General features: G+C 54.5%; 34 protein-coding genes and 2 tRNA genes (1 of these 36 running past the window's edge). 18 read left to right on the top strand and 18 right to left on the bottom strand.

What is annotated here, in order from left to right:
* The 3 genes from KF752_14635 to KF752_14625 all read left to right on the top strand — a co-directional run.
* On the top strand, positions 1-218 hold a 218-nt coding region (locus KF752_14635; GenBank protein MBX3422787.1), incomplete at its 5' end, for a hypothetical protein.
* Between the two features lie 180 nt (positions 219-398).
* Positions 399-1,547, top strand: a complete 1,149-nt coding sequence (locus KF752_14630) for a DUF4297 domain-containing protein (protein MBX3422786.1) — start codon at positions 399-401, stop codon at positions 1,545-1,547.
* Positions 1,544-3,238, top strand: coding sequence for a hypothetical protein (locus KF752_14625; protein ID MBX3422785.1), 1,695 nt, complete (start codon positions 1,544-1,546; stop codon positions 3,236-3,238). The genes KF752_14630 and KF752_14625 overlap by 4 nt, the downstream gene beginning before the upstream one ends.
* 40 nt (positions 3,239-3,278) lie before the next feature.
* On the opposite strand, the gene KF752_14620 is transcribed toward KF752_14625, so the two are convergent.
* Positions 3,279-3,626 (bottom strand): hypothetical protein, encoded by a 348-nt coding sequence (locus KF752_14620; GenBank protein ID MBX3422784.1) that lies wholly within the window; start codon positions 3,624-3,626, stop codon positions 3,279-3,281.
* Positions 3,627-4,017: 391 nt separating this feature from the next.
* Positions 4,018-4,090: transfer RNA gene (locus KF752_14615), tRNA-Asn, on the bottom strand.
* A 553-nt stretch (positions 4,091-4,643) separates the two neighbouring features.
* Here KF752_14615 and KF752_14610 point away from each other — a divergent pair.
* Both KF752_14610 and KF752_14605 read left to right on the top strand, forming a co-directional pair.
* Positions 4,644-4,880, top strand: coding sequence for a hypothetical protein (locus KF752_14610; GenBank protein ID MBX3422783.1), 237 nt, complete (start codon positions 4,644-4,646; stop codon positions 4,878-4,880).
* A gap of 332 nt (positions 4,881-5,212) precedes the next feature.
* A complete protein-coding gene (locus KF752_14605; protein MBX3422782.1) occupies positions 5,213-7,927 on the top strand; it encodes a family 10 glycosylhydrolase in 2,715 nt (904 codons plus the stop codon).
* Positions 7,928-7,954: 27 nt separating this feature from the next.
* On the opposite strand, the gene KF752_14600 is transcribed toward KF752_14605, so the two are convergent.
* Both KF752_14600 and KF752_14595 read right to left on the bottom strand, forming a co-directional pair.
* The gene (locus KF752_14600; GenBank protein MBX3422781.1) at positions 7,955-14,815 is read right to left on the bottom strand and encodes an SDR family NAD(P)-dependent oxidoreductase; all 6,861 of its coding nucleotides are present in this window, start codon (positions 14,813-14,815) and stop codon (positions 7,955-7,957) included.
* Positions 14,816-14,977: 162 nt separating this feature from the next.
* Positions 14,978-16,183 carry an ABC transporter permease gene (locus KF752_14595; GenBank protein ID MBX3422780.1) on the bottom strand — a complete coding sequence of 402 codons (1,206 nt, stop codon included), beginning with the start codon at positions 16,181-16,183 and terminating at the stop codon, positions 14,978-14,980.
* A 539-nt stretch (positions 16,184-16,722) separates the two neighbouring features.
* Here KF752_14595 and sppA point away from each other — a divergent pair.
* The 3 genes from sppA to KF752_14580 all read left to right on the top strand — a co-directional run bounded on the left by sppA (position 16,723) and on the right by KF752_14580 (position 19,459).
* On the top strand, positions 16,723-17,811 hold the full coding sequence (gene sppA, locus KF752_14590) for a signal peptide peptidase SppA (GenBank protein ID MBX3422779.1): 1,089 nt from the start codon (positions 16,723-16,725) through the stop codon (positions 17,809-17,811).
* Positions 17,812-18,037: 226 nt separating this feature from the next.
* Positions 18,038-18,214, top strand: a complete 177-nt coding sequence (locus KF752_14585) for a hypothetical protein (protein MBX3422778.1) — start codon at positions 18,038-18,040, stop codon at positions 18,212-18,214.
* 645 nt (positions 18,215-18,859) lie between these two features.
* Positions 18,860-19,459 (top strand): class I SAM-dependent methyltransferase, encoded by a 600-nt coding sequence (locus KF752_14580; protein ID MBX3422777.1) that lies wholly within the window; start codon positions 18,860-18,862, stop codon positions 19,457-19,459.
* On the opposite strand, the gene KF752_14575 is transcribed toward KF752_14580, so the two are convergent.
* Positions 19,437-19,649 (bottom strand): hypothetical protein, encoded by a 213-nt coding sequence (locus KF752_14575; GenBank protein MBX3422776.1) that lies wholly within the window; start codon positions 19,647-19,649, stop codon positions 19,437-19,439. The two genes, KF752_14580 and KF752_14575, sit on opposite strands and share 23 nt — an antisense overlap.
* Positions 19,650-19,871: 222 nt before the next feature.
* Here KF752_14575 and mgtA point away from each other — a divergent pair, with 222 nt between their 5' ends.
* The 3 genes from mgtA (at position 19,872) to KF752_14560 (ending at position 24,790) form a co-directional block, all read left to right on the top strand.
* The gene (gene mgtA / locus KF752_14570; GenBank protein ID MBX3422775.1) at positions 19,872-22,544 is read left to right on the top strand and encodes a magnesium-translocating P-type ATPase; all 2,673 of its coding nucleotides are present in this window, start codon (positions 19,872-19,874) and stop codon (positions 22,542-22,544) included.
* A 23-nt stretch (positions 22,545-22,567) separates the two neighbouring features.
* The gene (locus KF752_14565; protein MBX3422774.1) at positions 22,568-23,263 is read left to right on the top strand and encodes a VIT family protein; all 696 of its coding nucleotides are present in this window, start codon (positions 22,568-22,570) and stop codon (positions 23,261-23,263) included.
* A gap of 768 nt (positions 23,264-24,031) precedes the next feature.
* Complete coding sequence (locus tag KF752_14560) at positions 24,032-24,790, top strand: transposase (protein MBX3422773.1); 759 nt, start codon at positions 24,032-24,034, stop codon at positions 24,788-24,790.
* An 846-nt stretch (positions 24,791-25,636) separates the two neighbouring features.
* Here the strand turns inward: KF752_14560 and KF752_14555 are convergent.
* Together KF752_14555 and KF752_14550 are read right to left on the bottom strand one after the other, a co-directional pair.
* Positions 25,637-26,824 (bottom strand): suppressor of fused domain protein, encoded by a 1,188-nt coding sequence (locus KF752_14555; protein MBX3422772.1) that lies wholly within the window; start codon positions 26,822-26,824, stop codon positions 25,637-25,639.
* Positions 26,824-28,080: a hypothetical protein gene (locus KF752_14550; GenBank protein MBX3422771.1), complete on the bottom strand. Its 1,257-nt coding sequence runs from the start codon at positions 28,078-28,080 to the stop codon at positions 26,824-26,826. The genes KF752_14555 and KF752_14550 overlap by 1 nt, the downstream gene beginning before the upstream one ends.
* A gap of 315 nt (positions 28,081-28,395) precedes the next feature.
* Between KF752_14550 and KF752_14545 the strand changes: the two genes are divergently transcribed.
* The gene (locus KF752_14545) at positions 28,396-29,583 is read left to right on the top strand and encodes a hypothetical protein (protein MBX3422770.1); all 1,188 of its coding nucleotides are present in this window, start codon (positions 28,396-28,398) and stop codon (positions 29,581-29,583) included.
* A 412-nt stretch (positions 29,584-29,995) separates the two neighbouring features.
* Here KF752_14545 and KF752_14540 read toward each other — a convergent pair whose 3' ends face one another.
* The 3 genes from KF752_14540 to KF752_14530 all read right to left on the bottom strand — a co-directional run bounded on the left by KF752_14540 (position 29,996) and on the right by KF752_14530 (position 33,811).
* On the bottom strand, positions 29,996-32,368 hold the full coding sequence (locus KF752_14540; GenBank protein MBX3422769.1) for an FAD-dependent oxidoreductase: 2,373 nt from the start codon (positions 32,366-32,368) through the stop codon (positions 29,996-29,998).
* A gap of 857 nt (positions 32,369-33,225) precedes the next feature.
* Positions 33,226-33,564, bottom strand: a complete 339-nt coding sequence (locus tag KF752_14535) for a four helix bundle protein (protein ID MBX3422768.1) — start codon at positions 33,562-33,564, stop codon at positions 33,226-33,228.
* A gap of 172 nt (positions 33,565-33,736) precedes the next feature.
* A tRNA-Pro gene (locus tag KF752_14530) sits at positions 33,737-33,811 on the bottom strand.
* Positions 33,812-34,232: 421 nt separating this feature from the next.
* Between KF752_14530 and KF752_14525 the strand changes: the two genes are divergently transcribed.
* Together KF752_14525 and KF752_14520 are read left to right on the top strand one after the other, a co-directional pair.
* The gene (locus KF752_14525) at positions 34,233-37,400 is read left to right on the top strand and encodes a PSD1 domain-containing protein (GenBank protein MBX3422767.1); all 3,168 of its coding nucleotides are present in this window, start codon (positions 34,233-34,235) and stop codon (positions 37,398-37,400) included.
* A 9-nt stretch (positions 37,401-37,409) separates the two neighbouring features.
* Positions 37,410-38,846, top strand: coding sequence for a DUF1501 domain-containing protein (locus KF752_14520; protein MBX3422766.1), 1,437 nt, complete (start codon positions 37,410-37,412; stop codon positions 38,844-38,846).
* Positions 38,847-38,926: 80 nt separating this feature from the next.
* Here the strand turns inward: KF752_14520 and KF752_14515 are convergent, their stop codons facing one another.
* From KF752_14515 to KF752_14500, 4 genes are all read right to left on the bottom strand, one after another.
* Positions 38,927-39,334 (bottom strand): hypothetical protein, encoded by a 408-nt coding sequence (locus tag KF752_14515; protein MBX3422765.1) that lies wholly within the window; start codon positions 39,332-39,334, stop codon positions 38,927-38,929.
* 203 nt (positions 39,335-39,537) lie between these two features.
* Positions 39,538-40,365 (bottom strand): LarC family nickel insertion protein, encoded by an 828-nt coding sequence (locus KF752_14510; GenBank protein ID MBX3422764.1) that lies wholly within the window; start codon positions 40,363-40,365, stop codon positions 39,538-39,540.
* 7 nt (positions 40,366-40,372) lie between these two features.
* Entirely contained in the window at positions 40,373-41,146 is a 774-nt protein-coding gene (gene pgl / locus KF752_14505; protein MBX3422763.1) for a 6-phosphogluconolactonase, read from the bottom strand.
* The gene (locus tag KF752_14500; GenBank protein ID MBX3422762.1) at positions 41,146-41,733 is read right to left on the bottom strand and encodes a metal-sulfur cluster assembly factor; all 588 of its coding nucleotides are present in this window, start codon (positions 41,731-41,733) and stop codon (positions 41,146-41,148) included. Before KF752_14500 ends, pgl begins: the two co-directional genes overlap by 1 nt.
* Positions 41,734-42,127: 394 nt before the next feature.
* Here KF752_14500 and KF752_14495 point away from each other — a divergent pair, with 394 nt between their 5' ends.
* From KF752_14495 to KF752_14485, 3 genes are all read left to right on the top strand, one after another.
* Positions 42,128-44,020 (top strand): ferredoxin, encoded by a 1,893-nt coding sequence (locus KF752_14495; protein ID MBX3422761.1) that lies wholly within the window; start codon positions 42,128-42,130, stop codon positions 44,018-44,020.
* Positions 44,021-44,804: 784 nt separating this feature from the next.
* A complete protein-coding gene (locus KF752_14490; GenBank protein MBX3422760.1) occupies positions 44,805-47,078 on the top strand; it encodes a bifunctional SulP family inorganic anion transporter/carbonic anhydrase in 2,274 nt (757 codons plus the stop codon).
* Positions 47,079-47,160: 82 nt separating this feature from the next.
* Complete coding sequence (locus KF752_14485) at positions 47,161-49,497, top strand: bifunctional SulP family inorganic anion transporter/carbonic anhydrase (GenBank protein MBX3422759.1); 2,337 nt, start codon at positions 47,161-47,163, stop codon at positions 49,495-49,497.
* A 9-nt stretch (positions 49,498-49,506) separates the two neighbouring features.
* On the opposite strand, the gene KF752_14480 is transcribed toward KF752_14485, so the two are convergent.
* Positions 49,507-49,785 (bottom strand): hypothetical protein, encoded by a 279-nt coding sequence (locus KF752_14480; GenBank protein MBX3422758.1) that lies wholly within the window; start codon positions 49,783-49,785, stop codon positions 49,507-49,509.
* 19 nt (positions 49,786-49,804) lie between these two features.
* On the bottom strand, positions 49,805-50,587 hold the full coding sequence (locus KF752_14475) for a hypothetical protein (GenBank protein ID MBX3422757.1): 783 nt from the start codon (positions 50,585-50,587) through the stop codon (positions 49,805-49,807).
* Between the two features lie 231 nt (positions 50,588-50,818).
* Here KF752_14475 and KF752_14470 point away from each other — a divergent pair, with 231 nt between their 5' ends.
* Positions 50,819-52,009, top strand: a complete 1,191-nt coding sequence (locus tag KF752_14470) for an HRDC domain-containing protein (protein ID MBX3422756.1) — start codon at positions 50,819-50,821, stop codon at positions 52,007-52,009.
* Between the two features lie 78 nt (positions 52,010-52,087).
* Here the strand turns inward: KF752_14470 and KF752_14465 are convergent, their stop codons facing one another.
* Both KF752_14465 and KF752_14460 read right to left on the bottom strand, forming a co-directional pair.
* Complete coding sequence (locus tag KF752_14465; protein ID MBX3422755.1) at positions 52,088-53,308, bottom strand: peptidylprolyl isomerase; 1,221 nt, start codon at positions 53,306-53,308, stop codon at positions 52,088-52,090.
* 127 nt (positions 53,309-53,435) lie between these two features.
* Positions 53,436-54,306: the 3' portion of a PQQ-like beta-propeller repeat protein gene (locus KF752_14460; GenBank protein MBX3422754.1), read on the bottom strand. Its footprint extends 440 nt past the window's final position; the window shows 871 of its 1,311 coding nt (coding positions 441-1,311); its start codon lies beyond the right edge, outside the window — the gene reads right to left on this strand; the stop codon is at positions 53,436-53,438.

Raw genomic sequence — 54,306 nt, 5'->3', positions numbered from 1 at the left:
CGGTTCGTCAGCGATTTCAGAATCCAGGATCGCCATACGCGATTTCATCCGAACGATGCCGGCCGCAAGTATCGCTGCGATTTCCGATCGCCGAGCCGTTGCGGACAGTGAAGAAGGGGGAAAAGACGAGAGCAACTCGCACCTCCATGCTCAACGCCGCTATAATTGGCGGCTCGAAGACAGATTTTCGCAGCAACAACAGCCGCGTCTATCTGTAGGAATACCCGGTGCGGGTTCGAAATGACGGATTAGGGTGCGAAAGAGAAGGGGAGATGTTATCGAATCAATGAACTACTCAAAGTCAGTGTCTGAATTCATTTTTGCTCTCCACGTTTGGGCCATGCTTGCGTCAAGCTCGTTAAGTTTGATGGTCCATCGATGCATTGTGGCTTAGCTACATGAGTACCGTTTCGTTGGCCGAAATGCTGTCTCAAGACTGCCCTGATCCAAGCGGAGCTAGGTCGAGTAACCGATTTGCATTTCAGAGTTCTTATGGTACTTGCCATATGCTTAAGTTGCACGAAGCTGGCGTGAACTACTGCGTCCTATTCGACGTGCACGATGATATTGTTAGTCTTGATCATCCCACTGATCCAACCAAAGCCAGTTTCTTTCAAGTGAAAACCAAAGCTTCGGGTAATTGGACAACACATTCAATCACCACAGGTGAAAAGTCTGCTTCCGGAACGACGCTTCCCTCCTATTTGGGCAAGCTGTATAAGCATCGCCTGAAGTTCGATGTTGCTGTAGATCGATTGACGTTCGTATCGAACGCAAGATTCAATGTCGCGCTTGCGGATGCTACAGACAGCATAGAGAAAGAGTCGATCGCGGTCTCTGAACTAGCCGATGTCGAGGTTAGTAAGATAAAAAACGCGCTGACATTGGAACACCAACTAACAACTGAACCTGAGGGACTAGAGCTGATTTTTCTGGAAACGACCGCCTTGAGCCTCAACGATCACGATAATCATTGCCTGGGAGTTGTGACCGCATTCCTCGAAAAACAGGGAGATGGCTCAATCCAGCCGTTGCCTTTTCACAGGACGTTGAAGTCGGACATACAACGCAGAACCAATCGGGAGACTAGAGACGTAGCGTTTTCTGATTTGGTGAAAAATCGCGGTCTTACTCGGGAGCAAGTACAGAACATGATCGACTGTGTAATGTCAATAAAGAAACAAAATGACTTGGTCGGTCTGATTTCCAGCCAGTTTACAAAAGAGTCATTTCCACCAAACCAATCTCGGGTGCTGATTGAGAATGTACGGAAATATCTAGCTGAGAGGCTGGACCCGACAAATCGAATAATCGCTGAAGCACAGAAGCTGATAGAACTTGAGCTAAGCCGTGTGTCCGAAGCACAATTGGCCTCGCCTACAATTATGTCCGGCATGCTCGCGCATTTTTCGAAGATCTCATACAAAGAGTGGCAAGCAGTTTGCCTACATTATTCGACGGCTTTTTTAAACGCGATGGTTGTGGTGCAGATATATGAGCAAGAACTTCCGGCGTCTGGTTCGCAATCTCAGGAAAAAAACTCATGACAAGATTGCGATTTCACGAGATCCTACTCCTCTCAGCAAAAGAAAAGACAGCGCGAAGGGAGAAGTTCAAAAGTCTGGTAACGGTGATAAAGGGGGAAAATGATTGTGGAAAATCCTGCCTCATTAAGTCTCTGTACACGGCTTTTGGTGCTACACCAAAGCGCATTCACCCCAATTGGAACAAGCTTGATGTCTCGCTGCTCGTCTACTTCGAAATTGGTGGAGTCTTTTATCGAATCCTGAAATCGGGACGACAGTACACAGTCTTCAATAATGAAAATGACATTGTTGGAAGTTTCGGAAGTATCACGAAAGGGCTCGGGCCCTTCTTCGCCGAGTTGTTTAACTTTCGCTTGGAATTAACCAACAGTACTACGATGGAGCCATGGCAAGCGACGCCGGCATTTCTGTTCTTGCCATTTTATGCAGATCAGGATGCAAGCTGGGTAGACAACTGGGATTCTTTTGAATCCCTAAAGCAGTACAAGTCATACCGACCAGCGATTGCACAGTTTCACACCGGGATCAAGCCAAATGAGTATTACGTCGCGAAGAATCGAAAGGCGCTTGCGGAAAATGAATTGGTGCAAGTAAGGCAGGAAAGAACTGTAATCCATCGCGTTCTTGAGCGAATTGAGCAAATCGCCGGTACGCAATTCGACATGAGCATTCAAAATTACGAGCGAGAAATCGAATTACTTCTACAGCAATGCAACAAGCTTCAGGAAGCTGAGCTTGTTCTTAGGGATGAGTTGATAGCTCTTGAAAATCGTCGCTACTCCATTGAGCGGCAGATTGGCATCACGGAGCTAGCTGCAAACGAGTTGAGGAAGGACTTCGATTTTGCTAGTGAAAAGCTGGACGATGAGATCGAGTGCCCAACTTGTGGAGCGGAGTACCACAACTCATTTGCTGAAAGATTTGGGATTGCTCAAGATGAAGACCAAATGCGTGCATTATTGGTTCAACTCCATGACGAACTGGATGCTTGTATCGCGGATATGGCGAAAAGGAAGGCAAGCATAGAAGATGCCTCCGTGCAAGTCGCCAAGATCAATGCGATTCTCGAAATGAAACAAGGGGAAGTGAAATTGCAAGACATTCTGAGAAGCGAAGGCAAAAAGGAAGTCCGAACCGTGTTGCGTTCGGAACTCAACGTGCTGAATCAGAGGATTGGCGAGATTGACGACGAGGTAGAGAGTGCGGACGAAGAGATGAAAAGTGCTTCCTCAAAGAAGCGGGCTAAGGAGATAAAAGAGTACTATATGGGCAGGATGACTGCCTTCTTGCAACAGCTTCAAGTCAAGGAGCTTTCAGAGGCCAGTTATAAAGAGGTACACTCCAAGATCAAGGAGAACGGAAGCGATTTGCCCCGAGCGCTGTTGGCTTTCTACTTTGCCATCATCAAGACTATTGAAAAGTACTCGACAACTACCCGCTGTCCACTCGTAATCGATTCACCGAAGCAGCAGGATCAAGATCCCGAAAACTGGAAGCGAATGCTTGAATTCATGCGCGATCAAAGGCCACCAGAGTCGCAGATGATTGTAGGACTAGTCGACGACATGGGCATCAGCCTTGGTGGGGAGGTTATTGAGCTCAAGGACGAAAGACAGCTACTGCAAAGCAGTCAATACAATGATGTCGCAGAAGAGATGCGGATGTACATTGATAAAGCTCTCGCATACTAAACTAGGCTCAGTCTTCGCGAATCCGCTTTGTGCTTGATATTCACTCCAAATTCTTAACGATGTCTTTGATCGGGATACAACGCATCGGTTTCGCTCGATGACCTCCGCGATCATCTACGATCAAGTGCGTGAACTCTTTTTGCTCAAGCAGGATTTTTAGTTTCCCAACAAAGGTTGGCTCGTTCGCAGCAGCGTGCTTGACGACAGTCGGAGGAAGGGCGTGTTCCATCAAATATTGGTCCGCTGCCGCTTCGTCGGTGAATACGTGTATTCCAAACCTTCCGGTTCCATCTAGAAGTGGACGCGAAACAAAACTCACCGGTGGGCTTGGGTCGAGAAGAAAGTAGACTGGGTAGCAAAATACGAAGGTGTCTTCATCGTTATTCATGTGGGCCTCAATTTTCTGGGGGCTGCCTCTTCTAGGTCCACTATTCTATCGGCCAGCACTTCGCAGAGAGCCCCGAATTCAACGCAGAGTTCGAAACTGGTCTCACCCGACCTTCGAACGAGAACTCTGTGTTAACTCTGGAGGTCGCCGAAAAGAGAGAGTCAGAGAGTTCGGGACCGATTTTTCGCACCGGCGGGCGAAACCTTGAAGGTTGCGTTCGAGAGACGAAAATCTCTCTGCGAACAGAGATCGCGGCGGTTTGGGCCGGCGAAACGCGAAAAGCGTTGGAAACCCGCGAAAAACTGGGTAGAAACGAAAAACGCCCGGCCATCGATCTCTCGACGCCGGGCGTTAAGTCTTTTGGTCGCCAAAGTTCGGACTTTGACGAAAGCTCCTCCGGTAGGACTCGAACCTACGACCCAGCGGTTAACAGCCGCTTGCTCTACCGACTGAGCTACAGAGGAAGGTAAATTTGTGACTGGAGACTCTAGGCGAACTTGTTGGCGCCTGATAAATCCCCGCAGCCGCAGTCCTAAAAATACACGTTGGGGCTACAGGCTGCAAGTCCGGCATCGGTTTTTTTAGTAGGTAGTTCGCCTCAGGAACGGTTACGGTGGCGCGTGCCGTTGTTATAAGCAGCGCGTGCCGTTGCTATACTTCGTAATTCCGAAGGCATACTATCGATGCAGGTGAGCAGGTCCATATCGACGGCCTTGGCGCACTGACAAACAACAAACGGCCTACGCTGTTGGGCGCGGCCGTTTTGAGTTTTCGTCCGAAACGCTGGAGCGATCACAGATCGACGTTCGGACCCGATGTGCGTCGGGACTGGTTCCCGCTTAGGTGCCTACTAGTTGCAGCCACAGCTTGGAGCTACTTCGCAACAGCAAGTTGGCTCGCAGCAAGCGCGTGCAGCCTTGCGAGCTGCCAAACGGCCTTTCAGGCCACACTTAGGCTTGCAGCAAGGATCGCAGGCATCGCAGCAGGTTGGAGCTGGCTCGCAGCACTTTGGTGCTGGTGCACAGCAAACAGGCGCTGGCTCGCAGCACTTTGGTGCTGGCTCACAGCACGTTGGAGCTGGGGCACAGCATGTTGGCTCGCAGCAAGCGCGTGCAGCCTTGCGAGCTGCCAAACGGCCCTTCAGGCCACACTTTGGCTGACAACAAGGATCACAGCTTACTTCGCAGCAAGCAGGTGCAGCTTCGCAGCCACAACCGGCGGCGCGATGGCCGAAAGCAAATGCACTGGAGCTGAGCGTCGAAAGACAAACCGCTGCCAATGCTACCGACAGAAAGGACTTGAACATTTGGATTTCTCCCACAAATTGAAACACGGATTGGAGCGAATACGTCGCTCTCCAAGCGATTTCGACACATGGTCGAGCTTTCGCTAGACGAAGACGTACCTGAATGTCACCAGACATTCTTTCGCATCATATTCTCGGCATTCACTGGCATTATGTCTTACCAAAATACCGCAAATCACTTTACCGGCAATCTTTCTCATGTCAATCCGTGGCGACGGTGACAGTGGTATGGGTTATAACTGTGTCCCGAATTTGCCGGTTTTTCCTGGGAGAAAGTGCGGTGGTTTGCATGTGTTACAAAATGTCGCAGGTGCTGGAAGCCACATTCCGGCTGCTCGTCTGGGTGGTTCTGATAGCTTCCCCAGCTCCACAGGCCTTGGCAGCGGATGCCGACGGCTGCGCTCAACTACAGGCTGAGGCAACCTCTCTGACAACAAACACGGTCCGCACCGTAAGGACACGTGTGGAACTGGGCAGCGACCGCGGCCAAGCGTTCGGTTCACTCTGGGAGGCACGTACGGCCGAAGGCATTCCGATTGCCGGAGCCGGTTTTCTGAGCGCCTACAATACCCAGGATCGCAGCGACCGCCGAACATTGCATGTTTATCTGCGTATGGCGGACGAAACGGCTCCGGCGTCCGCTGTCAGCCCAGCAATCGAATTGCTGCCGCGCCCTTCAAGCGATGCCGGCACCTATCTGTACGGCTTTGATGGAAAACTGTTCTCGTATGGTCGCAATGCCCTGGACCAGGGTTTGCGAGTTTGGCAGCCCGATCTGCGTGCTTGGTTGATCGATGCTCAAACCCCGCCACTTGCGATTCAGGTCGATGGTCGCACAATGTCGGCGAGTCCCACACAGATCAATTTCGACGGCCGGTGTGTCTTAGATGTCGCGCCCAATGACAGTCGGATTGGCGAGTGGTACTACGCCGATGGGACGCTACTGGTTCGCCAATTTTCTGTCAATTCATCCAATGAATTCAACCGCTTAATTGCGTATCCGTGGTCGCCCGATCAAAACCAGTCAGTCGATCTGGCATCGGGCGTTGCGCTGTCGCTTTCGAAACCCGGCGAGTTTATTTACGCATTTGGCCAGCGGCCACTGGGCAGCGAGCGGTGGATCGTGGCGGCATCAAATCAAGGCGGGGTTCACCTGCTGGGCAGCGGACGTGATTGGACGACTTTGCGAGCTCCCGATGGAAAGAGCTTTCAGATTTATTCAACCATCAATCTGGAAGACCGTTTGCTATTGGGGCAGTATCCGACCGGAGAGCTATTTCAGATCGCCCACCAGCAACTAGAGCGACTGGCGGACTGGCCCCCAGCAATGCCCTCGGTCAGCCGCAACGCTCGTGAAGCCCAAACGATGGCCATTTACGGAGGCGACTTGTATGTGGGTGTGTGGCCCTGGGGGGAATTGTGGCGGCGCGATATGGCCGCCCAGCAGTGGCGTTTCGAGGGGCGATTGTTTTCACACCCTGAACCGACCGACACAACGACGCACCCTTACGAAAACGAAACCAAGTTGCTCGATCCGGTATTGAATCGTTGGGGACAGCGCATCACCAGCCTTGTGCCTCTGGGTGACAGCTTGTACATCAGCACCTCTGCCAAGGGCCCCAATCCGTATGAAGATAAATTCGCATTCTTGTCCGGCGGAAAATACTTGGAGTACGGCGCGGTGCATCGCTTGCGTCGCCCCGGATGCTTGGCGGTGCCAATTCGCTGGAGCAAAGAGACTACCGAATTGGAGTTCCAGTTCTCCAGAAATCGAATTGAAGTGATTCAAGATAACGTCAGCCTGGGCAGCGCGACTTGGGACGCCGACTGCCCGACCGACCTCACGAATTGGGCGATCACGCTGGGACAGGGGGTCTTTGGAGCGTTTGCTGGTAAGAAGGTTGAACTTGTAACGACGGACAGCGACCGTGACAGACGGCAGTCGCAACCGTCGGCTGACCCGACACGCAATCATGAACACAGGCCATTACGAGCGGCCTATGTGCACCTGCATCGCCTGCTGCCGCCAGATTCAGATAGCGCGCAACAACAGGCCGTTCTGGAAGCTCAAGTAGATGCGATGCAGCGATTCGGCTTGAACACGATCATGCCATTTGTCTCCAACTCGTCTGGCGAAGCGCACTATCAGAGCCAGTATATGCCGCATCACTTTTCAGCCAGCGACCCATTGGCGATACTCGCGCGGTTAACTCGCGAGCGCGGGATGGCCTTTTATCCCGTACTGCCCGTGGTGGTTAGTGGTGGCACGCAGCCCGCTGGCATCTTGCATCAAAATCCGCATTGGGCGCTTCGCGACTTGGCTGGAAAGACTCTGGGATACCTCAGTCCCGCTCACCCGCAGGCCAGGCAGTGGCTGGCCGATATCGTGCGGGATGTAGTGCTGAATTATCAACCTGACGGAATTGTGCTGGACTATTTGCGTTACGCAAATCAGCCTCACCAGCTGGACGCGGCCAGCCAACAGCGATTCATGCATTCTTTGCCCGCCGGTGTTACTGATGAGCAGCAGCGGCAGCTGTTTCAGGAATTCAAGGAAGCGGAGCTGACGGAGTTGGCGAGGCTGCTTAGCCAAACCGCTCGCGATCATCATCCGTCGATACGCTTGGCGGCCTATGTCTGGGGTGCACACGTGGCGCGGAAACACACGATTGCTCAAGTTTGGCCGCGCTGGGTGGAGCTGGGCCTACTGGATATGATCAACGTTTCGGGCTACTGTCACCGAGAAACGTATGGAGATGCATTCATGAGTCAGTTTCGCCAGCGATTGCAGCAGGCTGTAGAACTCAACCAGCAACTTGTCAAACCTGCAGAATTAACGTTCGCCTTGGGAGTTAAGACCAGCCACGGCAGCATTCATTCGGCCGATGATGCACGCAACTATTTGGATGCCGCCGAGCAGCTGGGGGTGCCGGGCGTCGCCTATTTCACTTGGGAGTATTTGCAACCTTATGTCGATCAACTGCAAGGTCGGTAGCGCTGGCTTTTAAGAACGTGATTGAGATTATTGATTCAGAACTTGATTGAGCAGTTGGGCGACTTGATCGTCATCCATATTCTCCAGATTGTCAAGTAATTCGGCCGCAATCTGACCGGTGATTTGTGCCGAACTGATCGGAGCTAGATTGCGAGGTGTGTCAGGCGCTGGAGCGGTTGGAGAGGCCGCGTGGGCTGGCAATAGACTAGATAACTTGGCCACCTGTTCTGTCGATTGCATTGGCGATCTCGGCGAAACTGTTGACGGCGCACTACTGTTTGAGCCGACAATCATCGCTGCGATTTGATCGATCAGCTCGCCCAGACTGTGGCCGCGCATCAGCGCCGATATGGGCAGCGTAATTTCCAGTTGACTTTCGATCCAATTTCGCAGTTCCACCGCCATCAGGGAATCCAGTCCCAACTCCAACAACGCGCGATCATCGCGTATTTGCTGAGCTGCAATGCCCAACAGGCTACCGATCTTGCTGCGCAGCATATCGCTGATCAGAGCCCGGCGCTCGGCGGGGCTGCTCGATCGCAATCCGTCGGCTGTGGCGGTCGCACCGCTGGGCTGGCCCGCTCCTTCGGCCTGCTGCAGTAAGGACGCAAAGCGCGGTGAAACTCGATTGGTAATCCCCAAGCCGCGCCACACCGACCAATCCATCTTTAATACGCTCAATTGAACCGCCAGCGTTTGCAGTGCATATTCGAGGCAATCTGTAGCTTGGCGCACCGTGAAGCTCAGTACGCCCTGACGCTCTAGTCGGGATCCAAGCTGTTGCCGCTGCGCCAAGTAACCGACTTCACCCAGATGCCCCCAGTTAATTACCAGGCCCGGACTGCCTTGACTACGACGATAATGTGCCAAGCTATCCAACAGGGCGTTGGCCGCCGAGTAATTGGCTTGGCCAGCATGCCCGAAGACACTGGACAGTGAACTAAACAGCACGAACATGTCTAACTGGCGATCCAAGGTTTGTTGGTGCAGGTTCCAGCCCCCCAACACTTTGGGCCATAGAACGCGTTCTAGCGTATCGCGATCCAGGTCGGCTAGCAGCTTGTCCTCCAAGACCATCGCCGTGTGCAATATTCCCGCCAAGGGTGGCAGCTGCCGATCAATACTAGCTAAAACGCGGTGGACTTCGTCTGGGCGTGTAATGTCCGCAGGCAGTATCGTGACCGCTACGCCTTGTTGGGTAAGCTGCGCGATTTCCTTGGTTACCTCCGGACGAGGCTGAGGGCTGCGACCACTAAGGACCAGATGACCAGCACCGCGCTGGGCCATCCACTTAGCGATCTCCAGTCCGAAACCACCCAATCCTCCAGCAATCCAGTAGGTTCGATCGGCCTTGAACTGGACTGGATCATAACTACCAGCCGCTAAGAACTCCGGCCGCTGCTGATAGTTCACAACCACCTTGCCGATATGCTTACCCTGCTGCATGAACTTGAACGCAGCAGCGGTTTCGTTGGTCGAATAGACTTCGGTGGGCAGCGCATGCAATTCACCGGACTCAAATCGTGCACTCAGATCGCGCAGCATCTGCCCCATTCGCGCTGGCTGTTGCTTGAACAACTGATCCAAGTCTATCGCAAACAGCGCAAGATTGTTACGAAATGGATACAGCCCGAGCGCGGCATCGTTATAGATGTCGCGTTTACCGATCTCTAGAAAGCGACCTCCCGTTTTCAGCACACCCAGTCCGGTTGCAATCGCAGGGCCCGGCAGTGAGTTCAGTACCGCGTCAACCCCCTCACCACCGGTTGCCTCGAGTGTCTGTGCACCAAACGACAATGTCCGCGAGTCCATCACGCAACTGGCGCCCTGTTGCTGTACAAACTTGCGTTTCTCGGGCGAACCGGCAGTCGCCAGAATACGCACACCGGCGGCGGCAGCAAATTGCATTGCAGCCAAACCTACGCCACCACTGGCGGCGTGAATTAAGATCGAATCGCCGCGGCTGAGTCTGGCACAGTCATGCAGAGCGTACTGGGCAGTCAAAAATGCCACCGGGATCGCGGCTGCCTGCTCGAAGCTCAGGTTGCAGGGTTTACGGGCTACAAGCTGTTCATCGACAATCACGTGGCTGCTAAAAGCGCCTGGGGCAACAGCCATTACTTCATCTCCGACGTTCCACCGGCTGCCGGGCGCGACCCGCACAATTTTCCCAGAGCACTCGGCTCCCAGATCCACCACGGCGTCGTTCAAGCCTGGATACAGGTCCAGGGCCTTCATCACATCGCTAAAATTCAATCCGGCAGCAACCACTTCGATTTCGACATGGCCTGGCTGCAATGGGCCACGCGCTTTCGTTTCGTAACGCAGCTCTTCCACGCCCGAGGATTTTCCAAGTCGCAGTTGGAAGGGCAGTTGACTCAAGGCCTCATTTCCCAGGGCTTGATCGCGCTGCTGCACAAATCGCTGTACCCAACGGTGACCATCCCGCCATTTGACTTCATCCTCGTCGTCGGTAGCTAGTAGCTCGGCGAAAAGCTGATCGAAATCACCAGCGCGCAGCGTGGCCGGCATATCGACTAACTTACTGCGCAGCCGGCCATACTCGTTGACAATGACGCGCCCCATGCCGATCAGCGGCGCTTGCGCAACGTTACAGTGTTCAGGAGCGTCATCGGCCGACTGGGCACCACGGGTAACGATGGTGAAGTTGGCACTGCCTAGGGCTTCAATGGATTCCCACGCTTGCACAAAATGCAAAGGTGCCAAGGTGGTCAATAAGGTACTCGACCGAAGCGATGTACAGTTCAGCACATCATTTGCGGGCACATCCATCCCCCACAGATAGACCGCGTGAGTCAGTGGTGCGGATGCAAACCGCTCCAGGAGTGACACGAAATCCTGGCGACTTTCGGGATTGAACTGATGAAACTGTCTGGCTGGCGTCTGAGGAACGTGCGAGCTGGCTTGATAGACTTCCACCACCTGCCTGCCGCTGGCGCGAAGTCGTTCACAAATCTCCTGGCCCACATGGCCTTCGTCCATAAACACGAGCCATCGCTGCTCTGACGCTGCAACCTGCGATTCCCTAAGGTTCGGCAACGCAGATCGCTGCCAATGGAATTTGTAGATCAAGTCCTCCGTCTGCTGGATGGTAGATGGGCTGAGTACACGATGACTCTCAAAACCCCGTATGGTCACTAGCGGCTGACCGTCAATCGTGGTGATATCCAAATCACACCACATTTTCTTAGCGGTCTTGCGCAAGACGCGCGCATGCACTAGCAACCGCTGGCCACAGAATCCCGTTGCCTGACCCTCGTCACTGGTAGTTGCAGTGTCCAGCAATTTACTACCGCTGGGTAAACTGCGTGAGTACACCCAGATTTCCCGCAACTCCGCAGGCAAATAAAGCCCATCCAGTGCATGGTCAAAACTGCTGTCGGCTGCGATCATCACGTGGAAGCAGCTATCCAGCAGCGCGGGATGTAGCACGTACGCACTTGGGTCAATGGACTTGGTCAGCACAACTTCGGCCAAGGCCTCTCCAGGGCGTTGAACTCCGCTGACAACACCTTGGAATTGAGGCCCGTATTGTAGGCCGAGCTGCGCACAGTAGTCGTAGAGCTGCTGGGCTGTGAATTGCCGCAGACAACGGCTTCTAGTCTGTTCAAGCCTCTGCGATTGAGCTTTTTGATCTGTGGTCGGCAAAGGCTGCGCGCTAATCTCGACTGTCGCCAGTGAACTCCACTGTGCCGCTTCACCGGACGCCGAAAGCTTGCAACTGCGAAAGCCCAAGTTTAGCTGCCGACGATCGGCGTTCCAGCGAGTTTCAATCCACTGCGGTTGATCATCGGCTAACAGGCAGGGGTTGTGTAGTCGCAGGCGTTCAAGTCGCACTTCAGCACACGGCTGGTCTGCGCCAAGTGAAAGTTGGTATGCAGCGGCTACGGCGGTCTCCAGCATGGCCGCAGCCGGGTAGATCACACTGCCCCGCACGCGATGATCGGCCAGATAATTTTGCAGCTTCAGATCCACTCGCTGCTGCCATACCGGCTGCTGGTGATCGGCCGGCTCGCCGAGCAGCGGATGAACTGCGGCGGTGTTGCGCGTCCATTGCGACTCAAGCGACTCGTTCCACAAGCGCTGGGTTTGAAACGGGTAGGTGGGCAGTGGCAACTTGCGCGTGGGCTGGTTGTAGAAACCTTCCCAGTGAATGTCATAGCCCAGCGAATACAGACTTCCCAGTGATTTCGAGATGCACCACAGATCGCCTTGCTGGCGATTGAGCGAAGCAACGCTGTGCACATGACATCCCACAGCTTGGAAACATTCATTGATCGAGTAAGCCAACACAGGATGAGGCCCAAGCTCGACCGCTACACCATAGCCCATCTCTGCCAGTCGATACATGGCGTCGGCAAAGCGGACGCTGTGACGCACATTTTGCCACCAGTAGTCCGCTCCCAATTGGCTGCCGTCGATTGGCTGTCCGGTCACGGTGGACACCAACGTGGTATGGACTGTCCGAGGTCGCAAGTGAGCCAGGCTGCGCAGAAGCTCGTCACGCACCGGATCCATCTGCGGACTATGAAACGCGTATTCCACCGCCAATCGGCGACAGAAGATGGCCGCAGACTCCAGACGCGTGGCAAGCTGTGCTATGGCCGGCGCAGCCCCGGAGATCGTGACGCTGGTTGGACCGTTGATTGCCGCCAACGATACCTGAGCTTCCAGTCCTTCGATCCACTGCGGAACTTGATCGGGGGAGAGACCAGCCGCCACCATGGCACCCTGTGAGCTGGCCAGGTCCATCGTGCGTCCACGATGAAAGGCGACACAGCAGGCATCCTCCCAGCTCAATGCGCCCGACAAGTAGGCCGCAGCGATTTCCCCCACACTATGACCGACCACTGCAGTGGGTTTGATGCCCCAGCTCTCCCACAATGCCGCTAATGCAACTTGAATGGCAAAAATACTCGGCTGAGCGATCGACGTCTGCTGCATGCGCGACGTGCTTTCGGATCGTTCTAGTTCCTCCAAAAGCGACCACGTTCCGTAGCGCGAGAATTCCGCATCGCAGCGTTTGAGCATTGACCGAAAGACCGGCGAGTGCTTGATGAGTCCACGTCCCATCGCCCACCATTGCGGTCCCTGACCGCTGCAAACGAATGCCGCACCACGAGATAATTGAGCAGCGGATGTTTCCTGTGCGGTCTCCGATGGAGTGGAATTGGCCAACGTTTGTAGCTGGTCAATCATGCTCTCATGATCCGCCGCGCAGACAGCCCAGCGGCAGTCGAAATGCGTGCGGCGGTGCGCCATTAATCCAGCCACCTCGGCCAGGTGATAGCCCGCACCGGCTGCGGACAACCATGCAGACAACTGACTAGCGGACTGTTGCAGAGCGGACGGTGACCGAGCCGAAAGTGGTAGCAGGACCGGAGGAGCGGTCTCGGTCGCTTCAGTTGTAACACCAGCACTTGTTGTGCTCGCTGCCGATGGACCGGACGCAACGACTTTAGTTCTGAGGGCAGTTGCCGGAACGGTTCGTGACGGCGTAATCGAATGGACTTGTGCTGCCGACTCCGGCGCTTGCTCGATAATCACATGCGCGTTAGCACCGCCGTATCCAAAGCCGTTGATGCCGGCCAACCGGGAGCGATCTGAAGTCCAAATTTCAGTCTGCGTTGGCACTCGCAGCCCCAGAGCCGCCAAGTCAATTTCTGGATTGGCCTGCCGAAAGTGAAGATTGCGAGGAATCCGCCGATGATGTAGCGACAGAGCAACTTTGATCAGGCTGGCGATGCCTGCACCGGCCTCCAAGTGCCCGATGTTGGTCTTGACCGATCCCACCCAGCAGCGATTCTGGGGGTCGCGGCCCTGCCCGACGACACTGCCGATCGCCTTGGTTTCGATGGGATCGCCAACCGGAGTGCCCGTTCCGTGCGCCTCGACATATTGCAGTTCGCTGGGGGACACACCAGCTTGTTGGCAGGCAGCCAGGATGAGTGCCTCTTGGGCAGCTTGACTGGGCACAGTCATTCCGGGTGTTCGTCCATCTTGATTGAGTGCCGTAGCGCGGATGACTGCGTAGATCGGATCCTTGTCACTCAGCGCAGCCCGCAGCGGCTTCAGCAGAACCGCTCCGGCGCCTTCGCTGCGCACATAGCCGTTAGCGCGAGCATCAAACGTCTTGCAGCGACCGTCGGGCGACATCACGCCCAACTGGCTGAAGGCCACGTAGAAATCGGGCAGAATCAGAGCATTCACGCCGCCGGCCAGAGCCATGCTGGCCTGACCGCGCCAGATGCTTTCGCAGGCCATGTGTACCGCCACCAGCGATGACGAACAGGCTGTATCGACCGCGACGCTGGGACCGCGCAGATCAAAACAGTAGGATATGCGGTTGGCCGCGATGCTGGAGGATCCTCCAGTGTTACTATAGGCATCAATGACTCCCCGATCTTGAAAGCTCAGACCGGCCACGGCGTAATCGAAACTCGAAATACCAATGAAGACAGCTACCGGCTGTCCCGCCAGCCGGTCGGCACGCTGGCCAGCATCTTCAATGGCTCGAAAGGCCGATTCCAACAACATCCGTTGCTGCGGATCCATGCTGGCCGCTTCGCGCGGTGAGATGCCAAACAACTGAGGATCGAAATGGTCGATGTTGCGAACATAGCCGCCCCACTTGCTTTGCGTCTTGCCGGGCAATGACTTGTGGGGCACGTAGAATTTTTGCAGACTCCAGCGATCGGGCGGAGTCTCGGAAATTGCATCCATGCCCGACTCAAGCATCCGCCAATAGGTCTGCCAATCGTCGGCGCCGCCCGGCAACCGACACCCCATCCCGATAATTGCAATCGGCTCTGCAATACTACTAGGTACCTGACCGCCCAGGGCAGGAGGATTCGTCTTTGATGTCATGGTGTCAGCCTAAACTGGTTTCTGCCTGCGCTTATTCTTAATAGTTTGATGAGGTACTATGGCGAATTCCCTAATGCTAGCCACCGTCACCAAGCGATGGATGCGATAAGTCTCCACTGTCCCGTGAAGGTCGCTGGGGTTGTAATCCAAGTGACTGTTAGCCTAATTGTCGCGAAAGGCCTCCGTTGGTTGCAGTTGAGCCGCTCGCCACGCCGGCAATGCGGCACCCAGCAGACCGATGCCCAACCCTAATACCACTCCCTGGGTCAGCACGGACGCATCAAAGTGTGGGCTAATCAGACCGCGGGCTTCTGGCGCTGAACTGAGCAGCTTGGTCAGACCCAGAGCAAAGACTATGCCAAGCACGCAGGCGATCGACGACAGCCCGCACGATTCACCGACGATCATCCCCACGACTCTTCGCCGCGACCAACCGATAGCCCGTAAAATGCCGATTTCTTTGGTCCTTTCCAGGACGCTCGTCAACATTGTATTCAGCGTTCCGATCGCGCCGATCAGCAGCGCGATAGCCGACGTCATCCAAGCCATTGCCTGAGCGATCTGCATGCGTGTATCCGTTTCGACATACTCAGATGTCGTTAGCGCCAACAGCCGCTTGTCCAGGCCTTCAATGGCGGCCACGACCAATTGCGCAGAAGACAAATGGACTTCAGGTTTTCGGTCAGGCTGACTTTGATGGACGTCCTCACCAAACAATGGCCCACGATCCAACACTACGTTGATGTACGTCACCTGGCCAGGCCGGTCGGTCAATTGTTGTAGTGTCGCCAGCGGCAAGATCATCGATCCATTTTCCCACGTGCTGGTGCTCTGGAATATTCCGGTGATTACATACGGCTCTTCGAACAGCATCAAACGCTCGCCAACGCCCAGCGCGACTCGCTCGGCCAAATGCGTGCCTAACATCACAGTCTTGGCCGGGTCGTATTCGGCTTGTCCAGCGGGCAGTTGGGGACCGTCCAAGCGCTGTCCTACGAATTTGTATTGCTCCAACATCCAACTATCTGGCGCAACGCCCATGGTGGGGATGCCGTAAATTCCTTGCTCTTCAAGGGATAACGTCTCCAGCATCACGCCCGCTGTGCGCTTGACGCCCGGCAAATCGGCAATCTGCTGAACGTACGAATAATCGACTGCGCTGCTAAGTCTGTCGGCGCTGCCTTGGCGCGAGACGACAATATCTACGCCGTGAGCAGCGTACACGTCTGCGAAGGAACGCGTGAACCCCTTGGCAACGCTAAATAGCGAAACAACCGCCATGATTGCCGTGGCCAGCGCCAGCAATGTAAGCAGAGACCGAGTGGGCCGGCGAGCCAAGTTCTTTACTATCAAACCACCAAAACGCACGGGTGACACTCTCCGTCACGAACAGTTTGAGCGGTGCCTCGCAATTGGCGAAGCAACCAGCCGGTGCGGACATCTAATCGACTTGGCGGCAAAGGCTTCTAAATCTATCCATGGCAACGAAGCCATCTAATGCCGCACTCTGGGGGGACTTTTCCGAAGTTTCAGTTTAGGAGACATGCGATGATAGGGCAGTACGGTATGGGGATAACCGCTCAGAAACCTAGGCAGTATTTCCTGTTGCTGTTTCTCCGATAACAAAGCAGTCGCCTCGCATCGAATACGACGGCCAGCACCATACTTTTGGGTGGTAACAGCTTCCTGGACTTTGCAGCTCGCAGCTTTAGTTGCCACAGCGTCTGGCACTTTGAGCGAGGATTTGGATTGGAACAAGCATGTTCACTTGGATGTCTTCTAATGGTCGTGTTCCCACTCAGCCCTCGGTCGTACTGGGTTGCCAAGTCGATCACACCCCGTCGCGCTGGCCGACGCATACCTGCTTGATGGCGATGACCACTACTACCAGTTTCTTTAAGATGCAAATGATCAGCCGGTTGATAGTCGTATTAGCGGCTGTGCTCCTGGCAACAGGTTGCCGCAATCGGCCGCTGGTAACGTTGATGCGCGGTGATATGAACATGAATGGCCAAATGCAGATGGCCGGGGACATGACCATGCGTGGCAACATGAATATGACGGGTGACGTTGCCACGTCCATGCGCACCGACAACACCGCCTCGCGGTTGGTTAGCGTGCCGGTCTATTCTAATTCAGGCACTGGCACCGGCCGGATTTGCGTAATTGATGTAGACGGTTGGCTGGTCAACCGCAATCTGAGTGGCCTCGGTTCGATGGGAGAAAACCCCGTAGCGCTATTTCGTGAAAAACTGGACGCCATCGCTGCTGATTCGACAATTCGCGCGGTCGTACTCAGAATCAATAGTGGTGGTGGCGGTGTGACCGCCTCGGATATGATGAGCCGCGACTTGGAGCAACTTGTCAGCCAGCGCGACCTGCCGGTGGTAGCATGCCTGATGGAGGTTGGGGCTGGTGGTGCCTATTACCTGGCCGCCGGAGCCGACGCCGTGATCGCTCACCCCACCGCCTTGGTGGGTGGCATCGGCGTCATTCTAAACGTGTATAACCTAGAAGACATGTTGGGCCAGTTCGGGATCACACCTATTCCGGTCAAGAGTGGCGATCGAGTCGATATGGGGTCACCCAATCGGGTCATGTCCGAAGAAGAGCGCGCCGCATTGCAAAGCATCGCTGACCAGTTCCATCAGCGGTTTATTGAACGTATACGTCAGCGGCGTAATCTTTCCACCGGCAGCCAAGAGTTGTTTGACGGACGCGTGCTCACTGGCACACAGGCCCAGGTAGCGGGCCTGGTCGATCGAGTCGGCTACTTGGACGACGCCATCCAGGAGGCTCGTTCGCTGGCCGGTTTAGCCGAAGGTGCCACCGTCGTGATGCTCAGACGCGACAACGACCGCGCCTACACGGCACTCGACATGTCCCCCAACACTCCCACGCTTTCGTCGCTCATACCGCTCAAGGTTCCCGGCCTGGACCGCAGCGCGTTGCCCACTTTCTTATACCTTTGGCAACCTGAGCCCGCCCCCTATTAATCCCGCAGCCCAGACGCCCCGCTCACCCCGTCTAACATTCAGCTGCACAATACGCCCGCTACGCAACACATCGCCAGTCTGTGTTGTACACCAGTCCCTGCTGGAACAATCCGCTGATTGGCTAAAAAAATGGGTACCTTAGAATTCGAGAGGCAGATGTTAATCCCAGACACTCCCATTGAGGGTATCTGCCTAATAGCAGTTTGTCGGTCAGATCAGGGAACCCATGGCAGAAGAATACGGATTGCAAAAACATTTCGCAGTAGAACTTGGGATGGATCGTTCCCATGCGCGGCGGTACGTTCTGAAGCTTGGAATCACACCGCAAAAACGCGGACGCCTGACTCGCAAAATCAACACACGCTCGCAGTGGATCAAGATGATGCTGATCCAATACGGCTGAAACGCCGCGAAGAAGGGCTTGTTGGCGATTCGAACCCCATCGCCAAAGATGTCGGTGGATTTTACATCAATCGCTTGGTTCCGGAATTGGATAATCGGCGCATTAAGATGGGGTTTGCGGATGATCTAGCGACACGGCAATCACAATATCGCATTGCCGCTCCAACGGCTCAAGCTGTCGCTTCTTGGGCATTCAAGCGATCATGGCAAAGGACTATGATGGACTGTCTTTCGAAATACCAGTGGCGCTTAATTCGCAACGAAGTCTGTAAGTGAGACGACGCTGCGGAGTTGGTGGAATTGGCATGAAAATTGTTCGGATTGCTAACTGATTCGAGCGCAAAAATCGCCGTTAGCGGAAGCCACACCATGCAACACGTAATGCGTGCGGCGGGGCTTTCGCTGGGGACACAGCACTGTGTCCCCAAACGGCCACCAGCACAGCCTAGTACTTTGTATAGATTGGTTACAATTGGTATACTGTCCTCCAGTCAATTCCCATTTTCGTACAGGGGACTTTCACCCCACGAATTTGCGCCCATGCTGGGCGTACCATGCGCGGGAGCGGCAGTGGCCAGTGGATTGCGTGATCAATGTCAACTCCCGTTGCCCCGTGATGCGGGGCGATATGCCAGTGAGAGAGCCTGTGAACCGCATTGACTGGAATGATCGCTACTCGGCCGAAGAATTCATCTATGGTACCAATCCCAACGAGTTTCTAGTTGAACATTCCTCCAAGCTTCGAGGACCGGTACTATCACTCGCCGAAGGCGAAGGGAGGAATGCGGTCTTCTTGGCTTCCCTCGGATTAGAGGTTACGTGTGTCGATGGGTCGTCGATTGGGCTAGCGAAAGCGCGAAAGCTGGCCGGTTTAAAGCGAGTTGACATACGGACCGAAGTGGCCGACCTGGCAACATACAATCCAGCAGCCGACAGCTATATGTCCGTAATATCCATCTCGGCACACTTGCCAAGCAACATCAGAAACCGTCTCTACCCCCTGGTTGAACGATGCCTGATGCCCAATGGTCTGCTGCTCCTGGAGGCGTATTCCGAAAATCAATTGCACCGCAATACAGGTGGCCCCAAGAATGGAGACATGTTGATGACCGTTTCCAAAATTGAGCGTGAATTCTCAAATCTTGAACCGCTTGTGCTACACGAGGTGGATCGGGAGGTCTTCGAAGGCAAACACCATACTGGCTTAGCTGCGGTTGTGCAATTCATCGGTCGAAAGCGGGCATAATTAACCGTTGCACAAAGAGCCCCGGAACGCGCGGATTGGTAAGCTCAATATCGTGTACCGCTAAAAATAGATCCGTGACCAATTCCTGCGAAGTCACACCCGCGATTGTACCTGCGCAGCATACAGCCGTGTCCTTGCCGCCGGCACGGTGGTCCAGGTTCAACGGATGTGGAGTCGGAGCTGGACTCATTGGTTTTTGCCAGCAAGACTTACGAAAGACCGTCCTGTCGGTTTGCTCGCCAACGTGCCGTTTTATGCAGGTGCCCCGATCTGGTCGTGTGGGCCTGCTGTTGACCACTTGATTTGCATGGCGGTGCCTGCCGTGCGCGAGCTACGCTCCTGCGCAGCATCTTGTTGTAGAATGACATTTATCTAGTGACTGCGCGTAGTCACTGACTTGTCAAGAGATTGCATGGCCCTGATGCCAACCTCCGTACTACCCAAACACGTTTTTGCCGCAATTCACCGTGAGAAGCCTGAGATTCAGGTTTCGCAGGCGGTGGTCCAGGCTGCGACGATCGAGGCCGCAGCGTTACTAGACCAGATAGCGACTCGAACTTCGGGACTGACAGCCGCAGAAGCCACCGAGCGTCTAGCCGAGCATGGCCCAAACGTGCTCGCTAAAGACCAGCGACCGGGAATCACCAGACTCATCTACCGGGCGATCATCAATCCGCTCGTCTTGTTGCTGACCGTGCTGGCCTGCATTTCTTTTGCGACCGGCGATGTCCGCGCAGGGCTTTTGATGTCACTGATGATCCTGCTGGGTGTGGGCTTGAAGCTGGTTCAAGAGTCTAAGGCCGACAGTGCTGCCGCCAAACTCCGAGCCCTGATTTCGGTCAAGGCCACCGTCATCCGCGACGGCCAGCCTCAGGAGGTTCCGGTTGCCCGGTTGGTTCCCGGTGACATGGTACAGCTCGCCGCCGGAGACATGATTCCCGCCGATATACGTATCATCGCAGCTAAGGATCTTTTCGTCAGTCAGGCATCGCTGACCGGGGAGAGTTTCCCCGTCGAGAAATTCGAGATCGAGAAGAACGCGCAGACAACGGTTGCCGTGGAACTCACCAGCATTGCGTTTCTGGGCACCAGTGTGGAAAGCGGTTCCGCAACAGGGGTAGTCGTGGCGACTGGGGCGGACACCTACCTGGGGAGCATGGCCCCGTTAGTCACGCAGCCACCGGCGGAAACGGCGTTTGACAAGGGGATTGCTGAATTCACTTGGCTGATGTTGCGATTTGTGCTTGTGATGGTGCCGCTCGTGTTCCTGATCAACGGACTCACCAAGGGCAACTGGACGGAGGCCTTCTTCTTTGCCATCGCTGTGGCGGTGGGGCTGACGCCGGAAATGCTGCCGATGATCGTCACGGTCTGCCTGTCGAAGGGCGCGCTGGCCATGAGCCGTAAGCAGGTCATCGTCAAGCGGATTAACGCTATTCAGAACCTGGGGGCCATGGACGTACTCTGCACCGACAAGACTGGCACCCTGACGATCGACCGCGTCATTCTGGAGCGACACTGCGATGTGGCGTTGAAGGAAGATGACGGCGTGCTCGCGCTTGCGTACATGAACAGCCACTTCCAGACCGGTCTCAAGAACGTCCTCGATCGAGCGGTCCTGGCGCATACCGAAACGCACACCCACGCAAACATTCCCGAGTACGCGAAAGTGGACGAAATCCCATTCGACTTTCAGCGGCGCATCATGTCGGTGGTGGTCCGCACGCCTGAAAACAAAGATCGCATCATCAGCAAGGGAGCCCCCGAGGCCATCTTCCCGCGTTGCAACAGTTTTGAACTGGATGGCCAGCTCTTCCCGATGGACCACGCCCACATCGAGACGCTCAAGCACGAATATGGTCGGCTCTCGGCCGACGGTTTTCGAGTGCTGGCAATAGCCAGCAAAGACATCCCACCACGGGGCGTCGTCGCAGGAGACGCGACGCCGTACTCCCAGACAGATGAGTCGGACCTGATCTTGAATGGCTACGTGGCGTTTCTCGATCCGCCCAAGGAAACGGCGGCGAAGGCCATACAGGCGCTGCATTGTCATGGCGTGGCAATCAAGGTGGTCACCGGCGACAATGATCTGGTAGCCCGCAAAATCTGCAAGGAGGTCGGACTATCGACAGAGTTCATTCTGCTGGGCAGCGACGTCGAGGCGATGAGCGATGATCAACTGGCAGAAGCCGCCTTGCAGACCACGCTGTTCGCACGGGTCTCGCCCGCGCACAAGCAGCGGATTATTCATGCTCTGCAATCACGTCAGCACATCGTCGGCTTCATGGGAGACGGAATCAACGACGCCCCGGCCTTGCGGGCGGCAGATGTCGGTATCAGTGTCGACACTGCCGTCGATATCGCCAAAGAGTCGGCAGATATGATTCTGCTCGAAAAGTCGTTGATGGTACTGGAAGCGGGCGTCGTGGAAGGTCGCAAGGTCTTCGCGAATATTCTGAAGTATGTGCGCATGGGGGCCAGCAGCAACTTCGGCAATATGTTCAGCGTCCTGGGGGCCAGCGTCTTCGTCCCGTTCTTGCCGATGGCTCCGATTCAGATTCTCGCCAATAATCTGCTCTACGACGTCAGTCAGACAGCGATCCCGACTGACGATGTCGACCCTGAACAGGTCGAGAAGCCGCGTCCATGGGACATCCGCCAGTTGACTCGCTTCATTGTCTTCATTGGTCCCTGCTCGTCGATTTTCGACTACACCACGTTTTTCATGATGCTGTACGTTTTCAACTGCTGGCACGTCTCGACCCCCGAGGCAGCGGCTCACAGTGCGAGCCTGTTTCAGACCGGGTGGTTCGTGGAAAGCCTTTTGACTCAAACGATGATCATCCATGTCATCCGCACCAACCGGATTCCTTTTTTTCAGAGTCGTGCGTCCTGGCTGCTGATCTTCACGTCGGCCTGCGTTCTGGGAATCGGAATCGCAATACCCGCGTCGCCTTTGGGCCGCTACCTGGGATTCACGACGCTGCCTCCTTTGTACTGGCCGCTGATGGTGATAACCCTGTTGAGCTACGTCGTCTTGACGCAACTGATCAAGACCTGGCTGCTACGAGTGAAGTGGATTTAACTGAGTATCAAGGAGCAACCCGCATGTATGTCCAACATAGAGAACGACACAGAACGAATCGTATTGGCTGGTTGCGAGCCGCGGTGTTGGGGGCGAACGATGGCATTGTGTCCACGGCGAGTCTGGTCGTCGGTGTGGCGGCGGCACATTCTACCGCGAGTGACATACTGGTTGCGGGCGTAGCGGGGCTCGTGGCCGGCGCAATGTCGATGGCGGCTGGGGAATATGTTTCTGTCAGCTCGCAGTCGGATACAGAAAAAGCCGACCTGGATCGCGAGCGAAGAGAGCTGGCAACTGAGGATGAGTCGGAACGGAACGAACTGGCGGCGATCTACGCTAGCCGCGGAGTAGAGCCGGCGCTGGCCAGACAAGTGGCCGATCAACTGATGGCCCACGACGCCCTGGCAGCCCATGCTCGTGACGAATTAGGCATTTCGGATCTGACAACCGCTAGGCCCATTCAGGCGGCCTTGGCCTCGGCGGGAACTTTCGCCATCGGTGCCGCGATGCCTCTGCTTACCGCCCTTGTCACCCCACGGACGGTATTGATCCCCGTCGTCATCGCCACATCCATCCTGTTTCTGGGGCTGTTGGGCGGTTTCGGTGCCCACGCCGGCGGAGCTCCGGTCACGAAGGCCGCCATCCGAGTTACCTTCTGGGGAGCGCTGGCAATGGCCCTGACGGCTGGGGTCGGCGCACTGTTCGGAGCAGTGGTGTAACCCAACTCTGAACGCTTCAGGACAAACGTCTGTGCAACACGGAACAGTGCCCGCCATCCCCGGATCCGCAGGGCAGCCACTATCCTCAGACCGCCCAGCATGCGATCCATTGGGGGGCGCCGCCTAGCCCGAATCGTCGTCCGCGATCTTCGCGGCCAGCCTCCCCATCCCTTCATTTATGTTTCCAAGGGGATGAACGCGTCACTGGGCATGCGGCCGGGAGTGGCCCGCGTCTACAACTGCAAATTGTCGTGACTGCCCGCTTGGTTCGTCTGACCTGCCTTTACTCTGCAAGGCCAGTGATTTGGCCCATTCATGGATCTATCTCCAATCGCAGGTGGACCGGACTGACAACGCCTCAACGCAACCCAGTAGCAACTAAGAGAGCGTGCATCGGTACTTAAGGCTAACGATTCGATGGCGAGAGAACCACAGCGACAAACGCTGCCGCCGATCGTGTGCAGTATTGCCGAGCCAATTGAAGTCAACGCAAAGTACGCGACCATCTATGCCGACCCTCCTTGGGAATAAGTAAACACGACTGCAAGCCAGGGCCGCTCGAGACATCTCGATCTCGCACACTCGCAGAAGTCAGCAGAGGCCGTAGTACCGATACTTCGCCTACCATCGAAGACGGGAAGGGCCGAACATTTCTTACTTAGTCGGCTCTGAAAATTCCGCAGCACCTTGATTTGATTGGGGTTTAACGGAATTAGTGCGCGCTAAAATTGCAAGGTAATGAGTTCGTGAACGTCAAAACCTTGCAAAATGGAGCAGTGGCATGAAGCCGAAAATCAAGCCTGTATCGACGCGCCTGAGTCTCTTCTAAGCCCACTTTGTCAGATACTCAATCCAGTTCATCCATTGGTTAACCTGGCCAACAGAATCGACTGGCAGCGTCTCCAGCTGGCTTTGGAAGATGCCTACTGTGAGGACTTCGGAGCGCCGGCCAAAGCCGTACGCTTGATGGCGGGCCTGCTGTACTTGAAGCATGCGATGAACCTCTCGGACGAAGCCCTGTTGGAGCGTTGGGTTGAGAATCCGTATTGGCAATACTTATGCGACTTCGAGTCGATGCCGCATGAGACACCGATCTACGCCACCTCGCTAACCAAATGGCGTAATCGCCTGGGAGCCGAGCGGCTGGGCTTGCTGCTGACAGGGACCATTGATTTGGCAGTGCGAGAGAAGCAGCTCAACCCACAGCAGCTAGCGCAAGTGACCGTTGATACTACAGTACAAGAGAAGAACATCAGCTATCCCACCGACTCCAAACTTTACTTCAAAGCGATCGTTAAACTTGCGAAGGGCCGCTGCCTTTCGCGGAGTCAAGCTGCGACAAACCTATGTTCGAGTAGCCAAACATGCAGCCATCAGTGTCAGTCGCTACGCGCATGCCAAACCGCACAAGCGGATGCGAGCGCAGCTATGCAAACTACGAACCTGGCTTGGCCGAGTCCTGCGAGACTTTCGCCGGCAAGTGCCCCAGCCCGACTTGCGATTAGAGCAACGCCTCTTGCTGTGTGAGCGTTTGCCTACGCAGCAGCCAACGGACAGCCAGAAACTGTATTCTCTACATGAACCAGAGGTATAGTGCATCAGCAAGGGCAAGGTCCGACAGCGTTATGAGTTTGGCCAAAAGGTGAGTGTCAAGGCCCACGGCACGAGATGGAAGCTGAGACTTCCGCCGGCCTCAGTCTGAATAAACTTGAGATAACTTCATCGTACCGATTTAGTGCCTGAGGTTCCTTGTACATCTCCCTCAGTGTCCCAATCCTCTGCATTGGAGAATATCCCATCTGCTGGTGTCTTCATGGCGTATACAAGGATTTGATCCTGTCCATTGATCGTTTGGCACGAGCCAAGAATTTGAATTCCCCCATTCAGTCCAGCGCGGACTTGTATTGCCTCGTATAGCGTGACATTTGCTCCTACGTCAACGCTCCACCGGGACATCCCGCTAGAACGCTCCAATGCGCGGACGTAAGCTCTGCAGCACCCTAGCACGAAACTGCAGAAGTGACGCAGGACGGTTGAACCAGTTCAGGTAGCAAATTGCAATGCATGCTCATACTCGCCTCAGTTAATAACCTAAAAAATTTGACACTACTGGCTGATCGCCAATGGTCCTGCCTTCCGTGCGTTTGCCGACTGTCGACAAAATCGTTATCCGATGCGACAGCCAGGCACATCCCGCAGATCGTTCGGTTACTCGCTACATTGCCAAGGCACATGTAAACACCGGCCGGTTTTATTGCGCCGCCAGGTAGCAGGAAGCCGAAAAATCCGCAGAGCAAGTCTGCGGGCTTACATGGTGCATTTTGTGTCGTTCCATTTTACTAGCCACCGCGCAATCAGCCCCAATTGACTCACCTACTTCTCCGCAAAATTGGGGCGATCCGGGACGACAGTGAAGGGAATTTCATGCTTGGCAATTTGCTCAAAAAACGGTCGCATGCCATGTTCTAGTTCATAATCGCGTTCTTCAGTGTACAACGGAACGACGGTGAAAAAATTGATCTGGCGTCCATCGCTGGTCTGCAGCGGTGGATTGAGGTTGGAAAAGTTGGGGACCATCAGCAGGCAGGTTTGCTTGGTGTTCGGTCCAAGTGGCACCGGTGGGTCGTCGCTGGAAACCAGTGCGGCGGGCAGTCCCAGCCAGGAATCGCTCTGGTGAGGATAATAGGCCATCTTGCGTAGCCACTGGATGGGCCACATCCAATTCAGGTCGGAACCTGCCTCGCGGGGATGCTTCCAGTCCGGCGGCAGGTGAATGACTAGCTCGGCATATTGCCAAGCCTCCTGCCCTTTCGGAACTTTCATGGGCAAGTCGCTCATGCCGTTGGTAAATAGTACCAAGTAGGGGTGAAAATCGTTGGGGCGAATAATGTTGATCGAGACAGAAATGCCTTCCATCACAGGAATGATTTCCTGTATTCCATCCTCGTCAGCAAGACCAAACCTCTGCTCCATATACTGGATGATTTCTTGAGAGCGTTTGAATTCGGGTGACTGATTGACCATCTGTGAAGGGGCTGGTTCCCAGAGTGGGATATCCACGCCTTCCACCGGTCGATGGCAACCGTGGGCTTTGAGCAGTTCCGCGATCTCTTGGTGCCCACCCTGCTCGGCTTTCACTAACGCGTTGATCAAGATGCCCGCAGGAGTTCGGTAGGTTGCGTGTCGGTCGATGTTCGTGGTTAACAGATACTCGACAACATCTAGGTGCCCTTCGGCAGCAGCTCGCATCAGTGGATTGTTCAATGCATGGCTCATATCCAGCATCGAGCCCGCCTCTACTAGATAGCGGACGATGTCTGACCTTCCTTTATTTGCGGCATAAGTTACCGCAGGTGCCTTCCAGGTTCCACCAAGCCTATCAAGTTCAGCGCCACTTTCCACTAGGAATTTCACGATCTCAAGGGTGCCGTACTTAGCTGCCGAGTGAAGCAAGCTGCCGTCGTAGTCATTACTCTCCAGATCACTTGGCTCTAGTAGTCGGCGAATCGCGCCCAGGTCGCCATCATCAATCGCTGAATCAAGCTCGGCTTTGAAATTCATTAACTCGCTCCTAATAGATTCTTAAAGCCATCTTGCGCTTGCCCACCAAGCTCTTTCAACCTATCAAGCACTTTGTTCGTATTCTTAGTCGACTTTAGTAGAACATCCAGCTCTTTAAGCACATGTTCGATCGCTTGATTGGTATGAACACCCTTAGTCAGAGCAAAGACAAAGATATCCAAACTCATGAAGGGATCAATACCGTGGTCGAACCATAGCTTGCGCTGTATTTTAAGAATCTGGTCACGATGGACCTCGCGACCGAGTTTCGGCAAAATGTGATGCAGGTGGCCTCCTGCTTCAACTAATGCCTCTGGTGCTGCCGACACCAGTGTGTCAATTTCTGAAGCCTTCAATTGACCTATAAAATTGTTCTTCACCATATTCAGCAACTCATCGTACCGCCCAAGTTGCGCGGAACTCAGTGAGTCTTTACCATGCTTTCTCACTTTGGTCTGTAGCTTCAAAAACTTGCCGCAATCCCAATCGGCGTTGTGAACCAGGATGCCAAGTTCAGTAATCTCGTAGACATGCTCACCTGCTACCTCCAGGTTGTAGACGGGAGCTGCATCGTCCAGGAATTCGACCGTGGCAACTTCTACCGCTCCATGTCGAGCTTGTAGATTATGGCCGGGTTCCAATTCGCCCAGGCCAGACCACTGGTCTCGCTCAACGCACCACACGGGGTGATTGGCGGTGCCGGTGATACTGGTGCCATCGGCCAGCGTTACGCGAACTCGATTGTTTACCGCCCGCGTCGCATACCGTCCGGTAACAACGGCTCCCTCACCAGGCAGCACGTCAGGTGCATCGTTGATCGAGCGAACTAGCCCGCGCCCATCGACGTTGATTTCCGTCAAATCAAAGGAGAACATTTTGCCGACCTGGATATGATGTTGCTCAATCCACTGTGGTGATCGCAATATCTCAGCATCAACCACCGAACCATTGGCGTGACGAACCTCCAATGAGATTCGCTTCCAACGAGTAAAACTTTCGTTGGCTGGATCGTATTGCGTCTCGTAACGATTGGGATTCTGCGTTTGGACTCTGGCTCCAAGCGGAACATCCTTGATTTTGACTGCGGACTCGGTGGCGTGGTTTGGAATAACCGTAGCCGTCCCATGGACGCTCCTCAGTCCGAGCGAATCATCTGACCAATCGCTGGAGTAGTCACCGATAGAGCCTGGCTGGTTTATCAAGCAGCGGGTATCGCCCTCGAAACAGCCAAACATGTTGAAGGTCTTCAGCGCCATCCTACCTCCCTCAAGTCCTGCTTGCTTACAGTCCCAGAGTGAAATGTTGTGGATTAAGCTGCTTGAGCCGCCAGGAACGATTAGTATGCCTCATCTGAGATAAACAGACTTTTCAACACTTTCTGCCGATACTCGGCTGTGTCTAAGGAGTGCTGCTCGGCACCCACCAACCGCTCCAAAACTGTTTGGTGGACGACCTTTCGCTGAGCGCACCTTAAGAGATGTCGCTTGCACCGCTTCGGTTTCCTCGCCAGCTCACTACGGGCTGAGGCTCAACTCGTCGTCGGTTTTTCTCTAACTCCAACCGAGGTTTCCATGCCTTTTCTAGCTGGCAGTCTGGCTTTCGAGCGTTTTCGCGTGTCGGGTTTCGAAGATACGAAGTTCGAAGAGCAACATATTGAGATATTGGACAGTTACGCAGGTGGTCAATTAGAACTTGGCAGTCAAGACGCGGTCCAAGTTGGTTTTCTTGGTGGTGGTCATGTGCTCGACCAGTCGTTTGACCAAGGCAAAAATATCGTTAACGGCGCGCTGCACTGTTCAGTACGCATCGTTACCAATCAGGTACCAGCCTCGTTGAAGAAGGCTTGGATGCAAATGGAACTAGCGGCTCGAGCTGCTGAGAACGACAGCGGTCGACCCACACGTCAGCAACGTCAAGAAGCAAAAGAGGCAGTCGAGCAGCGAAGCCTGGCGGAATCGGCTTCGGGCAAGTTTCGCAAGATGCAGCACTATCCGCTGCTGTGGGATCTACCCGGCCAGCGGCTCTACTTTGCTGGATCAGGTTCGGCCGTCATAGGCCACTCAATGGAGCTGCTGGAACGTGCGTTTGGCGTTGAAACTTCGCGAATTACGGCTGGAAGGTTAGCCTTGGAATGGGCAACCATCAACGACAAGCTTTCCGAGCTCGACGATGCTGTCCCGGCTCAATTTGTTCAAGAGATGAGTCATACCGAACTGGCTTGGTTGGGTAGCGATTTAAACAATAAAGACTTCTTGGGCAACGAGTTCTTTGTGTGGTTATGGTGGAAGCTGGCCAACGAGACCGACACGTTCACCTTGCCGGACCAGTCTGAAATTACCGCGATGATGAACAAGACTCTTACGTTAGAATGCCCCTTGGGCGAAAACGGCAAAGAGTCGATCTCAGCAGAATCACCCATGCACCTGCCTGAAGCGATCCGAGCCTTGCAATCTGGCAAGCTGCCGCGCAAATCAGGTTTGACGCTCATTCGTCATGGCACTCAGTACGATCTAACGGTACAAGCAGAGAGCTTTTCAATCAGTGCAGCCAGAATTCATGTGGACGAGGAGGCTGATCCATATGATGCAGATGCGCGCATCGATGCAATTCGCGAAATGAACGAAACGCTCGACCTACTGTTCAGTTACTTCTGCAGCCTGAGAATTCCCGCCAAAGCTTGGAAAAACGAATTACGCGGCATTCAAACCTGGTTGACTTCTGCCAATCCCGCCAACGTACGCCGAAACCCCGCGGCCTAGGCGAGCGGGATTCTCCGACAATTCCCGCCACAGAATGTTCATGGCGTTTAGCTTCTCTTCGGGCGTAAGTGGCGCAAGCATGGTTTCAAGTGACATTGGCTTTCCATCAAAGAATATTATAGCGCACGCCGACATCTGACAAAGGCTGCGTAAAGGACGAACGCCAGCGATAACGGTGCCGCCGTAGACTGTCAGTCCGCTTCGAACATCTCGGACGCATCGACCCACGTTTAAGCGATAAGCTGTACCGTGGCAAAGAGTATTGACGTGTGTTGGATGAAAACTGTCATGGCAATAGGATCTCTGTATTCTTGTGTGTGTCGCTTGAGAGGTAAATTTATTGCTGAATAAGTATCAAGTGCTATTCGACGAGTTGCGTCGCGGCTGTTCAGACGCCCGGGCCCGTTCGCCACTAAGGCACAGGCAGAAGTTGAATAGCGTCGATGTGGACGACGCCCTTGGATCCTGAGACGCGAAAGGTCACACTGTAGTTGCGGGCTGTATCAAATTGAAATTGTCCCAATGATTGAAAGTTATTGGTGCCTTGCGGAGGTTGTGTCTGATCGATGGTCAGTGTGTGAGTGCCCTCGACCGAATCTACAGTTATCTCGGCGCGCTTCGCTCGATTCGAGTGTGCCCCCCAGTTGATTTTGACTTCATATTTTCCTGCTTGCTGGACTGAAAACGGGAACTTGGCAAATGCATTTTGGTCGCTCGAAAAATGATATCCTTCGCCTACGAAACCAACTAAACTGCCTTTTCCATCCCACTTTCCAGACAATTGGGCCGTCGAATCATCTAGGACAATACCTGGCAGTGTCGCCGGATTGATACCTCTGGTCGGTATTTCGGGAATCGTAACTCCCTCAGGTATATGCAATGGGTCTATTGGACTGTCGCGTCGCATGACTGCTGGGCTGTCCATCAGTTCATGCAGTTTGGACAAATGCGTATGGTAAACGTCGCGCGGGAAAGCATTCATATAGACGCAGATCCAAGCAGCTTTTCCAACTACTTCTCCCATCATTCCACATGTCCGCATGACACGAATTGGCCCGATAGCTTCCCTTTCAACGCTGATATTGCGTCCTGCCATGAACAGATTATTGATGTTTCGACTATACAAGCATCGATACGGTGCCCAATAGGGTCCTTTGTAGGAGTAACCCTCGCCGCGAGTGTATTCTGAAATGAATTCTTCGCCTTCCAAACCAGCTTGATATTTCTCGTTGGGACGGTGAATGTCGATGTGCCAAGAATTTGGAAAAGCAGGATCGGGATAGACAACGCCATCACGGAAATCGTCGGCCTTAAGCATTACGTCGCCGACAAGTCGTCGCGACTCTCGCTTGCCAGCTATAAACGCGCTCCAGCCCAGGCGGTGATTGGGATAAAGGCCGTCAACATTCTTTAGAGTATCCCAAGCGCTGTACATGGCCCGCATGTTCAGGTCGCGAATACGCTCGATATCCCTGATAGGATCCTTATCAAACCCACTTTCCCAAAACCATCCACCTAAATTGTCCAAACCTTTAAGGTTAGGAAAAGCGTTAACTCCGGGGCGGCCTGGAAACGGCTTATTACTCAGGTCGATGGCCCAGGGCAATCGAGGAAACGGAGCTTCGGTGTCGCCCTGTTCAGTTTTTGCCGCCAGCGCTTCCTTGTCTTTGCACTCGCATTCCAATACCTGTTTCTGGTTGGACTGATCCAATACATTCCAGAGATTGCTCGCGCCCATGAAGCCTTCGTCTGACATCACATAGTCGGCTCCAGCCAAATAACCTACGGTTGCGTCTCCCGTACAATCAGCAAACAGTTTCCCATGTAATCTAAGCCGTCGAGCTGTTCTAGTGCTTTGCGCAACCACGGATTGGATCACGTTATCCAATGTGGCAACTTCATTGACTCGGTGTTCCAGCAGTAGAGTGATGTTCGGCTCGGCCTGAACGACTTTCAGTTTTCGATCATCCTCGTAGAGGTCGCGGTTTTTTGCGTTTGCATTTCCTGGAAAACTGCGCTGCGGACATATCTCCTCAACGATTTCGCCCACGCGAGGAAACGGCTTTTGACGAGTGTGTCCCTCTGGCCAAACTCGAACTTCGCTGCTGGCATTGCCTCCCAGCACAGGTCTGTCCTGTACCAATGCCACCTTTAAGCCTTGTCTAGCAGCCGATATGGCCGCACAACTTCCCGCTACTCCGCCTCCGACGACTACCAGATCGAAATGGCCGCCATCAGCAGGCTCGCCCTGCAATCCCAGCAGTCTTCGACGAAATGCGGTCATCTCAGGCTCTTGGTTGGGCGGAGAAAAGTTCGCATCGCTGGAAAACACAATGGCATCACATCGCCCTTCAAAGCCAGTCAAATCGTGCAAGGCGATAGAGGCCAAATTGCCTACTTCAACGGTTCCGCCATATTGCCAATGCCACTGAGCGCCTTCCGTGCCAAAGGTGGTGCTGAGCGGTTTGTCGTTGATGACAACTTGGAATCGCCCAGGGGCAACTTGAGTTTTCCAGGGCGCGATCCAATCGCGCGTGCGCACCCAAACATGGTAGGTGCCGCCTGAGGCAAACTCACACTGTGTTGTCGCGTCTTTTACTGGCACACCCAGTCCATGTGCAAGCAAATAGGGTGATCCCATTTGATCCATCGACTGCTGGTCCAAATCCCATCCACCAAGATCGGTAAACTGCTCGGCCTCCAGCAATACTTCATTGCTACGAACGGTCGATGGAAGCAGGAGTACAATCGGAAGTACACACAGATAGAGTAAATGGCTTGTCATAAAACGATCCCAAGTCTCTGGTTCTAAAGGCAAGTGAGGGCACGGCTAGCGCGCAATGCTAAGCGGCCTAGGTAGTCTAGCGCGATATTGATTTCTTTGGTAGACCATAGGTATGCGCAACGTGATTCTTTCTACGAAGGCCGTGGAAGCTGTGTCGCCGCTTGGTCTACGGGAGAGCCGATCATGTCCCCTGCAAAAGCAGTTCGAGTCGAACTGGTCAGTCAATACTTCGAGAGCTTGTCCGATCCAAGAGCCGCAAACACCAATTGACTGATCTGATCGTGATCTGCATTTGCGCGATTATCTCGGCTGTCAGTTTGCAGTAAATCCGGCCAGTGATTTGCGGGTCAAAGCCGGCCACTGCCAACGAGGAGCGAGTTTGACTTTGGGAATCTCCATGCACGATGCATGCTGGAGGAACCCAACATGGCAAACCATCTTTCAATGGCCAATCAACCAGCGATCGCCGCACTGCACCGCAGTGCTCATTCCAATCGACACATCGCCCGCGTCCTGGGCGTCAACCGCGAAACAGTCGGTAGGTACGTCCGTAAACTTCAAAACCGGCCAAACCCGCAAACCGGGAACCAGTGTCGACTCAAGCCAAGAGACCACCTAAAACCACATCAATCACTGGCTGGTTTTAACCCGCAAACTGACAGTGCTGCTTCTCACCACGTTTTGCGTACAGCTGAAGGCTTTCATTCGACCAGAGCTTCCTGTAGTAGCGAAGGCACAACTGCTTGAATTCGTCGTCATTGTCCGGTCGCTGAAAACGAAAGCCCATGGGCAAGAACACCTTTTTGCAGGTCGCTTTTCAATTCAGTCGTTCGCTGAGATATATCACCGCTTCGAGCCTACGTTGTCCCATCTTTCGGCGGACAAGGATCATTTCCAAAACTTTCTTTGTCGCGAATCTGCCCATTGGGACGGTGAATCACCAACTCACTTTGATTCTGTTGAGTTACCCATTCTTGGACAGAGCCTCGTGCAATGCCGAAGAAGTTCTTTCGGTCGGCTGACGTGACTCGTACGCTGCCTTCGGCAATGTTGGCAGAAATGGAGAGAGCAGCGCGATTGAGTTGGTCAACGAGAAAACCGTAACCGCGGGAGAACTGCTCGGTAGCGGTGCAAACTTCGTCGGCGAAGTCGAGGGACTTTTGGTAGACCAGCAGCTTTTCGAACTGGAAAGTCATTCAGCTGCTCCGGGAAGAAGTGAGTAGAGCAGTAGAAAGTAGACCGAGCAGAGAAGAGAAGGTCGAGCGGCCATGAACGTCTGCACCCCTAGAAGACTCGGGGGTGCGGAGGCTCTACTGCTCTACTTTCTCTTCTCTACTCTCTATTTTTTGGGCCTGAAGGCCCAAAAAATCGGGGTGACAGGATTCGAACCTGCGACCCTCTGCTCCCAAAGCAGATGCGCTAGCCAGGCTGCGCTACACCCCGCTGAAAGCGACGAATCGTAACGAATCAATCGCCTGGCCGCAATGCGGTTCCTCGCCCGTGCTACGTAAAATCAGCCAGAATCGAAACGAATTTGGGCTGAATCTGCCCCCAAACCTGCGGGAAGTCTTTGTCGAACACCAGGCTAAACGTCATTATGAGGACATTGCTATCGGTTATACTAGGAGCCAATGATCCTGGGTTTCGTCGAAGTCGGAGGCTAGGATGCTCAAACCGCTTGGATGCCAATGGACACGACCGAATGATGCCGTTGCCTTTAATTCGCATTGCAATTGACTCACTATTGACCGTGCGGTTCGCTTGCCTTGTGCTATGTCAATGTTTGCGACGGGAGATAGCGTTTGCTGTTACCGCTGCCTTTTTGCTGGCGCCAATGTGCCGCGCTGAAGAGCAAGAACACTCTGTGCCGGCTGCGTCAGATTCTAAGCAGCCGAGCGCAACTTTCGAGACGAACGTAAGGCCGATCCTCCGCGAGTACTGCTTGGATTGCCATGGCGCCTCCAACGAGATCGAGGCATCGCTTGACCTGCGACTTGCACGATTCATCCTGGCGGGTGGTGATTCAGGACCGGCGATCGTGCCGGGCGATCCAGAGGACAGTTTATTAGTGCAGATGGTCAGCAGCGGTCAGATGCCGCCCGGGGAAGTTCGCCTGAGTCCAGAAAAAGTCTCCATCATCCGTCAATGGATCGCTGCCGGAGCACAGACCGAATCGGCGGAGCCGGAGTCGATCGGTCCAGGAATTCCATTGACCGAGCACGAACGCTCGTTTTGGGCCTATCAGCCACTTGATCGGCCACAGCCGTCTGGACCACAGGTAACGCTACAAGCCGATCGAATTCGGACGGGACTGGATGCTGTCATTGCTCAGGACATGCCCCAGGGCCTGACTTTTTCCGAGGATGCAGATCGCGTGACTCTTGTTCGACGAGTCTACTATGATCTGCTTGGCCTGCCGCCTAATCCGGCGGACGTTGTTCGCTGGACTACATCTGCCGATCCAAACTGGTATTCGCAGATGGTCGATCAACTGCTCTGCTCGCCAGCCTATGGCCAGCGTTGGGCGCGGCATTGGCTAGATGCAGCTGGCTACGCCGATAGTGATGGGTTTACTGTTGCCGATCAGGTGCGTCCCTGGGCATGGCGTTACCGTGACTATGTGATTCGCGCGATGAATCAGGATAGGCCTTTCGACCAATTCATTTGCGAGCAGTTGGCCGGTGATGAGCTAGCTGGCCCGGCCAACGGCGACTGGACAGACGGGCAGATTGAACTGCTAACAGCTACTGGCTTTCTGCGTATGGCCGCCGATGGGACGGGCAGTGGCGATAACAGCCCGGAGGCGCGCAATAAGACGATCAGCGATACTCTGCAAATTGTGGGCAGCTCGCTGTTGGCGTCGAGTCTTCACTGCGCCCAATGTCACGATCACCGCTATGATCCAATCTCGCAGCGTGATTATTTTGCGTTGCGGGCCGTGTTTAGCCCGGCGCTCGACTGGCAGAATTGGAAGACACCCGGCGAACGCTTAGTGTCGCTGAGCACCGCCAGCGATCGCCAGCTGTCTGCTGAGGTCGAAGCGGAAGCACAGGCAGTTGCTGCCGAGCGTCAGCAGAAGCAGTCAGAGTTTATGCGTGAGGCACTCGACCAAGAGCTGCTCAAATTCGACGAGCCACTACGAAGCCAACTGCGCGCGGCGTACGACCAGCCAGCCGACTCTCGAACAGCTGAACAGCGAGGTCTACTGGACGCTCACCCGAGCGTGAATATAACTCCTGGAGTATTGTACCAGTATTTGCCCAAGGCTGCCGAGGAGCTGAAGCAGTTCGATGCGCGAATTGCAGAGGTTCGCTCACGCAAACCAGCGGACTCGTATATTCAAGCGCTCATCGAGCCGCCCGGTCACTTGCCGGCCACGCAAATGTTCTACCGAGGCGATTTCAATCAGCCGCTCGACCAAGTGGAGCCCGGTGGTCTGTCGGTTTTATCTCCAGTAGGGCAGCCCGTGCAATTTATGCCCGATGATCCGACGCTGCCTACTTCGGGGCGACGACTGGCGCTGGCGCGGTGGTTAACCAGTTCGGACGTACCGCACCCGTTGTTTACACGGGCGATGATCAATCGAGTTTGGCTGCACCACTTCGGACGGGGCATTGTGGCCACAGCAGGAGACTTTGGCCGCTTGGGCAGCAGACCGTCCCATCCCCAAGTGCTGGATTGGTTGGCCCTGCACTGGATCGACAGCGGTTGGAGCCTCAAGGCGCTGCATCGCGTGATTTTGAATTCGACCGTTTATCGCCAGTCTTCGGCGCAGCGACCCGAGGCTTACGCAATCGATCCAGAGAATCAATTCTATTGGCGAAAGCCGCTGCTGCGATTGGAAGCGGAGGTGCTGCGTGATAGCGTTTTGGCATTGTCAGGCAAGTTGAGTCTGGAGTGCGATGGGCCTCCGATGGCTGTACTGGAAGATGAGACTGGACAAGTCCGAATCGATCCGCAGGAACATCGGCGTAGCATTTATGCCTCGTGGCGTCGCACTCAACCGGTCGCCATGCTGCAGATGTTTGACGCGCCCGTAATGGCGGTCAATTGCGACGCTCGATCGGCCTCCACTGTAGTGACTCAGGCTTTGCTGATGATGAACAGCGACTTTATCGTCGAACATTCTGGTCTTATTGCCGCTGAATCTAAACGCTTGGCTGACTCGCAGGCCTTCAGGGCCGCAGATTACAAGTCAGCCAAATCATCCAGCGCCAATGCGCCGCAGCACGTGTTCATTGCTGCGTCATACGAAAGCCCATCGGAGGATCGCATCGAATTTCCGCAGCCGCCACAGCCGGTTTGGCACTATGGTACTGGCACAATCAGCGATAGCGGTGGGCGAGTCGAACAGTTTCGACCATTACCGCATTTTACAGGCAGTTCTTGGCAGGGCGGCTGGCAGGTACCTGACCGGCAACTTGGCTGGGTACTGTTGACCGCGCACGGTGGGCATCCAGGCAACGTAGCGCATCCCGCCATTCGCCGGTGGGTCGCTCCTTCGTCTGGGCAGGTGACGATCGTCGGCAAGTTGGAGCATGGCAGCGAAAATGGTGACGGTGTTTGCGGCCGTGTCTGTATAGCCGAAGGCACTCAAGGCACCTGGACTGCCTTCCACGGGAGCGTTGACACGCCACTTGGCCCAATTGCTGTGACAGCCGGCCAGCCTGTGGACTTTGTGGTCGACTGCCAGTTGCACGAGACGTCGGATTCATTTGCTTGGCCCGTCGTGGTAACTTTCACCCCCGACAGTGGCCCGGCGCGGGTTTTCGAATCTGCGGCTGGTTTTGCTGGACCTGCCGAGGATTATTCCACGCTGCCGCATCAACTGATATCGGCCTGGAGTCAAATATTGTTGCGCCCACCCAGCCCCGACGAATTTCAAGCGGTCCTGCGACTGGCTCGCGATCAATTGACCTTGTTCCACCAACAGCCCGAGCGGATCGCCAACGGTCAAACGGCAGCGGGACAAGTACTGACCAACGTCTGCCAGACACTGATTAGCTGCAATGAGTTCTTGTACATCGACTAGGATGAACTGATGCGACACATGATCAATCGCCGTGGAATGTTAGCCAGCACCGGCATGGGCGTCGGTGGGCTCGCGCTGCAATGGCTGATGTCCAGCCAAAGCCAGGCGACACCGCCGGTGATGAAGCTGAAGCCGCACAACGACCTTCGGCCCCGGCTACCCGAAGCACAGCCCACAGCCAAAGCAATGATCTCCCTGTTTCAGCACGGTGGACCATCGCACATGGATCTGACCGATCCCAAGCCGGAACTTACGCGCCATTCCGGAGAGGACTATCCTGGCGACATCCACTATTCGTTCGTTAACCAAGCCAGCAAGAAGCTGCTAGGTAGCCCCTTTCGTTTTGAACCGCGTGGGCGCTGCGGCATGGAACTATCCGAACTGTTGCCGCACACCGCCAAGGTCGTGGATGACTTGTGCCTGATCCGCAGCATGCACACCGGTGCCAACGGGCATGAGGTTTCGATACGCTACTTTCACGGGGGAATTCCTGGAATACTTGGGCGGCCAACACTGGGCTCATGGATCACGTATGGATTGGGAAGCGAGTCGCAGGATTTGCCAGCCTTCCTGGTGCTGACCGATCCAGGTGGATTGCCCGTGGACGGAGTCACCAACTGGTCCAACGGATTCATGCCAGCCATGTTTCAAGGTACCGTACTCAGGCCGCGTGAGCCCCGCATCTTGAACCTGGAACCTCCGACGCATCTGGTCGGGACCGTTCAACAGCAGAATCTTGAGTTGTTGCAGCAGCTCAACCAAAGCCATTTGGCGACGCACCCTGGCGAAGGGGAGTTGGAGGCGCGGATTGCCACTTATGAGTTGGCCGCAAGAATGCAGGTGGCGGCTAGCGATGCGCTTGATATTTCGCGTGAGTCGGCAGCCACGCACGACATGTACGGACTAAACAATCCTGAAACGCGCGAGTATGGAACTCGCTGCCTGCTGGCTCGCAGATTGGTTGAGCGCGGTGTACGATTTGTGCAGCTGTTTCACAATGGACAGCCGTGGGATAATCACAGTAGTATTCACAGCAGCTTACCGGCAATTTGTCGACGCACCGATCAGCCTGTGGCTGCATTGGTAGCGGATTTGAAACAACGCGGCATGTTGGATTCTACGCTAGTGCATTGGGGTGGTGAAATCGGAAGATTACCGGTCACACAGAATCACGGCTCACCGGACCAAGCGGGCCGCGATCACAACGGCCAGGGGTTTAGTATCTGGCTGGCCGGAGGCGGCATTCGTGGCGGTATGACCTTTGGTGCAACCGACGAGTTCGGGCATCGGGCTGTCGAAAATGTGGTAACGCCCAACGACTTCCAGGCCACAGTTTTGCATCTATTTGGACTGGACTGCTCGCAGTTGAGTTTTCCGTACAACAACCAGCTGCAAAATATCACCGCCGGCCGCCCGGCCCGCGTAGTTCAAGAAATTGTGGCTTAGTTAGTTTCGCTACGACTTTCCGTCTCCGCCTGACGCAGCAGTAGGTGAAGTAGCAGGCACTACGATTATCTACTGGTGTTTCATGATCCGCGACTTTCGTTGGCGTCTTTGGCGGTCCCAGTGTTGGGTTCGCGCAGGCGCTGAGCCTGTGCAATAAGTTTTTCCAACCGCTCGGCAGCTCGATCATATTCGACGGTCAATTTGCGCACTACGACGATCTTCGTGTCCAGTTCTGCCTTGAGCTGTCTGGCTAGCTCGTGCAGCTCAACTTGCCATTGTAAAACCTCTTTGGGCGCCCCGACGGAAGCTGCCCCGCTGAATTTGGCGGGGGGCAACGAGCCGTCCAGACTGGAATTCAGTGTCTTGACGAATTCAACCGAATCCAACTGGCGACGGGATCGCGCGCGTTTGCGGATCAGCAGCCAGCTCATGACGCCCATGCCGGCGATTAGCATCAATAGGGGTAGTTGGTCTTTAGGGATCATCATATCTCATCCGCATCGTTGTTTCAGGTGGTGTAACCTCAGCACAATTCGCAAGATTGAGACTGCGATGGATTGAGACTGGAAGAGGTAGCGATCGTAACGATCATGCGGTCGCTGAGCTGGATTGGCATGTAGGCGATTTCAAACCGACTGCTCAGCCGGAGCTACAAGAACTGGCTGCTGAAACTGAGGCCGTCAAGGGACAATCATAAGGCATGATGCCCATGATCGTGATGCCCATGATCGTGATGAGAGTGATGAGAGTGATCGTGATGAGAGTGATTGCTGTGGTGATGTTCGTTAGCCAAATTTGAATCCCAGAGCTGTCCGATGAATACTCGCAGCACGTTGGGCTGTTGCGGAAAATCTCGCTGGCCTGCCCCATATCCGATCGATTGAATAGTCATATTGGGCAATGGACTGAATTGATCGACCAGTTCAGCTAAAATCGCCGCACCGGTTGGCGTAGTCAGTTCGGCAGGGATGTTTGAGCTGCGTATGGGGATACCACGCAGTAAATGCGCGGTGGCAGGCGCAGGCACGCTGACCAGGCCATGAGCGATGGTCACATTGCCGCTACCGACCGCTGGCGGGCCTGACCACAGCCGATCGATTTCTAGGTTTGCCACAGCGACCGCCACACCCACGATATCCACGATTGAGTCGATAGCCCCCACTTCATGAAAATGCACCTGATCTATCGGCAGACCATGCACCTGTGCCTCGGCTATAGCAATGCGTTGAAAAAGCCGCAGGGCGATATCTCGCTCATTGGGCGAGAGACCACTGGATGCAATGATGCGCTGTATGTCGCCCAGCCCTCGATGAACCTGGTCGCTGGGGTGTCGCACGTGCAGTTTAAGCGCTCTAAATCCACAGCGTTGCGTGGGTTCGAAATCCAGCGTTACTCCGGGTAACCCCAGTGATTGAATCTGCGAGTCAACATGCGCGCGATCCGCGCCAGCATCCACTAGCGCCGCCAGCGTCATGTCGCCGGCGATTCCACTGGCGGGGTCCAGGTAGGCAAATTTCATAGTCGAATCAATCTGTCTCCACTACCAATCCCTGCGGCGGAACAACCGAACCCAGAGCCGCCCGGTCGACAAAGAAATTCAACTCGGCTCTTTGGGGCGCGATGCCTTGAGCTGGAAAGCGGTGTAGGTCATGCGGACTATGCCACAACGCTTGCAGTGCTGACGACTTGCTGGCACCAGACACAAGAAATGCTACTCGCTCGGCAGAATTAACAAGCGGGAACGTAGCGGTCATTCGCCAGCAATCCAACTTGGCTACCCAGTTGGCGACATAGCAGCGTCGGCTCTGTGTCAGTGCCGAGCTGTCGGGAAACAGAGATGCGGTATGTACATCGTCGCCCAGGCCCAGCAACACACAGTCCAGCATTGGCCAGCCATCAGGCCGCTTGGTCAAGCGATCTCGCAGAATGCGTTCGTACTTTTCAGCGGCCACCGTCGCATCGCCGCCAGGATCGGGAATGGTCAGTATGTTGTCATCTGGAATCTGAATGCCGCCTAACAAGTTCTCGCGAATCATACGATAATTGCTGTCCTGGTGATCCGCAGGAACATTGCGCTCGTCACCCAAAACCAGTAGGACTTTATACCAATCGACGCCCTGCTGTTGTGCAGTCTGGCTCAGTACTTGATACAGTCGCTTGGGCGTGGAACCACCCGCCAGCGCCAGGGAGAAAGGCCGATTACTGTCTGCTTGATGATCGACCATCGCCTGGATCAGCCACTGAGCGGCCTGACCTACGAGCGACTCAAAGTCGTCGCTTACCCACAATCTGGTAGACATTAGAAAATGTTCAATTGATCGCGAGCATCTTCGGTCATCATGTCTGGGGTCCAGGGTGGGTCCATAACGACTTTGACCTCCACCTTGGAGACCCCCGACATCGCTTCGGTTACGCTGCGACAGCCTGAAACCAATTGTGGCCCAGCCGGACACATGGGACTGGTGAGAGTCATTTCTATCTGTACTTCGTATTTGGTCGGATCTTCCTGACTGACCGCCACGTCCACCACGTAAACCAACCCCAAATCCACAATGTTTACGAACAGCTCTGGGTCAATCACCTTCTTGAGTTGTTCGCGAACCGACTCCTCGCATACGCGACCGCTTTCTCCCGCATCGACGCTCGCCAACGCAGATCCAGTATATGAGGTTTCACCAGCGATAGCCTGGCCAGTGTCTGTAGATCCCTCGACCGGAGTCTGGTTGTCGCTGCTTGCTCCTGGGATTATTTGCTCACGAACTCCGCTGGGAGCCGCTTCTCCCCACTCCGACGCAACTTGGCTGGACTTGGCAGAATCGGCTGGCGCATGCGGCTCAGCGGGATCTGCAACCGCCTTCGAAGACTTGGAAATTAGATCGTCAGACATATCGAAGCCGCATTTCTTCTAAACACCGTGATGGTCACCGTCGCACCATTCTAACATCGACGTAGCAACGTCGGAAAGTTCTCAGGGTCTCGGTTTTGCCAAGTTTCTAACCGGTTTTCTAGCCAGTGGGCCGTTGCTGTAGCGAACAGTTCAGTGATCTGGATTTCCGGCCCGTCGATATTTGGCCAATAGGCTCGCAGCCACAGCTCTTAGAAAAAATAGGCAATCTGGGATGAATTGCTCGCAACTGCGCTCAAAACGGCTATCATATTGGCCCAGAGTTCCTTGTTCTCAAAGCCCGCGTCTTGCCCAAGCCTCCGATTTTGCGGAGTTGGCAAGTCGTCTAATGCATGCAATGCGTTCGTTTGCCGTATTGCAGCAGGAGAGATTACTGATGAATAGAACGCTTGTAATGTTGGTCTGTGCCATAACAGCCCTCGGCGTAGCCGATGCTTATGGTGGCCATTGTGGTCTGTGTCGCCGTGGCGGATGTAGCGACCCCTGCACGGCTAGCTCGTGTGCCGGGCTAGCCTATCACCACGGATCATGCGGCGGATGCGCCTCGATGGGTGGCGTTGTTGCCGAAGGATGTGGTCAAGGCTGTGGAGCGGCTCAGGGTGGTTGTAGCGGTGTGCACGGTTGCGGAGTAGTCGGCCAAGGCGTTGGGGCGCATGGTTATGCGGCGATTAGCGCTGCTTCCATCGTTCGCCAGGATTTGATTGACTGCGGCCCCGTGGCATCTTATCAAGTAGTTATGCAATCCGAATTTGCAACGGAAATTCGAGCTGTCCCCTACACTGAATATCGCGAGGAGGTTCGCTATCGAACGCGCGCGATCTCACGTCAGGTTCCTGTCGAGGTCCAAGACTATCGCACGAAGACGGTCATGGTTCCCACCACGGAAACAAAGACAGTCGAATATTCTGTGTTGGTTCCTAAGCACGAGGAGAGACAGGTTCAAGTCACCGAAACTGTTCCTGTCTGGAACGAAGTGACCGACAATTACACGGTTAAGGTTCCAACAGTCGAAGAAGTCCCAGAAGAGTACACGGTTCGCGTACCTCAGGTTCGCGACGAGCAGTTCACCTACACAGTGCAAGTTCCACAGGCACAGACCATTCAAAAGACTCAACGGGTAACCAACGCAATTCCCGTCACCAAAACGCGAACGGTTCAAGTCTGCCGTCCGGTTATTCGCACGCAGACAGTAACTCGTGATATGGGGCACTGGGAAATGCGAATTGAAGAAGTGGCCGCCTGTGCTGTTCCTTGTGCCTCAACTGCTGGCTCCAGTGGAATTACAATCGGCGGTTGCGGTACCGGCACGACCTACATCAATCATTCCGAATGTGGCGGCTGCGGACAAGCGACCTATGGCTACGACAATTGTCTAGCAAGTGGTCAGCAAACCGTCTCCAGCTCGTGTGGAAGCTGTGGTGCCTGTGGCTCGTGTCGAGCACGCGGGGGTTGCAACGGTTGCAGTCGAGCCGGCTCCATCCCTTGCGGTTCAGGCTGTGGCGGTGCAAGCGGCGGCTGTGCTTCCATCAGTGGTACATCTGTGTCTCATGGCGTAATCAGCGGAGGTTGCAGTTCTCCGGTTAGCCAAACCGTGACACGCCGTATGTGGGTTCCCAATATGGTGACTGAAGAAGTGCCCGTCGTAGAGAACGTCACCCAGGAAGAAGTGATCTCCTACACAACGTACGAACAACAAACGACCGAGGTGCCCTACGAATGCACGGTGGTCACTTACGTTTTGGAAGAACGCACAGGCACACGGAAAGTTGTTGACTACGTTAATGAAACCCGCACGCGGACTCGCAAAGTCATCAAGTACAGCGACGAGACCCGCACCAGAACTCGTAAGGAACTGAGCCACAAACAGGAAACTCGTACTCAGACCGTTCCCTACATTTCATACTCAACCGAAAAGCGGACCAAGGAAGTCAGCTTCACCATTCATGTACCTCAAACCGAGGTCGAGACATTTACAAGCACACGATACGACACAGTGCAAGAAGAAGTCTCTGAGGAGTACACTGTTCGCGTTCCCTACTGTGCCTATCGGGAAGAGCAAGTGCAAGTTTGTCGTATGGTACCCAAGCTGGTTCCAATCACGATCAATCCTTGCCAAGCCAGTGCGAACCCGGGACCGGTCAGTTGCGGCACCAGCCTCGGTTGTGCAGGCTGTTCCGCTGGAGCGGGCTGTAGCAGTTGCGGTTCGCCAACGCTGGCACCCCTGCCGGGTGACTGCTCTGCACCAAGTTGCCCTTGTGCAACTCGTTAGTCGCTCCCAAAGCTCGTGAAATGCATCTTGAATGGCAAAAAGGCGGTTCGGAGGAGGCTAGTCCTTCGAACCGCTTGGCATCACGTCTGTCAGTTTATGGAGCGAATTGGCGATATGAATGACTGGGGAAGTGGCTCGGACGGGCTTTCCTAAGTTGGTGAACTACAGTGTGAAGCGGGTATTTTTAAGGATAAGCAGTTGACAGTCGTGGCGTGATTCGGTAATCCTACTCAAGTTATGCGCCCAAATTACCCACATTGTCTCCCTGTCGGACTCTATGCGCACACTGTACATGCGGCAATTTTGCAGACTGCTGGTAGTATTGCTGGCAGGTCACGCGCTGTTATGTCCGAGTCTCGTGGGTGCTGTGCAAGCAACCTGTGTAGTGACCTACGAAGTTTCGGAAGCCCCCGTCGAAGGCGACTCAGAAGGCGGTGAGGCGGGGCAAATTTCACAGCGTTACTTGGCTAACAGTGGCAAGTACCGCGCCGGCCGCTGCTCTAAATGGACCGCATTTTCTCCAGGCACTATAAGCAAGGGCGGGCGTCTAGTAACGAGAGCTGGCAGTGGTCATCGCGTTTCTGACGATATTCTTGCGCCCATTCGATGCTGAGTATTGGACATGCTTCAGCATCGCAATGTGGATGCTGTAAGACGCCAATCCCACGAGCAGCAATCTGCGGGTAAGGCTGCAGGATACCTCTTAGACTGCAGGGTTGGTAGGCTGCCTGGCAGACACCTGCTCAGTTCCCCAAAAAATCTCGCGTAGTTGATCGGTTCTCGAATGTTCAAATCCATAGCAAAAGACTTCTTGTCAGGCACAATTGTTTTCCTGGTAGCGCTTCCATTGTGCCTGGGCATTGCCATTGCCTCGGACGCCGATCCGATCGCCGGACTGATATCTGGCATTGTCGGTGGGATTGTGGTGGGACTGGCCAGTGGCTCGGCCACCAGCGTTTCTGGACCGGCGGCTGGCTTGACTGCAATCGTGGCCGCACAGATTGCAGGGCTGGGTAATTACGAGACATTTCTCACCGCCGTAGTGCTGGCAGGCGTCATGCAGATTGGCTTTGGTCTGCTCAAAGCTGGTGCCTTGTCGGCGTTTTTTCCATCGAGCGTTATTAAGGGGTTGCTGGCTGCCATTGGTATTATCCTGCTCTTCAAGCAGCTTCCTCTTTTGTTTGGTTACTCGAAGGACATGGGACTGGAATTCGGCCATGCTGAAGCGCTGGTAGATTACGAACAGCACCCACATTCAGCGGAAGATTTCTCGCATCCGGTGGGAGATATTATCGTAAGTTTCTATCGGGCGATGAGCGACTTGATTCGACACGAAGAGGGGTTTCAATTTGGAGCGATGACAGTTGGCTTGTTTTCGCTGGTCTTTCTGATTGTTTGGGACAAGATTCCCAGGCTCAAAAAGTCGCTGGTTCCGGCCCCGTTGCTTGTGGTTATCTTGGGTTCTGGTCTTGGTTGGCTGCTCACCAAAATCGGCGGCAATTGGGACATTACGCATCAGCAGTTGGTAGACGTTCCCAAAGCCGAAAGCGTGAGCGCGTTCTTTGGAATGCTCAAGCGACCCGACTTTTCTCAATTGACCAACATGTCTGTGTACATCGGTGCCATCACGATAGCCGTCGTGGCGTCGCTAGAAACGCTATTGAACCTGGATGCGGTCGACAAGCTAGATAAGAAGCAACGCATCTCGCCTCCCAATCGCGAGTTGTTTGCACAGGGGCTAGGCAACATGACGGCGGGCATGTTGGGTGGAATCCCTGTGACCAGCGTGATTATACGTGGTTCGGTGAACGTGAACGCTGGGGCCGAAACGAAGCTGTCTGGCATTGTTCACGGCGTCTTGTTGCTGGGCTGCGTCCTGCTGATCCCACAGATATTGCAGATGATCCCCCTGTCCTGCTTGGCGGCCATTTTACTACTTACCGGATTCAAATTGGCCAGTCCTGAGTTGTTTAAGCAAATGCTGAGCGAGGGCAGGTATCAGTTTCTGCCTTTCCTATTCACGCTAGTAGCGATTGTTCTGACCGATCTACTGGTAGGCATCTGCATTGGATTAGTACTCAGCCTGTTATTTATACTTAACAGTAACCTACGACGCCCAGTGCGCCGAATTCACGAGAAACATGTCGACGGTGATTTGCTGCACATCGAACTGGGCAATCAAGTGAGCTTTCTGAACCGTGCGTCGCTGGAAATCGCGATGCGAGAAGCACCTCGTGGCAGCCGACTACTGATCGATGCTCGGCGCACCGACTATATCGACCCGGATGTGCTGAGCCTGATTCGTGACTTTCGTGATAAGACGGCTCCCGCATTGGGCATTAAAGTGCGGTTAGCTGGATTCCGTGAGAAATATTTGTTCAACAGTCAGGTGGACTGCGTAGATTTCTCAGTCCCGGAACTACGAGAGAAGTTACAACCGGATCAAGTGCTGCAAATCCTAGCTGATGGTAACAAACGATATGTGGAGGGGCATCCCCTGGACCGTGCATTGCTCCGCAACGTGACACCACTGGCCGACAGTTCTAAGGCCATCGCAGTCATCATCACCGGGATTGACTCGCGAACGCCCGTAGAGTTGATCTTTGACTTGGGACTAGGGGATGCCTTTGTAATCCGTATTCCCGGAGTAGTGATTGGACCACGCGCAATTGGTGGCGTCGAGTATTCGGTGGCCGTAGGGGGAGCCAAACTGGTGGTTGTGCTAGGACACGCCGACAGTTCTCTGCTATCGCTGGCCATTCACAATGCTTATTCGCCGGACAACATGGCAGCCATGGCCGGATGTGCTCAATTGGAGGAGGTGCTAGTGAAGCTGGCAGCTTCCATTGAACAATCCGAAGCCATACAGTTTCCCAGTCTCACTCCCCAGGCTCAAAAGGATTGCATGCAGACAATTGCACGTCGGCATGTTGCAAGAACGGTCGAGCAGCTGGTTGCTGAAAGCCCAGCCCTTAAGAAATTGGTAGATGCCGGTCAGGTAAAAGTCGTTGGTGCTGTGTACGAATCGGCCGGTGGGATTGTCCGATTTTTGGATTGAATTTAGTCGGACGAATCCAAGGGCGGTATAACAGGTCAGAATGTGACACTTTGAGCTTTCACAAAGGCTCAGGAGCGAGGAAATGTCTGCGGATGAAAAGTCACTTGGAGTTGATGTTAAGCTCGGCACTGATTCCACGTTGAAAGCCAATCGCGATTTGCCGCTGTTCACCGGCTTGGTTAAGGAATTCGGGGCTGCCATCGTTGTTGCCTGTGTGGCGATTCCGATGGGGATGGGCATCGCCACTCTTTCCGGAGTTCCGCCGGAATCGGGAATTCTGGCTGGAATTATCGGTGGTCTGGTCGTTGGATGGTTGAGCGGTTCACCGACCAGCATCACCGGGCCGTCGGCAGGACTCACCTTAACTTTGACTACTTTGTTGGGGACACTGGGGACGTTTGAGACCCTTCTACTGGCCATCGTGTTGGCCGGGCTGTTGCAAATTCTATTTGGGATCTTCAAGTTCGGTTGGATTTCCAGCTTTTTCCCGTCCAGTGTCATTGAGGCCTTGTTAGCTGGTATCGGTATCATTTTGATCTTCAAGCAAATTCCGCACCTGCTGGGTCACGATACCGATCCGGAAGGGGATATGTCCTTTGTTCAGCCGGATCGCCACAATACTTTTTCAGAACTGACTTCGTTGCTCCAGGGGGAAATCCATCTGGGCACTGCGGTGGTGGGAATCTTCACTCTGGCCGTGCTGTTCGGACTTCGGCATGGGTGGAAGTCCGGTAAACCACCGCTACCCGCGATGCTCTTGGCCATCCTTTTTGGAACAGTGCTCAGCTTCTTCGTGAACCGCCTGGGTGGCACATGGGTGATCGATGGAAAGCATTTGATTCAGTTGCCTGTCTGGAGCGGTGAAGTGGGTTGGTCATCCCAACTACGCTTTCCGAATTTTCAGCAGTTCACCAATCCACAGGTGTATTTAGTCGCCTTGGCAATCGCAGTGGTCTCTTCGGTAGAGACATTGCTCAATTTATCCGCCACCGATCGCTTGGACGAGAGCGACCGACCCAGCCCGGCCAACCGAGAGTTAATTGCCTTGGGCATTGGAAATACTCTGTGTGGTTTGATCGGCGGAATTCCCATGAGCGCGGCCATTGAACGCAGCGCCGTGTGCTTGCAGGCTGGCTCGCGTACCAAATTGTGCGCGATTCTTCACGGTCTAGTCTTGTTGGCGGCGGCAACAATTTTGCCATTCGCATTTAACCAAATCCCGCTTTCGGTTCTGGCTGCAGTATTGATCGCTACTGGCTGCTGGTTGACACGACCTGCCGTGTTTGTCCGAATATGGAAAGAAGGGCGATACCAGTGCATTCCATTCCTGGTCACGATCGCCGCTATCCTGCTGACCGATCTTCTGATAGGAGTCGTGGTAGGCTTGGTCTTTGCCATTGGCTTCATCCTCAATAGCAACCTTCGCCGACCTTTACGGCGAGTCGTTGAAAAGTACAGTGGAGGTGAAATCCTTCACATTCACCTGGCCGAACAGGTGAGCTTCTTGAACCGCCCGGTCATTGAGCGCGCCTTGCGCGAGGCTCCTCCGGGAACACATATTCTCATTGACGCTAAAGATTCAGATTATATCGACCCCGATATTCTGTCGATGATCCGCACCTTCGCCAGCAAGTCCGACGTACATCAACTGAAAGTCAGCTTGCGCGGCTTTCGGAAGAAATACTCGATCGATAACGTCATCCAATTTGTAGATTTCACCAGTCGGGAAGTTCAGGAGAGGATGACTCCTTTCGAGGCTCTACGCATTCTTGAGGAGGGCAACCAGCGATTCTGCAATGATCAACGACTCTCACGTGATTTAGGTCGAATGGTGAAGGCCACTTCGGCGGGTCAACATCCTTTTGCAGCTATTTTGAGTTGTATTGACTCCCGCGCGCCGGTAGAAACGATTCTGGATCTGGGCGTCGGCGATGTCTTCACAGCCCGAGTAGCCGGCAACGTAGTCAGTCCCAAAATCCTGGGCAGCCTGGAATACGCGACGGCGGTGGTAGGCTCCAAGTTGATTCTAGTGTTGGGCCATACGAAGTGCGGGGCTGTACATGCCGCCGTTAAACTGGCGGAAGCCGGAAAAACCGGTGCAGAAGCCACCGGCTGCCAACACTTGGATTCTATTCTTCAAGAGATTCGACCATCGATCAATCTGTCCGCCTTGGGGACCATCGATCAAGAAGACGAAACCAACAGAAACGAGTTTGTAGAAGACGTGGCGCGCCGCAACGTGATCTACTCCGTTCAGAATATCGTGAACACTAGTTACACGATTCGAAAGCTTGTAGACGAAGGTCGCTTAGCAGTGGTCGGAGCCGTCTATGATGTCAACTCGGGCCGAGTCGAGTTTTTGCGACAGGACGCCGTTGGAGATTTAGATGCTGCAGATTTGCGAACGACTGCGTCCTAGAACCAAGCATCAGTCGTAGTTGGGTAAAGTCGATTTTAGCGCGGCCGTTTGCTGAACTGGTCTGCCAAGATTGCCCGACCGCGTTGCGCCAATCGGTTGCAGTATTTGACTGCCCGCCGGACGCTGCGCGCCGGTGGGTAGATCGATCTTCATTTTTAGGGGGCCGTAGCAGTGATTAAAATTGTCGATGAACTGGAACACATCGGTCTCAGGCAAGCAGATGCCGCCGACGATTTTCATATCTTGACGTATCACCCCCGACAAGGGCTCTCGGCTAGTACTGGACATCGCTTACCCGTCCTTCACTTTATTCCTGCCCTGTATTTCCGCCACCGAATACGCATTTGGAACCTTGAATTAAACTCACCCACTGTCGGACAAGTCGGGGGCTGAGGTGTCCGCGTCGATCGCCTTCGCACACCGCCCCGCGCACCGCGACGGCCGCGCAGCGCAGATCACGCAATCTCAGTACATCGGCGATCTGCAAGCTACCGGCCAATACGATTTGCACTCCGCCAACTTCCAATTGCTCGATCCATCCGGCCAATACCTCTAGTGGCTGATGATCCAGCAGTCGCTGACCGTTCTTAACAAACGTATCTACCAGCAAATAGGGGCTTCGATTGGCAATCGCCCAGTCAATGACCTGTAGAGGCAGCGCAGCTTCACAGTTCTGCCAGTCCGCATAAACGACTGGAACGAGCTGACATTCCAATCGTTGCGATAACTCGCACAGGCTAGTTGGCCAGCGTGAATTGTATCGCATGGACGACAGGCCGACTTTCGCAAACCTAAACCAGCCGCTCAGACGGATCGCTCTCTGGATCTCCAAATCATGCAGCTCACCCAGTGCGACGCTGCGTTGTGGGAATGCATCGAGCAACTCAGCAACCTCGCTTGCCACAGCAGATCTGGGACAACCCAGCGAGCCTGCCAGCGGTTCTTTCAGGTCGATCCAATCCACGCCGCTTTCCAGACAAATCTGTGCTTCGTCAGCGTTTCGCACGCTGACCAGCAACCCCGGTGACCAACCGCTGCTATCGAAGCGATCACGCTGGACATCGACCGAGCGTTTCAGCGAGGGCATCACGATAGTTCGGGCTCCCAATTCTTTATTGGCATATCTCGATCATATCCAGCGCCAGTAAAATCCACAGAAGATGATGGGGTAGCTGGCAATCCCCACTCCAATGGTGCTGCACCTACCGTCACGACAATGGTATGTTATACACTGCCGAGGTTGAGACTTAAACTCCTAGATAGCTGCGCCCCTATTGCGCGCTCAGCTTGGAATTTGCGGGGATGACACGTGGGTGGAGCCGTGGTGCATTACGAGCTGATTGACCGTGACGAACAATTGCCTGCGGTATTACAAACGCTGCAGTCGGCCGACCTGCTGGGGCTGGATACTGAATTCATTGCCGAAGACAGCTTCAAACCCGACTTGTGCCTGCTGCAAATCGCGACTCGTAAGCGGATTTTCTTGATCGATGCGATTCGCCTGAGTTCGCTGGACGAGCTATGGCGGTGCATCGTGGACCCCAGTCGAGTCATTGTCGTTCACGCTGGTCGCGAAGAGATTCTGTTCGCCTATCGGGCCACCAATCAAACATTCCGCCAGTTGTTTGACGTGCAACTAGCGATGGGCATGTTAGGCGGAGAATACCCAGCCGCTTACGGGAAACTGCTCCAGAGGCTGCTTGGTGAAAATGCAACCAAAGGTGAAACTCGCACCGATTGGCGCCGCCGACCGCTGTCGACCGCGCAACTGGAATACGCCGCACTGGACGTGTTGCATTTGCCTCAATTATATGACTTGCTGACCGGCCAGTTGCAGGCTGTCAACCGGACCCAGTGGTTGAGCAAGGAGCTGGAAGTTCGTCAGGCTGGGTTGGTCGAGTATGAACGTGCCGAGGGTTGGACTCGTTTCCCAGGGGTGCAGAAGCTCACAGGTCGCCAAATGGCCATCGCTCGTTGTATTTGGCAATGGCGCGAGGAACGTGCCAAACATAAGAACATGCCTGCCCGACGAGTGCTCCGCGACGACTTAATTATCGAGCTGGCCCGTCGTGGCTCAGCAGACCAACGGCGCATTGCACACATTCGCGGCCTTCATCACAGCGGATTTCAGCGCTTCCTTCCGGAGATTGCCCAGTGCATCGAAGACGGTTTATCCGGTCCCGTTCCCGACACCCCCTGGTCAAGCGAAAATGGATTGCCGCGGCCGCCAGTACTCCTGCAACAGTTCTTGACAGCGGCCATGAGCTATCTGTGTCGAACTCATGGCATCTCTCCTGCGATCGTCGGCACGAGCGACGATGTCAGCCGATTGGCAGCTTATTGGCTGAAAGGCCAACAGTTGCCGCCGGACGATCCTCGCTTTCCGAATCTGCTTCGGGGCTGGCGAGCTGAAATGGTTGGCAATCCGCTTTATGAGATTTACTGCGGCAAACGATCACTGTACGTTCACAAGCCTGGCGACGAAATGCCATTGGCATTGTGCGACGTGTGAGAGTTTACAAATTCAACCGCTCTGAAACCGGGCCCAACTTGGCTCCCGATATTGACAGACTCAACGGTCTTTTCCATCTCACTGGCCAGGCTCGCCAGTACCTACTGGCTCTGAAGGCGATTGCGCTGCACCGCGTCCAGGTTGTGGCAGCCCAGGTTGTGGCAGTCGTGTTGGCCGATAGTCATGTAGACGCTTGTTTAGGACGGTTACAGAAATAATCTCATCGGCTTCGGCCGGTGGTCGCTCCTGCGTTTTTTTGTCGGATTTAGCTTTGGGATCAACTCGATTCAGTCTGGCGACATTGTGCATACCGGAAATCACTCGGCCAAAGACGGTCGCTTGAACATTAAGGGATGCGTTGGGCAGGAAGCTGATGAAGAACTGCGAACCGCCACTATCGGGCAGGTCGGGTAGTCGAGCCAGCCCAACGTAGCCACGAAATAGCCCGCGGGCGACTGCGGCGTCGCGCTCGGCCGGGATAAAGTAACCTGGGCCACCGGTACCGTCCGATTTAGGACAGCCTGCTTGAGCAACTCCATTATCGACGACCAGAAAGAAATCGCTGAAATTGTAAAAGCCCTGCTCGGCCAGCGACACAAAATTGGCGACTGCTTGTGGAGCCTGATTCTCAAACAGTTCGATCACAACCTTTCCCTTGGTGGTCTCCAAATGCGCCTGCGGCAATGGATCCCCGACCGAATCCTGGCGCAGAATCTCTTGTTCCCTTGTCCACTGTTTTTCAAGCACATCCACATCGGCAAAAAGCTTGAGCACCTCGGGGCTGGCTTGCTGACTATCAATAAGCTGCTGGAGCGGCTCACGCGCCAGTTGATACTGGTTGTCGGCTAAACTGCACAACACTAATAGACGCAACAGATCGTCAGCGGGATATCTTGCATGGTAAAGTCCCCGGGCGATGGGCAGTAAGCCTTCGTAATCATCGCGCCCCGCACCTCGCTTGAGCGCCTCGTACAGCATGCTGCCAATGTCAACGCTCTCGGCCGGAGCCTGCTGGAATTCATCCAATGCCGCCTGCAACAGCGATTGATGATGAACAAAACCTTCCTCTCGCAAAAAGCTCCATTGTTCACGTAGCAACTGCTGTTCGGAGGGTAGATCGCTAGCGTGAAATCGGAGCTCCGAATCAAACAGCCTTTTGATGTGCTTTCGAAAGTTGTCGATGCTTGCCTGAAAGGCCGCAGTTTTGGCCTTAACTTCAATGAACGTGGGCTCGTCGCTAGAGTGCGCTGGCTGAGCGATCGCAGTTTTGCCGATTAAGCCGACTAGTAGGCACGACATCAGCATTACCTGCCCAATTGAGGCCTGTAATTTGTAGCCTCTGGGACGGTTGCCGGGTAGGCTGATCGGCGATGGGGCGCATGAGCTGAGTAACATATTGCTGATGTGCAAAGTTAAATTCTGACTCTTACTTGGCAACATTGGCCGCTAGACTCACACACACGATCTCGCTGTCATTGCGGGCCACTAGGCAGCGGTTGGCAAAGGCCGGATGGCTCCAAACAACTGATCGTCCGAAGCATTCCCCGGTAGGCTCCAGGACTTTCATACGTCCCAGCTCTTCGTACCCAGACCGAGACAGTCGCGCCATGACCAGATGACCAGTCTCAGTGAACAGGAATGATTGCGATCCGTTCTGTACCAGGAAAGCCGTACCATGTGATGCGCGCCGCTGGCCACCTGCTGTCAGTTCCAATGTCTCCCACAATCGTTGCCCATTGGCCATATCAACCGCTACAAAATTGCCGGTCTGACAATCTGATCCGTACACGGTATCGCCTATCCACAAGGGCGTGGCATTTGCCGCATAAATAGCTTGCTTGACCTTTCCGGTCCAAACAGTCCTGGCCGGTTGGCCGTGCCCATCAAATTCAACCAATGCCGCTGTATCGCCAATCCCGCTGGCAAACAACAGATTTCCCTGGACCCGTGGAGCGCAGATTGACATGGCATATTGTGGAGCCAGCGGATAATTCCACAGCTCTTGGCCACTCTGCAAATCCAACCCGCAAATGGCCTGCGGGTACCAAATCATCAACTGCTGACGACCGCCAAATTCGGCAATCGACGGTGGGCAATATCCAATCTCTTCGGAACTCAGAGCTCCCCAAACCTTCTGGCCGGTGTGCTTGTTGAGCGCCACGACCAAGGTGCCTTTACCTCCGGCCAGCGTGTACAGCAAATCACCATGAATCAATGGATGTGCCGAATAGCCCCACAGCGGGCACTGGCAAGCAAATTCTTGAGGCAAGTTCTTGCGCCACAAGACATCACCGGTA

It is taken from the genome of Pirellulaceae bacterium, assembly GCA_019636385.1.
Lineage (GTDB): Bacteria > Planctomycetota > Planctomycetia > Pirellulales > Pirellulaceae > Aureliella.
This window is presented reverse-complemented; position numbering and strand designations above follow the sequence as displayed.

What these genes read in the sequence shown, in the direction of transcription:
- KF752_14535 (MBX3422768.1), bottom strand. Translation starts at nt 33,564, where the DNA reads ATGACTTTCCAGTTCGAAAAGCTGCTGGTCTACCAAAAGTCCCTCGAC.
- KF752_14495 (MBX3422761.1), top strand. Translation starts at nt 42,128, where the DNA reads ATGAATAGAACGCTTGTAATGTTGGTCTGTGCCATAACAGCCCTCGGC.
- KF752_14465 (MBX3422755.1), bottom strand. Translation starts at nt 53,308, where the DNA reads ATGTCGTGCCTACTAGTCGGCTTAATCGGCAAAACTGCGATCGCTCAG.
- KF752_14500 (MBX3422762.1), bottom strand. Translation starts at nt 41,733, where the DNA reads ATGTCTGACGATCTAATTTCCAAGTCTTCGAAGGCGGTTGCAGATCCC.
- KF752_14545 (MBX3422770.1), top strand. Translation starts at nt 28,396, where the DNA reads ATGCCTTTTCTAGCTGGCAGTCTGGCTTTCGAGCGTTTTCGCGTGTCG.
- KF752_14540 (MBX3422769.1), bottom strand. Translation starts at nt 32,368, where the DNA reads ATGACAAGCCATTTACTCTATCTGTGTGTACTTCCGATTGTACTCCTG.
- KF752_14600 (MBX3422781.1), bottom strand. Translation starts at nt 14,815, where the DNA reads ATGACATCAAAGACGAATCCTCCTGCCCTGGGCGGTCAGGTACCTAGT.
- KF752_14485 (MBX3422759.1), top strand. Translation starts at nt 47,161, where the DNA reads ATGTCTGCGGATGAAAAGTCACTTGGAGTTGATGTTAAGCTCGGCACT.
- sppA (MBX3422779.1), top strand. Translation starts at nt 16,723, where the DNA reads ATGATCAGCCGGTTGATAGTCGTATTAGCGGCTGTGCTCCTGGCAACA.
- KF752_14515 (MBX3422765.1), bottom strand. Translation starts at nt 39,334, where the DNA reads ATGATGATCCCTAAAGACCAACTACCCCTATTGATGCTAATCGCCGGC.
- KF752_14560 (MBX3422773.1), top strand. Translation starts at nt 24,032, where the DNA reads ATGGAGCAGTGGCATGAAGCCGAAAATCAAGCCTGTATCGACGCGCCT.
- KF752_14490 (MBX3422760.1), top strand. Translation starts at nt 44,805, where the DNA reads ATGTTCAAATCCATAGCAAAAGACTTCTTGTCAGGCACAATTGTTTTC.
- KF752_14520 (MBX3422766.1), top strand. Translation starts at nt 37,410, where the DNA reads ATGCGACACATGATCAATCGCCGTGGAATGTTAGCCAGCACCGGCATG.
- KF752_14550 (MBX3422771.1), bottom strand. Translation starts at nt 28,080, where the DNA reads ATGGCGCTGAAGACCTTCAACATGTTTGGCTGTTTCGAGGGCGATACC.
- KF752_14510 (MBX3422764.1), bottom strand. Translation starts at nt 40,365, where the DNA reads ATGAAATTTGCCTACCTGGACCCCGCCAGTGGAATCGCCGGCGACATG.
- KF752_14625 (MBX3422785.1), top strand. Translation starts at nt 1,544, where the DNA reads ATGACAAGATTGCGATTTCACGAGATCCTACTCCTCTCAGCAAAAGAA.
- KF752_14620 (MBX3422784.1), bottom strand. Translation starts at nt 3,626, where the DNA reads ATGAATAACGATGAAGACACCTTCGTATTTTGCTACCCAGTCTACTTT.
- pgl (MBX3422763.1), bottom strand. Translation starts at nt 41,146, where the DNA reads ATGTCTACCAGATTGTGGGTAAGCGACGACTTTGAGTCGCTCGTAGGT.
- KF752_14585 (MBX3422778.1), top strand. Translation starts at nt 18,038, where the DNA reads ATGGCAGAAGAATACGGATTGCAAAAACATTTCGCAGTAGAACTTGGG.
- KF752_14480 (MBX3422758.1), bottom strand. Translation starts at nt 49,785, where the DNA reads ATGTCCAGTACTAGCCGAGAGCCCTTGTCGGGGGTGATACGTCAAGAT.
- KF752_14555 (MBX3422772.1), bottom strand. Translation starts at nt 26,824, where the DNA reads ATGAATTTCAAAGCCGAGCTTGATTCAGCGATTGATGATGGCGACCTG.
- KF752_14575 (MBX3422776.1), bottom strand. Translation starts at nt 19,649, where the DNA reads ATGAGTCCAGCTCCGACTCCACATCCGTTGAACCTGGACCACCGTGCC.
- mgtA (MBX3422775.1), top strand. Translation starts at nt 19,872, where the DNA reads ATGGCCCTGATGCCAACCTCCGTACTACCCAAACACGTTTTTGCCGCA.
- KF752_14565 (MBX3422774.1), top strand. Translation starts at nt 22,568, where the DNA reads ATGTATGTCCAACATAGAGAACGACACAGAACGAATCGTATTGGCTGG.
- KF752_14630 (MBX3422786.1), top strand. Translation starts at nt 399, where the DNA reads ATGAGTACCGTTTCGTTGGCCGAAATGCTGTCTCAAGACTGCCCTGAT.